The organism is Pedobacter jamesrossensis, from assembly GCF_042650905.1.
Classification (GTDB): Bacteria; Bacteroidota; Bacteroidia; order Sphingobacteriales; family Sphingobacteriaceae; genus Pedobacter; species Pedobacter jamesrossensis.
The window spans coordinates 1-57671 of the sequence record NZ_JBHSBY010000022.1 but is presented as its reverse complement, the minus strand read 5'-3'; the positions used below and the strand labels follow the sequence as shown (position 1 = coordinate 57671).

General features: G+C 34.5%; 45 protein-coding genes and 5 tRNA genes. 29 read left to right on the top strand and 21 right to left on the bottom strand.

The window, feature by feature from the left end:
* Positions 1-109: 109 nt before the first annotated feature.
* From ACFOUY_RS03710 to ACFOUY_RS03680, 7 genes are all read left to right on the top strand, one after another.
* Positions 110-2704, top strand: a complete 2595-nt coding sequence (locus tag ACFOUY_RS03710) for an FtsK/SpoIIIE family DNA translocase (protein WP_378959113.1) — start codon at positions 110-112, stop codon at positions 2702-2704.
* Between the two features lie 59 nt (positions 2705-2763).
* Complete coding sequence (locus tag ACFOUY_RS03705; RefSeq protein ID WP_378959112.1) at positions 2764-3414, top strand: LolA family protein; 651 nt, start codon at positions 2764-2766, stop codon at positions 3412-3414.
* Between the two features lie 253 nt (positions 3415-3667).
* Positions 3668-3940, top strand: a complete 273-nt coding sequence (locus ACFOUY_RS03700) for a hypothetical protein (protein WP_378959111.1) — start codon at positions 3668-3670, stop codon at positions 3938-3940.
* A 49-nt stretch (positions 3941-3989) separates the two neighbouring features.
* Positions 3990-4754 (top strand): MBL fold metallo-hydrolase, encoded by a 765-nt coding sequence (locus ACFOUY_RS03695; RefSeq protein ID WP_378959110.1) that lies wholly within the window; start codon positions 3990-3992, stop codon positions 4752-4754.
* Positions 4755-4801: 47 nt separating this feature from the next.
* Positions 4802-4885: transfer RNA gene (locus ACFOUY_RS03690), tRNA-Leu, on the top strand.
* 138 nt (positions 4886-5023) lie between these two features.
* A complete protein-coding gene (locus ACFOUY_RS03685) occupies positions 5024-5287 on the top strand; it encodes a hypothetical protein (RefSeq protein ID WP_378959109.1) in 264 nt (87 codons plus the stop codon).
* A gap of 203 nt (positions 5288-5490) precedes the next feature.
* A complete protein-coding gene (locus ACFOUY_RS03680) occupies positions 5491-7485 on the top strand; it encodes an alpha-L-arabinofuranosidase C-terminal domain-containing protein (protein WP_378959108.1) in 1995 nt (664 codons plus the stop codon).
* 269 nt (positions 7486-7754) lie between these two features.
* Here ACFOUY_RS03680 and ACFOUY_RS03675 read toward each other — a convergent pair whose 3' ends face one another.
* A complete protein-coding gene (locus tag ACFOUY_RS03675; protein WP_378959106.1) occupies positions 7755-8717 on the bottom strand; it encodes a GlxA family transcriptional regulator in 963 nt (320 codons plus the stop codon).
* A 133-nt stretch (positions 8718-8850) separates the two neighbouring features.
* On the opposite strand from ACFOUY_RS03675, the gene ACFOUY_RS03670 reads away from it, so the two are divergent.
* From ACFOUY_RS03670 to ACFOUY_RS03655, 4 genes are all read left to right on the top strand, one after another.
* The gene (locus ACFOUY_RS03670; protein ID WP_378959105.1) at positions 8851-9345 is read left to right on the top strand and encodes a DinB family protein; all 495 of its coding nucleotides are present in this window, start codon (positions 8851-8853) and stop codon (positions 9343-9345) included.
* A 94-nt stretch (positions 9346-9439) separates the two neighbouring features.
* Positions 9440-9817 (top strand): DoxX family membrane protein, encoded by a 378-nt coding sequence (locus tag ACFOUY_RS03665; RefSeq protein ID WP_378959104.1) that lies wholly within the window; start codon positions 9440-9442, stop codon positions 9815-9817.
* 88 nt (positions 9818-9905) lie between these two features.
* Positions 9906-10337 (top strand): DUF2147 domain-containing protein, encoded by a 432-nt coding sequence (locus tag ACFOUY_RS03660; RefSeq protein WP_378959103.1) that lies wholly within the window; start codon positions 9906-9908, stop codon positions 10335-10337.
* A gap of 10 nt (positions 10338-10347) precedes the next feature.
* Entirely contained in the window at positions 10348-11364 is a 1017-nt protein-coding gene (locus ACFOUY_RS03655) for a WD40/YVTN/BNR-like repeat-containing protein (RefSeq protein WP_378959102.1), read from the top strand.
* Positions 11365-11620: 256 nt separating this feature from the next.
* Here ACFOUY_RS03655 and ACFOUY_RS03650 read toward each other — a convergent pair whose 3' ends face one another.
* The 3 genes from ACFOUY_RS03650 to ACFOUY_RS03640 all read right to left on the bottom strand — a co-directional run bounded on the left by ACFOUY_RS03650 (position 11621) and on the right by ACFOUY_RS03640 (position 15148).
* Complete coding sequence (locus ACFOUY_RS03650; protein ID WP_378959101.1) at positions 11621-13192, bottom strand: hypothetical protein; 1572 nt, start codon at positions 13190-13192, stop codon at positions 11621-11623.
* Positions 13193-13229: 37 nt separating this feature from the next.
* The gene (locus ACFOUY_RS03645) at positions 13230-14081 is read right to left on the bottom strand and encodes a dienelactone hydrolase family protein (RefSeq protein WP_378959100.1); all 852 of its coding nucleotides are present in this window, start codon (positions 14079-14081) and stop codon (positions 13230-13232) included.
* Between the two features lie 65 nt (positions 14082-14146).
* Positions 14147-15148 (bottom strand): phosphotransferase, encoded by a 1002-nt coding sequence (locus ACFOUY_RS03640; RefSeq protein WP_378959099.1) that lies wholly within the window; start codon positions 15146-15148, stop codon positions 14147-14149.
* A gap of 113 nt (positions 15149-15261) precedes the next feature.
* On the opposite strand from ACFOUY_RS03640, the gene ACFOUY_RS03635 reads away from it, so the two are divergent.
* Positions 15262-15855, top strand: a complete 594-nt coding sequence (locus tag ACFOUY_RS03635; RefSeq protein WP_378959098.1) for a 2OG-Fe(II) oxygenase — start codon at positions 15262-15264, stop codon at positions 15853-15855.
* Here ACFOUY_RS03635 and ACFOUY_RS03630 read toward each other — a convergent pair.
* The 6 genes from ACFOUY_RS03630 to ACFOUY_RS03605 all read right to left on the bottom strand — a co-directional run bounded on the left by ACFOUY_RS03630 (position 15852) and on the right by ACFOUY_RS03605 (position 25915).
* The gene (locus ACFOUY_RS03630; RefSeq protein ID WP_378959097.1) at positions 15852-16790 is read right to left on the bottom strand and encodes a helix-turn-helix domain-containing protein; all 939 of its coding nucleotides are present in this window, start codon (positions 16788-16790) and stop codon (positions 15852-15854) included. The genes ACFOUY_RS03635 and ACFOUY_RS03630 overlap by 4 nt on opposite strands.
* A 22-nt stretch (positions 16791-16812) precedes the next feature.
* On the bottom strand, positions 16813-17910 hold the full coding sequence (locus tag ACFOUY_RS03625) for an efflux RND transporter periplasmic adaptor subunit (protein ID WP_378959096.1): 1098 nt from the start codon (positions 17908-17910) through the stop codon (positions 16813-16815).
* Between the two features lie 12 nt (positions 17911-17922).
* Positions 17923-21207, bottom strand: coding sequence for an efflux RND transporter permease subunit (locus ACFOUY_RS03620; protein WP_378959095.1), 3285 nt, complete (start codon positions 21205-21207; stop codon positions 17923-17925).
* Positions 21208-21220: 13 nt separating this feature from the next.
* Positions 21221-22609, bottom strand: a complete 1389-nt coding sequence (locus ACFOUY_RS03615; protein WP_378959094.1) for a TolC family protein — start codon at positions 22607-22609, stop codon at positions 21221-21223.
* A 190-nt stretch (positions 22610-22799) separates the two neighbouring features.
* Positions 22800-23228 (bottom strand): SRPBCC family protein, encoded by a 429-nt coding sequence (locus tag ACFOUY_RS03610; RefSeq protein ID WP_378959093.1) that lies wholly within the window; start codon positions 23226-23228, stop codon positions 22800-22802.
* 95 nt (positions 23229-23323) lie between these two features.
* Positions 23324-25915, bottom strand: coding sequence for a PAS domain S-box protein (locus tag ACFOUY_RS03605; protein WP_378959092.1), 2592 nt, complete (start codon positions 25913-25915; stop codon positions 23324-23326).
* Between the two features lie 306 nt (positions 25916-26221).
* Here ACFOUY_RS03605 and ACFOUY_RS03600 point away from each other — a divergent pair, with 306 nt between their 5' ends.
* The 7 genes from ACFOUY_RS03600 (at position 26222) to ACFOUY_RS03570 (ending at position 37065) form a co-directional block, all read left to right on the top strand.
* The gene (locus ACFOUY_RS03600) at positions 26222-26407 is read left to right on the top strand and encodes a Sec-independent protein translocase subunit TatA/TatB (RefSeq protein WP_378959091.1); all 186 of its coding nucleotides are present in this window, start codon (positions 26222-26224) and stop codon (positions 26405-26407) included.
* 321 nt (positions 26408-26728) lie between these two features.
* Positions 26729-29716 (top strand): SusC/RagA family TonB-linked outer membrane protein, encoded by a 2988-nt coding sequence (locus ACFOUY_RS03595; RefSeq protein WP_378959090.1) that lies wholly within the window; start codon positions 26729-26731, stop codon positions 29714-29716.
* Positions 29717-29729: 13 nt separating this feature from the next.
* Entirely contained in the window at positions 29730-31319 is a 1590-nt protein-coding gene (locus tag ACFOUY_RS03590) for a RagB/SusD family nutrient uptake outer membrane protein (protein ID WP_378959089.1), read from the top strand.
* 16 nt (positions 31320-31335) lie between these two features.
* Positions 31336-32403, top strand: a complete 1068-nt coding sequence (locus tag ACFOUY_RS03585) for a phosphatidylinositol-specific phospholipase C1-like protein (RefSeq protein ID WP_378959088.1) — start codon at positions 31336-31338, stop codon at positions 32401-32403.
* A gap of 3 nt (positions 32404-32406) precedes the next feature.
* Complete coding sequence (locus ACFOUY_RS03580; RefSeq protein ID WP_378959087.1) at positions 32407-33810, top strand: alkaline phosphatase; 1404 nt, start codon at positions 32407-32409, stop codon at positions 33808-33810.
* A 72-nt stretch (positions 33811-33882) separates the two neighbouring features.
* Entirely contained in the window at positions 33883-35049 is a 1167-nt protein-coding gene (locus ACFOUY_RS03575; RefSeq protein ID WP_378959086.1) for a CehA/McbA family metallohydrolase, read from the top strand.
* Between the two features lie 156 nt (positions 35050-35205).
* Positions 35206-37065, top strand: coding sequence for an alkaline phosphatase (locus ACFOUY_RS03570; RefSeq protein WP_378959084.1), 1860 nt, complete (start codon positions 35206-35208; stop codon positions 37063-37065).
* Between the two features lie 525 nt (positions 37066-37590).
* Here ACFOUY_RS03570 and ACFOUY_RS03565 read toward each other — a convergent pair.
* The 5 genes from ACFOUY_RS03565 to ACFOUY_RS03545 form a co-directional block, all read right to left on the bottom strand.
* The gene (locus ACFOUY_RS03565; protein ID WP_378959083.1) at positions 37591-37821 is read right to left on the bottom strand and encodes a hypothetical protein; all 231 of its coding nucleotides are present in this window, start codon (positions 37819-37821) and stop codon (positions 37591-37593) included.
* Between the two features lie 95 nt (positions 37822-37916).
* Positions 37917-39596: a phospholipase D-like domain-containing protein gene (locus tag ACFOUY_RS03560; RefSeq protein ID WP_378959082.1), complete on the bottom strand. Its 1680-nt coding sequence runs from the start codon at positions 39594-39596 to the stop codon at positions 37917-37919.
* 219 nt (positions 39597-39815) lie between these two features.
* Positions 39816-39899, bottom strand: a tRNA-Leu gene (locus tag ACFOUY_RS03555).
* A gap of 70 nt (positions 39900-39969) precedes the next feature.
* Positions 39970-40042 (bottom strand) — tRNA-Gly (locus ACFOUY_RS03550).
* A gap of 340 nt (positions 40043-40382) precedes the next feature.
* Positions 40383-41177, bottom strand: a complete 795-nt coding sequence (locus tag ACFOUY_RS03545; RefSeq protein ID WP_378959081.1) for a helix-turn-helix transcriptional regulator — start codon at positions 41175-41177, stop codon at positions 40383-40385.
* Between the two features lie 330 nt (positions 41178-41507).
* Here ACFOUY_RS03545 and ACFOUY_RS03540 point away from each other — a divergent pair, with 330 nt between their 5' ends.
* From ACFOUY_RS03540 to ACFOUY_RS03525, 4 genes are read left to right on the top strand one after another with little or no spacing between them, the layout of a single operon-like run.
* Positions 41508-42692, top strand: a complete 1185-nt coding sequence (locus ACFOUY_RS03540; protein ID WP_378959080.1) for an OmpA family protein — start codon at positions 41508-41510, stop codon at positions 42690-42692.
* 4 nt (positions 42693-42696) lie between these two features.
* Complete coding sequence (locus ACFOUY_RS03535) at positions 42697-43251, top strand: DUF4082 domain-containing protein (RefSeq protein ID WP_378959079.1); 555 nt, start codon at positions 42697-42699, stop codon at positions 43249-43251.
* A gap of 50 nt (positions 43252-43301) precedes the next feature.
* Positions 43302-44276 carry a hypothetical protein gene (locus ACFOUY_RS03530; RefSeq protein WP_378959078.1) on the top strand — a complete coding sequence of 325 codons (975 nt, stop codon included), beginning with the start codon at positions 43302-43304 and terminating at the stop codon, positions 44274-44276.
* Between the two features lie 8 nt (positions 44277-44284).
* Positions 44285-45799 carry an RICIN domain-containing protein gene (locus tag ACFOUY_RS03525; protein ID WP_378959077.1) on the top strand — a complete coding sequence of 505 codons (1515 nt, stop codon included), beginning with the start codon at positions 44285-44287 and terminating at the stop codon, positions 45797-45799.
* A 59-nt stretch (positions 45800-45858) separates the two neighbouring features.
* Here the strand turns inward: ACFOUY_RS03525 and ACFOUY_RS03520 are convergent.
* The 3 genes from ACFOUY_RS03520 to ACFOUY_RS03510 form a co-directional block, all read right to left on the bottom strand.
* Positions 45859-45942, bottom strand: a tRNA-Leu gene (locus ACFOUY_RS03520).
* A 72-nt stretch (positions 45943-46014) separates the two neighbouring features.
* Positions 46015-46087: transfer RNA gene (locus ACFOUY_RS03515), tRNA-Gly, on the bottom strand.
* 93 nt (positions 46088-46180) lie between these two features.
* Positions 46181-46669 (bottom strand): regulatory protein RecX, encoded by a 489-nt coding sequence (locus tag ACFOUY_RS03510; protein ID WP_378959076.1) that lies wholly within the window; start codon positions 46667-46669, stop codon positions 46181-46183.
* Between the two features lie 61 nt (positions 46670-46730).
* Here ACFOUY_RS03510 and ACFOUY_RS03505 point away from each other — a divergent pair, with 61 nt between their 5' ends.
* The 3 genes from ACFOUY_RS03505 to arsC all read left to right on the top strand — a co-directional run bounded on the left by ACFOUY_RS03505 (position 46731) and on the right by arsC (position 50286).
* Positions 46731-49190 (top strand): bifunctional UDP-N-acetylmuramoyl-tripeptide:D-alanyl-D-alanine ligase/alanine racemase, encoded by a 2460-nt coding sequence (locus tag ACFOUY_RS03505; RefSeq protein WP_378959075.1) that lies wholly within the window; start codon positions 46731-46733, stop codon positions 49188-49190.
* A 154-nt stretch (positions 49191-49344) separates the two neighbouring features.
* Positions 49345-49935: a DUF502 domain-containing protein gene (locus tag ACFOUY_RS03500; RefSeq protein ID WP_378959074.1), complete on the top strand. Its 591-nt coding sequence runs from the start codon at positions 49345-49347 to the stop codon at positions 49933-49935.
* A 9-nt stretch (positions 49936-49944) separates the two neighbouring features.
* Positions 49945-50286 carry an arsenate reductase (glutaredoxin) gene (arsC, locus tag ACFOUY_RS03495; protein WP_378959073.1) on the top strand — a complete coding sequence of 114 codons (342 nt, stop codon included), beginning with the start codon at positions 49945-49947 and terminating at the stop codon, positions 50284-50286.
* A gap of 919 nt (positions 50287-51205) precedes the next feature.
* On the opposite strand, the gene ACFOUY_RS03490 is transcribed toward arsC, so the two are convergent.
* The 3 genes from ACFOUY_RS03490 to ACFOUY_RS03480 form a co-directional block, all read right to left on the bottom strand.
* A complete protein-coding gene (locus ACFOUY_RS03490; protein WP_378959072.1) occupies positions 51206-51700 on the bottom strand; it encodes a hypothetical protein in 495 nt (164 codons plus the stop codon).
* A gap of 160 nt (positions 51701-51860) precedes the next feature.
* Complete coding sequence (locus ACFOUY_RS03485; protein WP_378959071.1) at positions 51861-52568, bottom strand: LOG family protein; 708 nt, start codon at positions 52566-52568, stop codon at positions 51861-51863.
* Positions 52569-52585: 17 nt separating this feature from the next.
* Complete coding sequence (locus ACFOUY_RS03480) at positions 52586-54094, bottom strand: sodium:solute symporter (protein WP_378959070.1); 1509 nt, start codon at positions 54092-54094, stop codon at positions 52586-52588.
* Positions 54095-54293: 199 nt separating this feature from the next.
* On the opposite strand from ACFOUY_RS03480, the gene recR reads away from it, so the two are divergent.
* From recR to ACFOUY_RS03465, 3 genes are all read left to right on the top strand, one after another.
* Positions 54294-54911 carry a recombination mediator RecR gene (recR, locus tag ACFOUY_RS03475; RefSeq protein WP_378959069.1) on the top strand — a complete coding sequence of 206 codons (618 nt, stop codon included), beginning with the start codon at positions 54294-54296 and terminating at the stop codon, positions 54909-54911.
* An 88-nt stretch (positions 54912-54999) separates the two neighbouring features.
* A complete protein-coding gene (locus ACFOUY_RS03470; RefSeq protein WP_378959068.1) occupies positions 55000-55818 on the top strand; it encodes an SDR family oxidoreductase in 819 nt (272 codons plus the stop codon).
* A gap of 166 nt (positions 55819-55984) precedes the next feature.
* Positions 55985-56797, top strand: coding sequence for an alpha/beta hydrolase (locus tag ACFOUY_RS03465; RefSeq protein ID WP_378959182.1), 813 nt, complete (start codon positions 55985-55987; stop codon positions 56795-56797).
* The last annotated feature ends 874 nt before the right edge of the window (positions 56798-57671 follow it).

Below are 57671 nucleotides of genomic sequence, written 5' to 3'. Positions count from 1 at the left end.
TGTTCGCAATGGCAGCAATTATGAATTGTTATGATTTTTTTTAACAGCTTTCATGAATGCTGCGCAGTTTTATCTAAGTTTGTTTTTTAAAAAATTATTAGGATAGAAAATGGCGGTAAGGGGAAACCAATTTAAAACCAACACATTAAGAGATAAAGGTGCTGAAAATGTATCTGGCAGGTCGTCTTCTAGTCGCCAGCCAAAAGATAAAAGGGAATATTTGCCAAATTTCGATTTGCAAGATGGACGTGCTATAAAGATTTTAGGGCTATTTTTTGTTATACTTTCACTATACTTTTTAATCGCTTTTACATCTTACTTATTTACTTGGCAAGATGATCAGAGTTATGTAATTGATGCAAATGGTGGCTGGGGCAATTTATTCAAAACTTCCGAAGAGCTTAAAGATGCTGGCGTAACCGCACCCGTAGTACAAAACTGGCTAGGTAAATTTGGTGCTTTATTATCGCATCAATTTATTTACGAATGGTTTGGGGTAGCATCATTTTTATTTGTGCTGGCTTTCTTTATTATAGGCTATCGTTTATTGTTTAAGGTTAGAATTCTTTCTATTTCGAAAACGTTAGGCTACAGCTTTTTCTTTTTACTTTTTGTATCATTAACCTTTGGTTTTGCACATGGTTTCTGGTCGGAATCACCACATTATATAGAAGGCGAATTTGGCTATTGGAGCAACAAATTATTAGCCGCACAAATTGGTGCTGCAGGTGTTGCTGGTTTGATCGCTTTTGCGGGTTTAACAATTTTAATTATTGCCTATAATATCGATTTTAAATTTCCCGAGCGCAAAGAAAAAGAGGTTTATCTCGATAATGAAACTCCAGATTATGTAAATGAGGTTAGAGAGAAGTTTAACCATAATAGAAATACCGAAGACCCATCAGAGCCAATTGAATTTCCAGTAAGGGATAAATCACCAATAAACAATGAACGAAAACAGCAAAATGTTGTTTTGCAGCCAAACAGATTTGAACAAAAAGAAGATCTAGAAGATGTAATTGCGCCAGTAGTTTTATCGCCAATGGCAACAAATTTGCCTATAGCAACTTCGGCGGCTGCAATGCCCTTAACGGTAGAGACAACAATAGAAGAAGAAAAGGAGCCAACATTTACAGTAGAAAAAACCGAAGAAGAAAAAAAATCTGAAGATTTGGTAGAGCAATTTGGTAATTATGATGAAAAGTTAGATTTATCTGGTTATAAGTATCCAACAATTGATTTACTGGAGAATTATGGAACCAATAAAATATCTGTAAATGCAGAAGAGTTAGAAGCGAATAAGAATAAAATTGTAGAAACACTTAATCATTACAATATCGAAATTGACAAAATTAAGGCTACAATTGGTCCAACTGTTACGCTTTACGAAATTATTCCAGCACCTGGGGTTAGGATTTCGAAGATTAAAAACCTGGAGGATGATATTGCACTTTCTTTAGCCGCATTAGGCATTCGTATTATTGCACCAATGCCTGGAAAAGGAACCATCGGTATCGAGGTTCCAAATCAGCACCCGGAAATGGTGCCAATGCGTAGTATTTTAAATACCGAGAAGTGGACATCTAACACCATGGATTTACCAATTGCTTTAGGTAAAACAATTAGCAATGAGGTGTTTATAGCCGATTTAGCTAAAATGCCTCACTTATTGGTAGCTGGTGCAACGGGCCAAGGTAAATCTGTAGGTATTAATGCTATTTTGGTTTCACTTTTATTTAAGAAACATCCTGCACAACTAAAGTTTGTACTCGTAGACCCGAAAAAAGTAGAGTTAACATTATTTAATAGAATTGAACGCCACTTTTTGGCAAAATTACCTGGAGAGGCTGATGCTATTATTACCGATACAAAAAAGGTGGTAAACACATTGAACTCTTTATGTATAGAAATGGACCAGCGTTATGATCTATTAAAAGATGCACAGGTTAGAAACTTAAAAGAATACAACGATAAATTTATCAAGCGTAAGCTTAATCCGAATAATGGGCATAGGTTTTTGCCATTTATTGTCTTGGTAGTAGATGAGTTTGCCGATTTAATGATGACTGCTGGTAAAGAGGTTGAAGCGCCGATTGCCCGTTTAGCACAGTTAGCCCGTGCCATTGGTATTCACTTGGTTCTGGCTACACAGCGTCCTTCGGTAAACATTATTACAGGTACAATTAAAGCCAACTTCCCGGCAAGATTAGCTTTTAGGGTGTTATCTAAAATCGATTCGCGTACTATTTTAGATAGTGGTGGTGCAGACCAGTTGATTGGGCGTGGAGATATGCTTTTATCTACAGGTAGCGACTTAATCAGGCTACAGTGTGCTTTCGTTGATACACCAGAGGTGGATAGAATTTCTGAGTACATAGGTAACCAACGGGGTTATTCTGATGCTTATCAACTGCCAGAGTATATTGATGAGGCAGGCGAAGGTAGTAAGGCAGATTTCGACCCGAATGAACGCGATAAGTTCTTTGAAGATGCGGCAAGGTTAATTGTACTACACCAACAAGGCTCAACATCATTAATTCAACGTAAATTGAAATTAGGTTACAACCGTGCAGGCAGAATTATTGACCAATTGGAGGCCGCAGGAATTGTAGGTCCGTTTGAGGGAAGTAAAGCTCGGGAAGTTTTATATCCTGATGAATATTCTTTGGAACAGTTCTTGAATAGCTTAAATGACAAAGGCTAGATTAAACTAACAAGAAAAAGAGTACTCTAACGTTTCAATAGAAAATTAAAAAAGACAAGATGAAGAAATTAATTTCAGCATTAATGGTTGTAGTTGCTTTTGCAACATCAACTTATGCTCAAACTGATGCGAAAGCTAAAGCAATTTTAGCAGAGGTAAGTAAAAAATATAAGTCGTATAACGTTGTTAAAACCGATTTTACTTTTACGCTAGATAATCCAAAGGCAAAAGTAAAAGAAACACAACAAGGTACTTTATATGTTAAAGCCAACTCAAATAAATATAAAGTTGCTATGACTAATCAAGAGTTGTTTAGCGATGGCAAAAGCCAATGGACTTACCTTAAAAAGGATAAAGAAGTACAGGTAAGTAGTGTAGACCCAAATAGCGATGCAATAAATCCTGCTAAAATCTTTACTGTTTACGAAAAGGGTTTTAAATACATCTATACAGGTGAAGAAAAAGTTGGTGCAAAAACATATCAAATGATAGATTTAACACCGGTTGATGCTAAAAAATCAATCTTTAAAGTACGTTTAAGTATTGATAAAGCAGCTAAGCAAATTGCTAATGTTGTTTTATTTGATAAAAACGGAAACAAATACACTTACAATGTGAAAACTTTTTCACCTAACGTAAATGTGCCAGAAACTACTTTTGCTTTCGATGCAAAGAAATATCCTGGTGTTGAAGTGGTAGATTTAAGATAATTTTCTTTTCCGCTCTGCGGGATGAGATTTTAAAAGGTTCAGTTGGAAACAGCTGAACCTTTTTTATTTTTTGCAGATTATTCTTAGACTACGGCAATAACAAAAAATAGTACTAGTAATATTTAGCTGAAAAAAATGCAGACCTCTTTTTTAAATTTTAGTTCTTGTTCAATCAGTCTGTTAATTCTTGTTTCAATGCTCTAAAGTATAAAAATTTTCATGATTAAAATTCTTATTGTTTACATTTGTTTTAATGTCATTGCCACTAACAAACCACACTTTAGAGAAATTAGAACTACTGCTTTTTGCGATTGGTTTTAAGGTTCGTTATGAAAAAGGAAATTTTAAAACAGGCTCTTGCTTACTAGAACATAATAAAATTATCGTGGTTAATAAATTTTCTAATCTAGAAGGAAAAATAGCCGCCTTAGTTAATTTGGTAAAACAAACTAATCCTGATGAAAATCTGTTAGATGAAAAGCAAAGGCAGTTCTTTCACTCGCTACAACAAACCGAATTATTTTAATGCAGAAGCAAAGCGTACATCACTTTTATAGAAAGGAAAGTTTAAACAGATGAAAGTTACTTTTTTAGGCACTGGTACATCTCAAGGCGTTCCTGTAATTGCATGTAATTGTGAGGTTTGTCAATCTACAGATAAACATGATAATCGTTTACGGACATCTATTTTAATTGATTTAGGAGATAAAACCATTGTTATAGATAGCGGACCGGATTTTCGTTACCAGCTTTTACGCGAAAAGGTAAAAGATTTGGATGCGGTTTTGTTTACACATGAACACAAAGACCATATTGCTGGTTTAGATGATATTCGCCCATTTAACTATTTGCTGCATAAGGTTATTGATGTTTATGCAACAGAGCGAGTTCAAACAGCTTTAAAGCGAGAGTTTTATTACATTTTTGCTGAAACTAAATATCATGGTTTACCACAAATTAATCTTCATACTGTTAAAAATGGCGAAGACTTTAAAATAGGCAAAAATACAATTGTTCCGTTTGAGGTAATGCACCATTTATTGCCGATAACAGGTTATAGAATTCGTGATTTTACTTACATAACAGATGCAAAAACAATTTCAGATGTATCTTTTGAAAAAATTAAGGGCACAAGGGTGTTAGTTATTAATGCATTACAGAAAGAATCTCATATTTCTCATTTCACTTTAAATGAAGCAATAGATTTTGCTGAAAAAGTAGGGGCAGAGATAACTTACCTTACGCATATTAGTCATAATTTGGGTTTACATGAGGATGTTGAAATGAATCTGCCATCAAATATCAGACTGGCTTACGATGGTTTGAAAATAGAATTGTAAATCGCTATTTCCAAAATCTAAAATTAAATTATATTTGCAATTCACTTACCCAGGTGGCGAAATTGGTAGACGCACCAGCTTGAGGGGCTGGCGCCTGTATGGGTGTGGGAGTTCGAATCTCCTCTTGGGTACACTTTCTAATAGCTAACAATATGATTGTTAGCTATTTGTTTTTTAGAAATCTCTGTGTTTAAACTTAATCTGGTCAGTTTAGAATAGATACAGTTGGGCAGCATAATCAATATGGCAGAGTAAACACGCTACGCCCATTGGTAAACGTAGTAAATTTTAATGAAATTCCTACAATACAACATTTCAGGAGATATCTTGGTGTTTATGCAATTTTCCCGAAAAATATCAAGTGTGGCAACATGATCTATGGCTATCAGCCTTACGATTATGAAGATGATACCTTCGTTTTTGTAGTTACGGGAAAGATTTATGGTATCGACAGTAACGGCAAAGCAACAAAGCCTTCTGGACTATGCACTGGTTGTTCATCCAGACCTCATCAAAGGCACACCTCTAGATAAACATATCAAGGATTATTCCTCTCTAAATATCAACAGCACTTACACGTTTGTTTAAGCTAAAAACTGGAATGACACCTAACGAGTATAGAAAGATTAATTAGAACTTTAAATACACAAAAATTTTTAATCAAGGCTAATAAATTAATTTTGTTTGAAAATTTAAAGAATGTTTATCTATCTTATCAACTCAACAAATTAGTAAAATGAAATCAACCCTTGTTAAAAAAATTCTATTGTTTTTAATGGTTTTAATTCCATTGTTTAGTGGAACAAAATTATATGCCCAGCAAAGTAAAACGATTCAAATTAATGCTGATAAGTTATTGACTAAGATTCAACCTGATATGTGGGGCGTTTTTTTTGAGGATATAAATTTTGGCGCAGATGGTGGTATTTATGCCGAATTGATTAAAAATCGTTCTTTCGAGTTTGCAAAACCATTAATGGGCTGGACAATACAAAGAAAAAAAGTAAACGAGGGAGAGTTGGTTGTTGTTAATCGTAAAGAAGAAAATATAGCTAATCCAAGATATATAAAGGTTAATACGGCTTTGGGTGATTTTGGCATAACAAACGAAGGTTTTAGAGGAATAGGTATAAAAAAGGGACTTCGTTATGATTTTTCTATGATGTATTCTATTGTACAAAAGGGAATTACAATACATTTGCGATTGCTTACCCCCGATGATAAAGTTATTGGAGAGGCTAAGCTAATACCAGAAGAAACAGGTGTAGCCTGGAAAAAGAAGACTTTCAGTTTCACTGCTGTAGAAACTGAGCCAAAGGCGAAATTTAGTATTACATTTGAAGGTAAGGGCGAAATTCTTTTAGATATGATTTCATTATTTCCTTCGGATACCTGGAAAAGTCGCCCGCAAGGTTTAAGAGCTGATATGGTGCAAAAACTTGCAGATATGAAGCCTGGTTTTATACGCTTTCCTGGAGGCTGTATTGTAGAAGGTATGGATCTTGCCAATAGATATCAATGGAAAAAAACAATTGGACCTATAGAAAATAGACAATTATTAATGAACCGCTGGAATGTAGAATTTGCGCATAAGCCTGCGCCAGATTACTATCAGAGTTTTGGTCTAGGATTTTTCGAGTATTTTCAGTTGGCTGAAGATATAGGTTCAGAAGCCTTACCAATTTTAAATTGTGGCATGGCCTGTCAGTATAATACTGCCGAGGTTGTTTCTTTAGATGAGTTAGAGCCCTATGTTCAGGATGCATTAGATCTTATTGAGTTTGCAAATGGAGATATTAATACAAATTGGGGAAGAAAGAGAGCAGAACTTGGTCATCCCAAACCTTTTAATTTAAAAATGATGGGTATTGGGAACGAGAACTGGGGTCCTCAATATTTAGAAAGGTTAGCCATTTTTACAAAGGCAATTAAAGAAAAATATCCTTTAATAAAATTAATAAACAGTTCTGGTACAGATCCTGAAGGAGAAAGATTTGATTTGCTGAATACTTCTTTAAGAAACGAAAAAGCAGATTTAATTGACGAACATTACTATCGCCCAGCTGAATGGTTTTTGAAGAATGCTGGGCGCTATGATAATTATCCAAGAAATGGTTCGAAAGTTTTTGTTGGGGAATACGCCGTTCATGCTGATAAATCATTAACCGGTAAAGATAAAAGTAACTGGCAAAGTGCGCTTGCATCGGCTTCTATGATGACAGGTTTCGAGCGCAATGCTGATGTTGTACAAATGGCTTCGTACGCACCTCTTTTTGCTCACATTGATGCCTGGCAATGGGCTCCTGACATGATTTGGGTAGATAATTTAACCAGCTATGGTACACCCGATTATCATGTCCAAAAACTTTTTTCTACCAACAAAGGCACAGATGTTGTTTCCATTAAGTCTGATAATCAAAATTTAATTGGTCAAGATGGGCTTTATGCATCCGCAGTTATAGATTCGAAAACCAACGAGTTGATTATAAAGATCACAAATGTTTCAGAAGCAGTAAAAAATATAAACTTTAATATGGAAGGGCAGAAAAAATTAAAAGCTTCGGGTTATATTGATGAGCTCGAAAGTACAAAGCTAAGTATGATTAACAGTTTTGATAATCCTAATAAAGTTAGTCCGAAAAGAATAAAACTTAATAATATAAAGAAAACGCAATTTAACCTTTCGTTAAAAGCAAATTCCTTTAATGTAATTAGAATACCATTCAGTTAATCTAATACTTTTATAGATTTATTTACTTAATTGAATCTTCTAAAAACTTCTCGAAGTCATTTGGTATTTGTTCTGCTGAAGAATAACAGTAGATCATTGAACAAAGGGAAATTAAATAAAAAGAACCAACAATTAACAATAACGTGCTCAAAATACAATTATTTGGTTAAAATAATATAACGTTAAGTTAACGACAATTATTTTGTTTTAAGAATTTTTAATTATTTGATTACAATTACAATGAGTTGATTTGAATTCTTCTTTTGCGATTATCTGGCTTGAAATTTATCTCTATATTGAGACGGTGTCATACCTACGGTTTTCCTAAAAATTTTCCTAAATGCCTTCGGATCATTATACCCAGAGTTATAAATAACTTCTGTCATCTGTTGCGCGGTTTGCTCCAGTAATTTTTTTGCCGCTTCTATTCGGGTTTGCTGCAGATATTCTATTGGTGTGATACCAATAACTTGTTTAAATCGCCTTACAATATTCCTTCTGCTAGATGGAATATCTTTTATCATTTCTTCTATAGTCGAAATATCTTGATAATTAAGCTCAATTTTTTCTTGGGCACAAGCAACTATTTCGTCATTGTGATGCCTCAATGGTTGAAATGAACTAAAATAAGATTGATTGTGCCTATCCATATCTATTGCAAATATTTTCGCTGTTTTTATTGCCAAGTCTTTTCCGCAATGAATTTGTAGCAAATATAAAAGCAGATGGAAAGTAGAAGTAGCGCCGCCACTAGTAAAAAGTCGCCCGTCTTGTGTTACTGTTTTATCTGCTTTTAATTGTACTGAAGGAAAAGCAGCTGAAAATGCAGCGCAGGCATCAACATGAGTGGTAGCCGCTTTTCCATCTAACAAGCCTGTTGCACCAAGTAAAAATGCACCTGTACAAAAGGTTGCAATTTCGGCAGCTGAATTATATTGTTTTATCAACCAAGGGATATAGGCTCGATTTAATGCAATGGTATTTTTTATATCGTTAGTTGTAAAAGATGGAATTAAAATAAGTTCAAATTTTTCCTCTGTATTAATCGTGTCGGTTTTATAGGTTTTAAAGAAACTATCTACCTGATTATTTATGGTTAATAAAGTAATATCAAAAGTCTCTTTTAATTCGCTAGCAAATTGAAATTTATTTGCAGCCTCGAAAACTTCTAATATAGCGGCAACACTTAATAGCTTGTACTGTTCGGGTATAAGAACACCTATTTTAATCATTCGGTTAGATTTTATTATCGTAAATATATAATTTTTGTCTTGAATAACCCCTAAGATTGACTTTTACAGCAAGCTAAATGCTTACTTTATTCCTGTATTTTAGCTATTAATTAATTTAAAGGTGAATAATAGTATGAAAACTAAACCAATAAGTGATAAATTATATGGGCTTGTTGTTCTGTATGAAATGCATACCGATTTTTTATTAAAAGCTTTAGCTGCAATTGATGAAAAAGATGCAAAAAAAAGAATGGATACAAAAGCAAATCATATTGCCTGGATAACCGGAAGCGTAGTTTATGGTAGGTATCATTTGGCTAAATCTTTTGATATCGACTTATTATCCTCAACCGGTGAGCTTTTTAAAGATAACCAAGGAATTATAGATGATGCTAATTATCCCTCCATAGAAGAATTTACAAAAGATTGGCAAAAAATATCGGAACCACTTTTACAAGCATTATTAAATGCCACAGATAAAAAATTGGATGAACCTTATGAAATGCCGGGAATGAAAATGACATTGTTCGATATGATTTCGTTTGGAACTTATCGCGAAGCAAACTGTATTGGCCAAATTGCTCTATGGCGTAGGTTGTTAGGTTATCCAGGAATGAATTATATGTGATTGCATTTGGGTATGCAAATTTTAATCAGTAAGTAATTTTAAAAGTGCGCTTTTTATTATTTTTAATTAATCAACTAAAAACTAACTAGAAATTATGAAAATTGCAGTAATTATTATTCGGGTACTATTGGGTGCAATGTATCTATTTGCTTCTGTAAGTTATTTTATGAAATATATGCCCGCAGGGCAGCAAATGAGTGCAGACCAAACTACTTTTATGGCTGGTGTTATGGCTTCAGTTTATTTAATGCCATTGATTAAAATAACAGAGTTGGTAAGCGGTATTTTACTTTTAATTGGACGTACGGCTCCTTTAGCTGCTTTAATTATTTTTCCTATAACGTTAAATATATTTTTATATCATGCGTTTCTAGGTCCAAAAGAATTGCCAATGGTGGCATTAATGTTAATTTTTAATTTGTTTCTCTTTTTTGCATATCGTAAAAAGTATTTGCCAATTATTTCAAAATAATTAAAACTTTATTCTATTTTTCTCTATTTATTATGTTTGCATAGGAATTCATTTTGCTATATTTAAAAACACTAAATAGAAATCAATTATGAGAAAGTTTCAGTTATTAATGCTACTGTTGGTGGCAGTTAGTTTTAATGCTATTGCGCAGAGTAAAGATGCAATAGTTGGTAAATGGCTTAATGCTTCTGGTGAAGGGCAAATCGAAATTTACAAGAAAGGTGATAAGTACTTTGGCAAACTGGCTTGGCTAAAGGAACCAAATCTAAATGGAAAACCAAAAGTTGATTCAAAAAATCCAACTGCTAGTTTACAAAACAGACAATTATTAAATTTAGAAATTTTAAAAGATTTTATTTACGAAGACGGGAAATGGACCGATGGAACAATTTATGATCCCAAAAGTGGTAAAACTTATAGCTGTAATATATCATTGAAAAGTGCAGATGTAATGAATGTTCGTGGGTATATCGGAATCTCGCTACTTGGTCGTTCTGAAACTTTTAGAAGAGTGAAATAGAAATAAAAAAATGAAGAAAATACTTTGGTGCCTGTTAATGGCACCTTTTTTTTGTGCTGCTCAAAGCTATTCGTTAAAAACTTTAACTGAAAATACAAAAACCAGTTTAAGAGGTTTAAGTGTTGTAACAGATAAAATTATTTGGGTAAGCGGAAGTAGCGGTTCAGTTGGAAAAACTTTAGATGGGGGAGTAACCTGGCAATGGATAAAACCGAAAGGTTATGAAAAACTAGATTTTAGAGACATCGAAGCTTTTAGTGATAAAGAAGCAATTGTTGTAAACGCTGGTTCGCCTGCGTATATTTTAAAGACAATTGATGGCGGAGAAAACTGGACTGAAAATTATAAAAATGTAGATACTGCTATATTTTTAGATGGCCTAGCTTTTTGGGATAAAAATAAGGCGCTTATTTTTGGTGATCCAATAAATAATAAAATGCAACTGCTAAAAACTGTTGATTCAGGGAAGAGTTGGCAGAATGTTTCAGATAATTTGAAATTACCATTAGCAAAAGGGGAAGCTGCTTTCGCTGCGAGTGGAACAACAATAAAAACTTTGCCGGGTGGTAAGATTTGGATCTCAACCGGAGGAACGGTTTCTAATATTTATTATTCTGGAAATTATGGACTAAACTGGCAAATTTTTAAATGCCCGATTTGGCAAGGCGAAAATAGCACAGGCCCTTTCTCTATCGATTTTTACCACCCCAAAAATGGAATAGTGGTTGGAGGTAATTATGTTAAGGATAAAGAAAATAGTAATAATATTTTGCTGACTTATGATGGGGGTAAAACTTGGTCAAAACCCGAGAGCCCGGTTTTTGGTTATCGTTCTGGAGTTGCTTACATCAATAAAGAAAATTTAATAGCTACAGGGACTTCGGGAACAGATATTTCTACAGATGGTGGTAAAAACTGGCAACATGTTTCTGATATCAGTTTTAACGCTGTTCAAAGAGCTAAAAAAGGTAGTGCAGTAATTTTAGCTGGAAATAAAGGATTTATTTACCGTTTGGAAATGAAATAAAAATTAAATGAAGCCTGCACTTTTCAAAAGAAAAGAGCCTTTCTGGCCAAAAAAAAAAAGCAATATTTAAGAATAATTGTATGGATTAGAGTTTAATAAATTTAAATACTTTGACCCTAAATCACGATCGCACTAAAACATCATTTATATTGGTTTTTATGAAATAAATCGAGCCTCAGCATGACAGCCTCTAAAATTTAATTTGGTGAGTTTTCGCTAAATATGCTTTTGAAAAAGCCTCATTTTAGGCTTTAAACTATATCTTCTCTACAAAAATTGGTGTTTCTGTTACTTCAATGGTTAACTTACCATTTGTTGTAGAAACGGTTTTATGCGACATTTCATCTTTACCAATTTGTATGCTATGAACAATTGCTTGCTTGGCACCTAAAAGGTTTAGCTGATATTTTACTTTTTGCCCTTTCTGATCAGGAACAACTAAAACATAAATCTGTTTTTTATCTTTTGTATATAAATCAACAATTGGTTGGTTGTTTAGTGTGCCCGAATATGAATAATTTCCGATTAACTTTTTAGTTTGCAACATATAATCGGCTGATGGTCGTGGCGATAAATCATCGTTGTGGAAGCCAGATGAATTATACTGAACTGGACTATTGAAATCTACATCATCTAACATATAAAACATGCATCTTTGAATTCCATGTCTGGCATATAAAAGAGCAGTTCTCAAATTCCAGTCGGCTTGTGTAATTGATGATGTTTTTGAACCAATAGGTATGGCTCTTTGGGGAGTCTTAGATCCAATATCGTAACCAGTTTCGGTAAGCCAAACCTCCATTCCAGGTGCATAGTTTTTAGCCATTTTTAAAAAACTATCTGCTACTTTGCCAATTTCAGAAAGCTCAGGAGCAACTCCTTTAGTCGCTTTTCCATTATTTAAAAATGCATTGTTAGCATACAAGTGATAGTTAATTACATCAAAACATAAATCTACTTTTCCATTTTTTAAGCCTCTGTTTTTCTTGCACCATTGTATCATTCTTACAACATAATTAGGATCAGCAGTTGCAAGGCCGCCCATAACTACCATCATTTTAGGATCTGCGGTTTTAACGCCTACGTTTTTGCCAAGCTTTCCTTTATTACCATCGTAAAATGCAGATAAATTTGCTGCATATTCTTCAGGTGTTTGTTCTGCCTGTTTCCCTTTCCACCATTTATCACGTTCGTTATCACATTCAATATATTTAACTAAGTTTAATCCAATTTTTACGGTATTCGGATCATCGCCATTCCATCTTAATGATTTGTTAACCGTTACCAGCTCTGGATTTATATTTTTATTTGAACCATATCTGGCAGCGAACTGAAAAGCCATTTTAGCTTGCTTAATATAAGATGTCGGATTCCTTTTATCCAAACCATAAGGCGCAGGCACGTTTTCGTTATTCCTTTTATCTTCTGGGTAAGTATTAATCAGCCAATCTGGGATGGTTTTTAAACAGGTTATAATATCTATTCCTTCATCTTTAGTTCTTTGATAAATGATATCGTAATACCAGCCGCCAGAGTGAGATGGATTAAAAGTGTATTGACCTTCAGTATGTTCTAATTTCTCCCAATCGAGATAATGTCTAATTCCGCCAAAAGATTTGATTAGATCCATCCTTTTTTCGGTAATAACACTTGTTTTGTTGTTCTCCACAAAATCCCACTCAAATACATTTATACCTAAATAATTTTTAAATGGAATGCCAGAAGGCTTACCTGGAACTTTTGTGATTTCGACAATATCAGGCTTGTTATTTTTAGTACAAGAACATAGTATGATTAGTATAATGATAGCACTTAATGTATTTTTCATTTTTTTGAGGCATTAACCTTATAGGGATTTCGGAAGATTAAACTAGCTTGTTTTTAAACAACTCAATTGTTCTTTGCCAAGCCAACTTTGCGGCAGCTTCGTTATATCTCGTTGGAGAAGTGTTGTTGTTAAAAGCATGATTTACACTATCGTAAACAAAAATTTTGTAATCGATATTGCTGGCTTTTAAAGCGGCTTCGTAAGCAGGGATTCCTGCATTGATTCTTTCATCCAAACCTCCATAATGCATCATTATGCTTGCTTTTATTTTAGAAACATCGGTTGTGGCAGGTTGAGCGCCATAATATGCAACGGCTGCCTGCAATTTTGGGTCGTTTATGGCAAGTTTATTAGACATGCCGCCACCCCAACAAAAACCAACACAACCAACTTTTCCATTTCCACCTTTTATTTTTCTAAGGTATTCTAATCCTTTTAAATAATTCTGCAAATTTTTCTCTGGATCAAGCTTGCCAATTAACTCACGACCTTTATCTTCATCAGCTGGCGTTCCACCTAAAGGCGATAGTGCATCAACGCCGAGTGCAATAAAACCTTCAGCAGCAACACGTTTTGTTACATCAATAATATGTGGGTTTAAGCCTCTGTTTTCGTGAATTACCAATACAGCACCCAAATTCTTTTTACCTTTTGGCTTGGCAAGAATTGCTTTCATATCACCTTCAACACCTGGATAAGTTATTTCCTCCGAAGTTATTTCATCACTTTCAAATTCGGCTGCTGAAACATAGTTGTTTTCTAATAGGGGTAAAACTGTTAATGCTAAAGCCGTGCTTCCGGTTAAGATGGCCAACTTTTTCATAAATTCTTTTCTACTAAGCTGGCTGTGTGTGTACTTATCGTACAGGGTGATGATTTTTTGATTCATGAGATGAGAATTAGTATTTAGCTAAGTTAACATTCTGATTTTGAATATTAAAGGATGTTTCTTGATTAAAATTTGCAATACATTTCAACCCATTTTTTAATTAAACCAACCCGATGTTTAGTATATCTTGGCGTTAAAAATGCATTAGACCAATCATCATAGTTATCGTAAAAAAATTTTAAAAAGAAAATATGAAACGTAATACCTAAATAAGGGATTGCTTCTATCTCATCAAATGTTAAAGGCCTTATTTGCTGATACGCATTTAAGCAAGTTTTAAAGTCTTTTTCTGCTTGTTCTATTGTTATTAAATTGTTTATTGTGTGAAAGAAAAAGTGATTTAAGAACGACATCAAATCGTTAACTAAGTAACCTTTACCAGCAAAATCGAAATCAAAAAAAGTAATCTTTCCATTTGTATCGAAATGAAAGTTTTTAGGAAATAAATCATAATGGCAATAACCGAAACTAAATTTATCTGTATCAAAATCTTTAAACTTTCTAACTACTTTGTTCGAAATTTCTTCCAAAAATTGATATTCTTCCTGCATTTCCTCAAAATGAGGTTTCAACGTTTTTAAAGGCTCAAATAATGTGGTTTGGAAGTTAAATTGCGGTCTCTCGTTTTTTAAACTTATTACTGATGTCGTATTGTGTAATTTTGCAGTTGATTTTCCAATGTTTTTAAGTTGTTCGTCATTTAAGTTTAAAACAACATTTCCTTTTGCATAAGAAAATAGAATTCCATTTCTAATGCCTTCAATTGCATTAAATTGTTGGATTTGTTTTCCGTAAATATCTTTTATAGGATAGGAAACCGAATTTCCATTTTCTTTTAAAATGTTTAATAACTCTACTTCGGCTTCAATTTCACTTAATTTTCGATGAGAATCACGATAGATTTTGAAAATATATTTTTCTTCATCACGCTCTAAAATATAAGTGTCACTAACGTTTCTGATTAATAATCTACAATGAAATCCTTTTAAATTATAAGCTTGAGCAATATAGTTTTTCAAAGCTTTTGCAGAAAGCGTAGAGTATTGGGCGGGAAAAAAGTCTTGCATTATCAAAAGAATTATTTGGTTATCAAAAGTAAAATTTTAAAAGACTTTTCTACCATTAATTAAGACTACCTTACCGAATCTTCGATGGATTATCGAAAGGATAACCAAAAATATTGGAAATAATCTTTAATACATTAATCGATAGTTTTATTGATGATGAAGTGGGCATTGCTGAAAATTTTCTGAGTCTTTCTCTGGCGGCTCATTTAAGAGCAAATATTTTCGAGTTGTATAGAGGTAATCGCCTCCTTGCTGCCGGAACTGGGAATAATAAAATCGTAAATCACAGTAAATTAGTGCGTAGTGATGTAATTTACTGGCTCGACAGAAAACACGAAAATCAATATGAAAACGATTTTTTTGATTTGATGGATAGTTTTGTGCTGTATTTGAATCAAACCTGTTATACCGGAATAACAGGTTACGAATTTCATTATACCATGTACGAGAAAGGCAGTTTTTACAAAAAACATTACGACCAGTTTCAAAATAATGGAAGCCGTAAATATTCGATGATAATGTATTTAAACATCGGCTGGAAAATTGGTGATGGGGGAGAGTTATGTGTTTACAAAGAAGGTATTCCTCTAAATATCACACCAGATAATGGAAAAATTGTTTTTTTTAAGAGTGATGAACTAGAGCATGAAGTGCTTTTAACAAATGTGACTAGAATGAGTGTTACAGGTTGGTTAAAAGTAGACTAGTTTCTAAAAGATTTAGGTGTAGAACCCATTTGGCGTTTAAAGAAAATATTAAAGTTTGCCGGATATTCAAAACCTAAACAATAGGCAATTTGTGCAATATTCCATTCTGTATGCTTTAATAAAGCTACTGCTTCTGTAGTTATTCTTTTCGCAATATGCTCTGATGTTGTTTTGCCTGTTACTTCTTTAACTGCATGGTTTAGGTGGTTAACGTGTACCAACAGGCGAGATGCAAAATCATTTGCCGTTTTTAATTCTAAAACATGTTCGGTAGAACCAATTGGGAATTGACGTTCTAAAAGTTCGATAAATTGCGCTGTTAAACGAGCCGAAGCATTATTTAATTTAAATATATTTCCTTTTGGAAGAACTTTTAAAGCCTCGTGTGCAATTAGCTGAACATAGTTTCGTAACAAATCGTATTTATGAATGTAATCGCCATCCATTTCCTTAATCATTTTCGAGAAAATATCTTTCAACGTTTCTTCCTGCGATTCACTAATATGAATAACCGGACTTTTGTTAATCTTCCAAAGTAAAGACTCTCTTAAACTCTCGTTACGTTGGTGAATGAAGTTTTCGGTAAACAGGCAGAAATAACCATTGGGTTTTGGAGATGTACTTTCCCAGGCATAAGGTACATTTGGGTTTGTAAACAATAATGCCCTTCCGTTAATTTGAATTTGTTTATCGGAATAATGCAAAATGCCATCGCCAATTATAAGTGATATTTTATAAAAATCGCGTCTGCTGAAAGCAGATGGCATATTTGTGCAAACGATAGAACGATTAAAAACGTTAAAATGGCCAATGTCGTTAATTAAACCCAAGTTGGGCATTGGTATTTCAGGAAGACGAATGGTTAAGTTATTATAGAAATCCTCTAGGGTTTCATTTTTAGTTAACGTATTAAATTCCTGATTTCTGACTAACATTTCTAAAATTCTTTACGTAAAGTTAAGGTTTAATGGTCATTCCCTCATGCATTTCTTCATTAGGTTCTGCAACTAATTTGTCACCTTCTTTAATATCGCCGAAAACTTCAACTTTATCCTCAGTTTCTCTTCCTTTTTTAACTGCAACTTTTACTGGTTTGTTGTTTTCTACTTTTAAAACAAATAAACCCTCACTTGTATCTAATAATGCTTTCTTAGAGATAACAAATGTACTTGCATTTGCAGGTAGTGGAATATTAATTTCTGCAACCATTCCTGGCAATAAAACTTTGCTTGCATTTGGAACATCCATTTCTATTCTTTCAGCACGTAAACGTAAATCTAAAGCACCTGATAAGCGTTTAACTTTTGCTTTAAAAGTTTCGTTTGGAAGCGATTTAACAGTAAAACTAACTTCATCGCCTTGTTTTAAATAGCCAGTATAAACTTCCGGAATAGAAACAGCCAAACGTAAGTTTTTTTGGTCTTGCAGTGTAAAAATTGGCAATTCTGAACCTTTACCCGATGGACCCACATAGGCACCAAGATTTACATTTCTTGCAGAGATTACACCACTAAATGGTGCTCTAATTTCCAGGTAATTTTGGATTGAACCAACTTCTTTGTAGGCTGCTTTTGTTGCTTCAAACTGTGCCAAATCAGAGTTACGTCTTGCTAAGGCCTGGTCTAGATCATTTGTAGATATTGTTCCGGGTGTTTTGCTGGTTTCGTACAGTCTGTTATAATTTGCCTTGCTTGCCGTATAAATTGCTTCCTGTGCTTTCAACCTCGATTGTGCTGCGGCTAATTGAGAATTCATTTCCGGTGCTTCTAAAGTCATCAGTAATTGTCCTTTTGTAACTTCAGAACCTATATCAACCCTTAAAGTTTTTACAAAACTGCTCACTTTAGCATATAAATCTACCTGTTGTAAAGCAATTAATTCTCCCGGCAAACTTAAAGTGGTTGATAATTTATCTTTTTTTAAATTGAAAGTAGCAATGGCAACTTCTTTTTCCTTTTTCACCTCTTTCTTCTCGGAATTGCCACAGCCGTAGATCGCGGTTATTAATATCAAACCAGTATTTAAAATTGCAGTAGAAAATATTTTTGTTTTCATTTATAATGTGCGTTATGCGTTTTGTCCTAAACCTTTAATGTAATGTGTGCTTTCTTTATCCTCTGGATCTAACGATATCGAATCTGTAGTTTCTTTACCCTGAACCCAGGCAAATACTAGTGGTAGAATTAGTAAAACGGCAAATGTTGAAGCTAATAAACCACCTATTACTGCTCTTCCGAGAGGTGAAACAGCACCACCACCTTCACCATGGCCAATAGCCATTGGCAACATACCTGCAATCATGGCAATACTCGTCATTATAATTGGGCGTAAACGTAATGCTGCCGCTTCTCTTGCCGATTCTAAAGCGTTACCATTGTTTTTTCTGAGCTGTTCTGCATTTGTTATTAGTAAAACGGCATTTGCAATAGAAACGCCAACCGACATGATAATACCCATGTAAGATTGTAAATTTAATGTCGAACCTGTTATCGTTAATAATAAAAGTGAACCTAATATTACTGCTGGCACAGTTGCGAGAATAACCAAAGGCACTTTAAATGATTGGAAATTTGCTGCAAGCATTAAAAATATAACTACTATAGCAACTAATAAACCAGATTGCAAGCTATCTAAAGTTTCAGTTAAAACTTTGCTTAACCCAACTGCCGAAATATTTAAACCTCTTGGTAATTCGCCAACATCTTTTATCGCTTTTTCTACATCTTTTGATGCCGTTCCTAAATCAGTGTGGTAAAGATTTGCGGTTACCGAAAGGAAAGGCATCGCCCCAATATTATCATTCTCGCCATAAGTGGTATCGGGTGTTATTTTAGCAACATCACTTAAAACTGGTCTTGCCGAATTTTTAAGTAAAGGGATTTCGCCAATATCATCTTTGGTAGTCATTTGATTTAATGGAACCTGAACCTGAACACTGTAAGGCAAGGCAGCTTTTTCATCGAGCCAAATGTTTTTATCCGTGTAACGAGATGATGAAGTAGAGGCAATAAGCGACCTTGAAATGTCGGCCATATCAACCCCAATTTGTGCTGCTCTGGTTCTATCAATATCAATATTTAGCGAAGGATATTTAATTGGCTGGGCAATCTGAACATCTCGCATGTAAGGAATTTCCTTTAATTCTGCCAATATTTTCTTCGCATATTTTTCGTTTACTTTCTTGTTTTTTCCTGCAATACGAACCTCAACCGGAGTAGGAGAGCCCTGGCTCAAAACTTTATCCGTAAGTTCTATCGGCTCGAAAGAAAGTTTAACATCGGGCAAAAGTTCTTTAATCTTTCCTCTGAATTTATCCTTAAAATCGTCCATATCTTCTTCGTAATCTTTTAAACTAACCTGGAAAACGGCTTCATGAGGGCCTGTCATGAATAAGTAGATTGGATTAACAGAAAATTGTGCCGGATGCTGCCCAACGTAAACGGATGAAATAGCAACATGTTCTGCACCAACCATTTTTTTAAGTTCGGCTAAAACGGTATTTGCTTTTTCTTCAGTTCTTTCTAAACGAGTTCCATCTGGTGCCCTTAACCTTAGCTGAAATTGGCTTGAGTTAACTCTGGGTAAAACATCGCGACCAATATTGAATAATAGTAATGCAGCCAAACCAATAATTGCAACAAGGTAAATCAATACAACTGATTTTCGGTAAGGCAATATTCTATTAAGAAAGCGCATAAACCGATTTCTGAATTTATCGAATAGAGTTATTTTTCCATCATTGTTAAAATCATCTCTTTCAACTAAAATCTTCTTTTGATTTAAGGTATCTTTTTCTGATGCTATCGGAATTCCGGTTGCAACAAAGTCTGCTTCATCTTGTGTAATTCCCGGATGGTGTGCTGTACCTTTCTTAGGATGTGCAACCATTAACCAGTTAGCCATTATTGGCACAAAAGTTTGTGATAATAAAAAGGAAACTACCATAGAGAAGCCAATTGCCAACGCCAGCGGTAAAAATAATGCTCCAGGAATGCCGGTCATGGTAAATGCAGGCGCAAATACGGCAAGAATACAAAATAGAATTAAGAGTTTAGGGAAAGCAATTTCTTTACAGGCATCCCAAATGGCAAGTGCCTTTGGTTTTCCCATATCAAAATGCTGGTGAATATTTTCTATGGTTACTGTCGATTCATCTACCAGAATGCCAATCGCTAATGCTAAACCGCTCAATGTCATGATATTAATGGTTTGCCCAAATAACTTTAGGAATAAAACACCAGCAATAATGGAGGTTGGAATCGTTAAGATTACAATTAATGCAGCTCTTTTATCACCAAGGAAAAGTAAAACCATTAAACCGGTTAAAATAGCGCCAATTGCACCTTCACTAACTAAACTTTTTACCGCATTAATTACAAAAACCGATTGGTCAAATTCGTAAGAAAGTTTAACATCTTCAGGTAACGAACTTTGAATGTTTGGAAGGTTTTTCTTTAGGTTTTTAACTACATCCCAGGTAGAAGCATCGCCAGATTTTGCAATGCTTAAATACACAGAACGTTTTCCATTAATTAAAGCATAACCAGCAACTAAATCGGCACCATCTTTTATTGTTGCTACATCGCGAAGCTGAAGATTTTGAACGCTGCCTTTAAATAAAGGAATGGTTTCGAAATCTTTAACTTTTTTTATGGTGTAATTGGTCGGTGTGATGTAGTTTTTATCGCCAATTCTAATATTTCCTGATGGAGCCGTTTGATTGTTTAATCTAATGGCTTCTACAACTTGGTCTACAGTTAAATTATGAGAACGAAGTAACGAAGGGTTAACATTAATCTCTATCGTTCTCGGGCTGCCACCAAAGGGTGCAGGAGAAAGTAAACCCGGAATTGCAGAAAAACTCGGTCGAACATAAGTATTTGCTAAATCCTGTAATTCGTTATTGGAGCGCTTGGGGCTGCTCAAAACTAACTGACCAACAGGAAGTGAAGAAGCATCGAACCGGATTACAAACGGAGGTTGAGAACCAGGTGGGAAAATTGCCTGAGCTCTTGTAGATAAAGCACTTAATTCGGCAGCTGCCTGAGCCATATTTGTGCCTTCATAATACGTTAACTTCATTAGCATTAAACCTTGTGTATTCTTGGTTTCAATGCTTTTTATCCCGTTGGCAAAAAGTAAAATGTTAAGATATTGCTTGCCAAAATAAGCTTCCATTTGGTTTGGAGTATAACCACCAAATGGGTGCGCAATGTAGATTACGGGCAAATTCATTTGCGGTAAAATATCTACCTTAATCTGGTTAATTGCGCCAATACCAAAGAAGAATAATCCTGCAACTAAAACAAGTATGGAAATGGGTTTGCGTAATGCGAAACGTATTATGTTCATTTATGTGGCTTAATTAAAATTCGTTGATAAAAAGATCGTAATTGCCTAAAGCGGCAGATTTTAAGAGTAAGGCCTGCCAAACATTTGTGTAGGCAATATCTCTATCTGTTTCAGCTCTATTTAGGGTAAAAAGTGCTTGTGTTAAATCTACAAGTGTTGTTAAACCATTCTTGTATAAAACACTTTTTTGTAGATACGCGTCTGATGCTGCCTTAACCTGAATTGGTGCTTCATTGTAATTATCTAAAGCATTTTTTAGTTTAGCTTCTGCAATTGCAAGTTGCGCTTTTAGCTGTTGGTCTACCAATTCATATTCATTTTTTAAGCCTTCTGTAGTATATTGTTGGGCTTTAACCTGCGGATGATTTCTTAATAAAGTTGTCAAATTCCATGTCATTCCTATTCCAATCAAATAGTTTCCTCTTGTTGGATTTATGCCATCAGAATAGCTTTTTGAATATAAAGATTGATTTAGTAAATAGTTTGAGCTAAAGCCAGAACCACGACCTTGCATTACCCCGAAGAACGAAAAAGTTGGATAATATAATTTTTTGAAATAATCTACCTGGTGGTTGCTAACATCAATTCTATTTTGGTAAAATTTCAACGTTGGATGAGAAGTTTTTACAGTGTCGTTAAGTAAATCAACAGGTATTCTATTTATGGATGATGTATCTAAATTAAATCCCGTTGATGTTAATCCCATCAAAACTCCAAGTCGGTTTGCTTGTTCTTGTTCTACATCTTTAGCTTTGGTTAAAGCAATTTTTGCATTAGAAACTTCTGCCTTTGCGAAAGATGAATCTACCCCAGCTATTAATCCATTCTTTGCTCTGATAACTGAGGTATTTTTAAAAGTTATAGCTCTACTTAAATTTTTTTCCTGAGACTTAGTTAAACGCTGTGCTGCCAATAAATTTAGGTAAGCTGCCGAAACTCTAATTTCCTGTTGAAACTTTTCTTGTTCCAAGTCATTCTGATCTCGCTGGAAAGCAGCATTAGCAACTTTAACACGCTGTTTTATTCGCCCAAAGGTGAAGAAATCCCAATTAACATTAGCCAGATACAGAGCGCCAAAAGCTGCATTCCAGTTTTGCTTTTCTAATGCAGGGCCAGAAGATGCTATTCCTAAACCACCCAAGCCATAAGATGGGCCATTTTGGCCATTAATTGTACCGTAATCTTGCTGTGCGCTTAAACTAAAGTTTGGCAGGTAATCTCTTTTAGCCTGTTGAATTGTTAATTTTGATGCATTTGCATAATTGCCTTTTGCTTTTATAGTTCCATAATTGGTTAAAGCAGTGTTTACAGCTTCTTTAAGTGTTAGGGTTTGAGCCTGTGCGCTATATGTAAGAATAAAAACTGAGAAAAATGTAGAATAAATAAAAGGTATTCGATGCATGGTGTATAATTTACACCGCAAATGTAAATTATGGTTAGAATATCGAAGTATTTACGTCAAATCAATTATTATGCGAATCAAATAATAATCGATTTGTTACTTAATAATGATTTACAGATTTAAAAATTATTAAGTTTTTTAAGTTCAACCAGACTTAAATTTACAATCTGGCTGAACTTTATAGAAGATTTTAGTTTTCTTCTACATATTTTTTGAAATTATCTAAAATAGCTTGCCAGCCACCTCTTTGCATTTCAATAGGATTTTGACTTTCGGGATCAAAAGTTTCTATAACTTTTGTGGTGGTATCACCATCTTTTTGGAAAACTATTTTTACCCTTCTATCATCTCCAAGTGTGTATTCTATAAGTTCGTTTTCATTAACAGTAGTATATATACCTCCAAAATCAAAACTCATACTGCCATCTTTAGCGGCCATAGTTGTCGAGAATTTCCCCCCTTCTCGTAAATCATTTTCTGCGTTTGGGGCATGCCATTCTGGTGATGCAAAAGCCCAGTTCTTTATGTGTTCTGGTTTGTTCCAAAATTCCCAAACCTTTTCTACGGGTACGTTTATTACTGCTTCAATTGTAATCGGTGTATTATTGTCAGTTGCCATATTTGATTGTTTTTAATAAAGATATGGGAAGATTTAACATTTAAAAACGGTTAAACAAGACAAATTTAGGGTTAATAAGAATGTTATAAGACATTTTAATTACCAACTGGAATTTCAAAATAGAAAGCCGAACCTTCTCCAGCTTGGCTTTTTACACCAATTTTGCCATTGTGTCTTTCTACAATTTCGGCACTTAAATATAGGCCAATGCCAAAACCCGAAACTGTATGATGTTTACCTACTCGATAATATCTGTCGAAAAGCTTTTCAATATCTTCAGGATCTATGCCGATTCCTTTATCCTTTACAGTTACCAAAGCCTTATTTCCCGGTATTACCTCACAAGTAACATCAATTCTTGTATTCGCTGCCGAATATTTAACCGCGTTACTAAGTAGATTTGATATTACACTACCTATTTTATCTCGATCTGCAAACACCGCTATAGGTTCTTTTATCGATAAAACTATTTCATGAGAGAATTGAACGATATCGCTTTCGTCAATTAATTCTTTTAATAATTCATCTAATTGAGAATTAGATTTTTCTATTAATAATTTGCCAGATTCTAATCTTGAAACGTTAAGAAAGCCATTAATCATAGTCGTCATTTTCTTAACCTGATTATAAGCCCTGTTTAATGCCAATAAGGCATAATTGTCATCATTTTTTTTAGCTCTTGATTGTAAAACCTGCACAAAACCACTTATTGCAGTAAGTGGGGTTTTAAGTTCATGACTAACCATACCAATGAAATCGTTTTTGCGAAGCTCATCTTTTTTAAGCTCTGAGATATCTACTGCTGTACTAATATAGCCGATAAAAGTGCCATCGGTATGGAAGCGGGGTGTTCCATTCGCTAATAGCCAAATATATTCACCCTTTTTATTGAGCAACCTAAATTCGCTAGTAAAAGGGTTTTTCTTCTCAAATGCGCTCAAGTATATATTTATATACCTATCCTTATCCTCTGGATGAATTAAATCAGTCCACCCAAATTCGAGTAAGTCTTTCATACTACGGCCTGTTGCATTAACCCATGAGCCATTAAAATAAGTTGCATTACTGGTTGCATCGCCTTCAGCGATAAATACATCGGTAGCCTCTGCCATGCTACGAAAACGAGCTTCACTTTCTTCTATGGCTAACCTGTGCTCGATTTCTTCTGTAATATCGATTATTACTCCCAAGAAACGAGCGGGTTTTAATGTCGTTGCAGGTATGCTTTTGCCAACAACACGCATCCATTTAATTGCTTTAGTACTTCCTTGTATAATTGGATATTGCACATCGAATGGCTTATGCGTTGCTAATGCCTTAATTCTGGCTTCTTCTATAATCGGTAAATATTTTGGAACAACAGTATCTATAATATCTTTCCACGAAACTTTACCTTCTAATGGTAAGCCATAAAATTCTCTTGCTTTTAGTGAGATTTCAAAATTTCCAGTTCCAGGTTCAATGCTATAAATGCCCAAATTTCCTGAGGCAAGGGCTAGTTTTAAGCTTTCTTCAGTTTCAGATAGTTCATGATTTCTAATAAATAAGCTTTCCTGTGTTTCCTGAAGTTCTTCATTAGTAGCAGCAAGTTCTTCGTTTGTTGCAGATAGTTCCTCGTTAGATGCGGCCAATTCTTCTGTTGTTGCCTGTAACTCAGATTTACTTTCTTCAAGTTGTTTAAAATTTTCAACTTGCTGAGTAATATCATGTACTGAAGCCAATATGTATTCCACTTTTCCATCTTTATCAAAGATCGGATCGTAAGAAAAGTCGACATAAATTAATTTTAGCTCGCCGTTTGGATAGGAAATATCCACTGGAACTTCGGGCATAGCAATTCGTTTTCCAGTTCTAAACACATCTGCTAAAAGTGTAGGAAATTGCTGCTCTTTAAGTTCAGGGAATACATCGATAATCTTTTTTCCGTCTACATCTATTAATTCTCTTTGCCAAATTTGAAGCATTTTTGGGTTTGGTAACTCAATAATTAAATCTTCTCCTTTAAGCAAAGTCATTGCGATATTTGCAGTAGATACAATATTTTGAAGCAGGTGGCGACTAGATTCTACATCCTTGGTTCGTTGGCTAATCCTGCTTTCTAAATCTGAATTTAATAACTGAAGTTCTGCTCTCGATTGATTTAAAGCCTCGTTTGTTGTTAGTAAATCTTCTAAATTTACCTGCAGTTCTTCATTGGAAGCGGCAAGCTCTTCATGGGTTTGAGCAAGTTGATTATTAAGAACTTGTTCTCTTTCGATATAATTGCCAATTTTTATTTCGTTATTAGCATGCTCAGATATGTTAATCGTTTTAAGAAGTAAATAATTAACTTTTTCACCAGATTCTGAAATTGGTTCTATTTCTAGTTGCCACAATGTTGCCTCAGTTTGGTTTTTTTCGTTCTTTTTAAGGTCATATCTAAAAGAAGAAATTATAGAACTCTTATTTTCTAAACAAGCTTGGGCTAATTTTTGCTCTAAAATTTCTGTTTTTTTGTTTAGTTCATCTTTTGGGAAAGCTTCCCAAACTGTTTTTCCTTTTATGTCAATCTCAGTAGTGTAAGTTGCCTGCTTATAAGCTTCATTATAAATTACAATAGTGTAATCGGGTACATTTGCCTCAAGAATTACTCTTGGAACATCGTCTTCAAAAAGAGTTTTAAAAAGTGGTGAATCTAAAAAATTCATTTGGCGCTTTTACTTCGGAAGTGGTTTTTAGCGAATATAACAAGTTCAATGATTTTTTTGTTTCGATGAATCGCTTTTTTAAAATAAATAAATACTCGTGGAGGTTGTTTGTTATGTTTTAGTTTTAATATATATTCTTTGCAGTTTATTTTTATGAATTTGCTATAGATGTTTTGTCAATTAACAATCATTTAGAAAGATTTTGTTAACACCGATAACGTTGAAGCCAGCAATAATTTTATCTAGAAAACCAATTTCTTACTGATATCGTATATACTCAAACACCTTTACTAAAACTATTCAATTATGTTAAATGTTACAATTGCCGCATTATTGGGCGGACCGGAAATGATAATTGTTGCTATCGTTGTTCTTCTTTTGTTTGGAGGTAAAAAAATACCTGAATTGATGAAAGGCTTAGGCAAAGGGATTAAGGAATTTAAGGATGGTCAAAATCCTGAAGAAGTTAAAGTTCCAAGTAAGGAAGTTTAATTAAAATTAAGCGGACTTTATAAAAAGGATAAAATTATCCTTCCTCATATCAAATCTAATTAATTAGAGCAGGTTACTATTTAAAGTAATCTGCTTTTTTGTTAAATGGTATTTTGTATGTTAATTTAATAACATTACATCGGAGGTTTTAATCTCGGTTTCTTAACATTCGGTTTAAGTTACTAATCACTTATTAATAATTTCATAATTCTAACTGACAAAATCCGTAATGAGGTTAAGGCATCTTTGTGGGAAATTCGCAGGGCATATAATAATGGTTTGTATCTGTGGATAAATCCAAACAATCATAATTAATCATTCATGAAACAAAATTACAAAAAGACTTATTTGTCTTTGATTGGCAAGTGGCAATGTATTGTTGCAATCCTGCTTTTCTTTTCATTAAATGTTAACGCTCAAGTTAGTAAAACGGTAACTGGTAAGGTTGTAGATGAAACCAACCAGCCATTACCTGGTGTAACGGTTAGAATAAAAGGCAGTAATTTAGGAACATCAACAAATACAGATGGTATTTATACCATTCAGGCAAAACCAGCAGATAGACTTACATTTTCTATGCTTGGTAGTTTAACCAAAGAAATTTCGGTTGATAATCAAAGCAAAATTAATGTAACCTTGATGCCAGATAACCAGACATTGAAAGATGTTGTAGTTATTGGTTATGGTACCGCTAACAAAAAGGATTTAACAGGTGCGGTAACTTCAGTTAAAGCAGAAGAGTTTAATCAAGGTGTTTTGGTTAACCCGGCACAGCTTTTACAAGGTAAAGTTGCAGGTTTAAACGTTACAAAAAGCGGCGACCCAAATGCTAAGCCTTCTACAATTTTGCGTGGTCCATCTACGCTACGTGAAGGTGCTGCCCAAGAACCATTCTATGTAATTGATGGAGTTCCTGGGGCATCGATTGATTTATTAGCACCAGCTGATATTGAAAATATCGACATTTTAAAAGATGCATCATCAACTGCAATTTATGGTTCGAGAGCGGCAAATGGTGTAATCATTGTAACCACTAAACGTTCTAAAAGCGGTCAATCTCGCCTTAATTATAGTGGTTATGCTGCGGTAGAGAAAGTTTCAAAAAAATATGATATGCTTTCTGCTGCGGAGTTGAGACAATACCTGGCTGATAATAAACAGACTTTAAACGCTGTAGATGACGATGGTTCGGATACGAACTGGCAATCACTTTTAGAAAGAACAGGCTATTCTCAAAATCATAATCTTTCTTATGGTGGTGCAGGTCAAACATCAGATTATGGGGCAAGCGTAAATTACTTAGATAATAAAGGAATTCTTAAAAACACATCATTAAAAAGAACGATTGTTCGTGCTTTCCTTAACGAAAAGTTTTTTAACGATAAACTTAAACTGGGTTTAACGATAACCAACAGTAATTCGAAAAGTTCTGATGTATATCAATCTCAGGCACTTCCAAACATGCTTTTCTATTTGCCAACGGTAAACCCTTTTAATACAGATGGAACTTATAAAGAAAACTATAACCGTACCGGAAGTGGAACAAGAAATCCATTATCTATTGTTGATAATAATGTTATCGATAACCTGAATAACAAAACTTTGATTAATGGTATGGCTCAGGTTAATATCATCGATGGATTAAAGTTTACGGCCAGTGTTTCTTCTCAAAGAGACCAAAATAACTACAGTACATATTTAAACAGCCAATCTGGATTAGCCAGAGGTGTAAACGGACAAGCACAAAAAATTGATGTTTTAAACAAGAGCCAGGTTTTAGAAGGTTATTTTAACTACGATAAAACTTTTGGAAAACATAGCTTGAAATTACTTGGTGGTTATTCTTGGCAGGAAGATAGAACGAATGATGGTTTTGGGGTTACTACACAAAACTTTTCTAACGATAATTTAGGTTACAACAATTTGTTTTTGTCTAACCCAAGCTTGTTATCGCAAATTGCTTTTAACAATGCCCCAATTTCTACTTTAAGATTAATTTCTTACTACGGTAGGGTTCAGTATAATTATAACGAGAAATATTTATTTCAGGCATCCTTAAGAAATGATGGTTCTTCTGCATTTGGTAAAAATAACCGTTGGGGTTTATTTCCGGCAGTTTCGGCAGGTTGGAGAATTATAGGCGAAGATTTTATGCAGGCTGTTCCGGTTATTAGCGATTTAAAACTTCGTGCGGGTTACGGTGTATCTGGTAACAGTTTAGGTTTCGATGCCTTCTCTTCGTTATTAATTTATGGAACACTTTCTGGAAGTAACAAGTTTTTAAACAACGGTTCGATTAGCAATGCAATTGGTCCGGTTAGAAATGAAAATCCAGATTTAAAATGGGAGAGTACGGCAACAACCAATATCGGTTTAGATTTCGGTTTATTTAAAGATAGAATTACGGGTTCGGTAGATTTCTACGTAAAACAAACTTCAGATTTAATTTACGACCGTTACGAAGTTTCTACAACGCAATTCTTCTTACCAACTATTACAGCAAATGTTGGTAAAATCAAGAATACAGGTGTAGAGTTCTCTTTAAATGCAGCGGTTTTTAAAACCGATAATTTTCGATGGACAACCTCGCCAAATATTGCGCACAATAAAAACGTTGTAGAAACTTTATCTGACGATTTCTATAAAATTTCGGCCATTCAAACCGCTCAGCTTGGCGGTAAGGGTCAATCCGGAAATTTCAGTCAGCTAATTCAGCCAGGTTACGCATTGGGTACTTTTAATCTTTGGAATTACGCAGGGAAAAATGCGGCAGGGGTAAGTACATACATCAATGCTGCCGGACAAACCATTGCAACACAGCCTTTAACAACCGATGCAAAAATTGCTGGTAACGCTCAGCCTAAATTAATCTATGGATGGGGAAATAGTTTCAGCTACAAAAAATGGGATTTTAACTTCTTAGTTAGAGGTGTTTTAGGTAACAAGATTTTAAATGCTACAAAGGCATCATTAAATAATCCTGCTGATGCAAAACTCCAAAACATTCCGACATTTACATTAGGCGAATCTTTCAACGATATTAACGCTTATTTAATTTCAGATCGTTTCCTGGAAAGTGGTTCATACTTACGTTTGGATAATGCTACACTTGGCTATACCATAAAACCAAAAACGCCCAGTATCAAAGCCATTCGGTTATATGTTACCGCAAATAATCTTTTTGTAATTACAAAATACAGCGGCTTAGATCCAGAAATTAACATCGGTGGTTTAACCCCAGGCATAGATAACAACAATTATTATCCAAAAACAAGAACGTTCAGTTTTGGTGTAAGTGCATCATTCTAAAAAAAATATAAAGATGAAAAAGTTTATAATCCTTTTTAATATCCTGGCTTGCTTAATGGTTTTAGAATCATGCAGTAAGCTAGATGTCGATGTAGAGTCGCAATACGTTAAAGATAATTTTCCATTCACCAATTCAGATTACGCGGCACTTTTTGGTACCATGTATTCTAACCTTTCTTCTCAGTATGGTGTTCCATATTGGAGAATGCAAGAACTTTCTACCGATGCGGCAATTATTCCGGCACGCGATGGAAACTTTGATGATGGTGGTCAATACCGTCAGTTACATTACCACACCTGGACAATCGACCATCCAAATGTTAGAGATATTTGGCAATGGGGATTTGGCGGTATCAACAACTGTAACCGTTTAATCAACCTAACTAATGAATCTTCAGTTTCTGCCGCAACAAAAAGCAGCAGTTTGGCTGAAGTAAAAGCCATGAGGGCTTTGTACTACTTCTTTATGATGGATTTGTATGGCAATGTGCCAATTATCGATACTTTTCCGGTAAGTACCTTGCCAGGAAATCAAACTCGCGATAAAGTATTCGAATTTATTGAAAAAGAACTTTTAGCTGCCATTCCTCAGCTGCCAATAAAAGATAATAATAACCGTGTATTGGTTTATGGTCGCCCAACTCAGGCAATGGCTTATGCTTTATTGGAGAAAATGTATTTAAACGCTGAGGTTTATACTGGAAAACCAAGATATGCAGATGCCGTAATTATGGCTGATAATATTTTGAAAAACACCAATTACGCTTTAGATAATAAGTATTCTGATATTTTCGATGTAAACAATGGTCCACAAATTAACGAAACCATATTTGCAATTCCTTACGATCAACAGATTCCGGGCAACCAGATGACAAGATTTGGTTTTTACCCTGCTTTAGCAGCATCTTACGGTATTAATGTTGGTTTCAGTATTGCGATGAGCACAACTCCTGAATATTATGATCGATTTAACCTGAACAACGACGTTCGTAACAGTTTCTGGTTAATTGGCAAGCAATATGCGCCAGATGCTAACCGTAAACCCGATTTAACCAAACCGATTTTAGTTGCCGGAACGACAAATCAAATTGAAATTACTAAAGATTTAACCTTGAAACCTGGTAAGCCAATGGATTTAGGTAATACAGTTGCCGATCAGGCAAAAGGTGTTCGTTCGGTAAAATACTGGCCAGATGTAAATGCTATTCAAGCAACACGTTTAAATGGAAATGATATGCCTTTGTTGCGTTTGGCCGATGTTATGCTAATGAAAGCTGAAGCAATTTTAAGAGGAGCAACAGCTACTACAGTTAATGGCGAATTGCAAACTCCGTTAGTGCTTTTAAATAAAATAAGAAGTCGTGCTGGTGCCGAATTAGCAAGTTCTGTAACATTAACAAGCTTGTTAGATGAAAGAGCTCGCGAATTTAGCTGGGAAGCCTGGAGAAGAAATGATTTAATTCGTTTCGGACAATTTGAAACTGAATATCCTTTACCAAACGATGTGCTTTTCATGAATAAAGATTTGACGAGAAGAATTTATCCGATTCCGGCAAATGAGCTAAAACTTAATTCAAACTTGAAGCAAAACCCAGGTTATTAATATTTAAAAACTACGTATGAGAATCATCAGTTGCTTTGGACTATTGCTGGTATTGCCAGCAATAGCACTTATTACGATTAAAGAAGACCCAACAATAAATCACATTCAGGTTATTGGTTCTCACAATAGTTATAAGCAAGCCATAGATCCCGCATTATTTGCTGTGTTTAAGAAAATGGATTCTGCTTCTGCAAGTAAAATAGATTACGAGCATATTTCTTTACCTGATCAATTGAATTTGGGATTAAGAAATCTCGAAATTGATGTTTATGCAGACTCAGCTGGTGGTCGTTATGCGCATCCAAAAGGTTTAGAGTGGGCAAAAAATCAGCCATCATTCGATGCAGATGGAGAAATGAAAAAACCGGGCTTTAAGGTTTTACATATTCCCGAACTAGATTTTAGAAGTTCTGCACCAACTTTTGTAGATGCGTTAAAAGTGCTTCGAAAATGGTCTGAAACCTATGCCGATCATACACCTGTTTTTATCACCTTAGAAGCTAAAGATGATTCTATAAAAAAGTCTGGGTTTACAGCTCCTGAATTATTTACGACAAAAGTGTTTGATGATTTGGATAAAGTGATTTTGACGAATTTAGGTAAAGAACATCTGATTACTCCAGATGAAGTGCGAGGCAAATACAATTCGCTTGAAGGTGCAGTTCTTCATAAAAACTGGCCAAAATTAAGCCAGGCAAAAGGTAAATTTATTTTTGTACTTGATGCTACTGGTAAAAAAAGAGCAACTTATATTCAGAATCATCCATCGCTAAAAGGTCGTGTAATGTTTGCGAATTCAGACCCAGGCACGCCTGAAGCAGCTTTTATGATAAGAAATAATCCAAAAGATAAACAAATTCCGGAATTGGTTGAGAAAGGTTATATCATTAGAACAAGAGCAGATAACGATACACAGCAAGCTCGTAAAAATGATAAGTCTGATTTCGATGCTGCCTGTAATTCCGGCGCACAAGTTATCACTACAGATTATTATCAAAAAAGTACACATTTTAACTCCGAATACTTCATCAGCTTTGCCGATGGTAAATATTTCAGAGCTAATCCATTATTCAAAATTAAATAGAAGATGAACAGAAGATCGTTATTAAAAGGCGGATTGTTAGCAGGTTTAGCGGTTCCTTTTACAGGTATAAATGATGTTATTGCAAAACCGCTTGGAGGCTCTAAAAAAGCTAAAAACATTATAATGATGGTGAGCGATGGCATGAGTATAGGAACATTAAATATGGCTGATTTATACTCGAACAGAATTTTAGGTAAAAGCAGTAAATGGTTAGGTTTATATCGCGATAATAAAGCTGTAAGAGCATTAATGGATACGGCTTCTGCAAGCTCTATGGTTACAGATTCTGCAGCTGCAAGTTCATCATGGGGTGGAGGAATTCGCGTTAGAAATGGCTCACTAAATGTTGGTACGAATGGCGAAAAACCGCAACCAATTCTTCAAAAATTTAAAGAAAAAGGCAAAAAGGTAGGTTGCGTAACCACCGTTCCGGTAACACATGCAACACCGGCTGGTTTTTGTGTAAATATAGATAACCGTGGAGGTCAGGATGTTATTGCCGAAATGTACCTGGGTTTGAAGTTTGATGTAATGATGGGCGGCGGACATAAATATTTTGGAGATAAACGTCCAGGCGGAAACTTAATTCCGAAATATTTAACTCAAGGTTATAAAGTTGCCGAGAATAGAACTGAAATGCTCGCTTTGGATAATTCTAAACCAGTTTTAGGTTTGTTTGCTGAAGACGGAATGCCTTACGAAGTGGATAGAAAGCACGATGAAAAACTGATGAAATCTGCACCTTCGCTTGCAGAAATGACGATGAAAGCTATCGAATTAATGAAAGATAACAAAAACGGTTTTGCATTGCAGGTTGAAGGCGGAAAAGTAGATTGGGCAGCGCATTCTAATGATTTAAGTGGATTAATATTCGACCAATTAGCTTTTGATGAGGCCGTTGGTAAAGCAATTGAGTTTGCAGAAAAGGATGGAGAAACGTTAGTTATCATTACAACCGATCATGGTAATTCGAATCCCGGTTTATTTTACGCTGATGAAGCCAATAAAAAATTCGATAGCTTGCAAAACTTTAAACACAGTAATACCTGGCTGTTGGCCCAGTTAAATCAATCGTTTAGTGAGCAGAAAATTATAGATTTGATTAAAGAAAATCAAGGTTTCGAAATTAAATCTGATGACGTTAAATCACTTTTAAATCATTTCAAAGATATTACACCAGATCAGTTATACAATGAGTCTAATCTTCCATTTTATGAATATGGAAAAATTCTGAGTAAATATACTGATGTGCAATGGGCAGGAATGAACCATACTGGAGATTATGTAGAGCTTACCATGTTCGGGCCTGGCTCCGAAAATTTAAAGCCTTTTGTTAAAAATTATGAATTACATAATTTTATGTTGAAGGCAGCGGAAATGCCAGAATCATTTCTGGTAAAGGCATAAAGAAATTAAACAACAAACAAATAATCGAACGTCTGCGAAAGCAGACGTTTCTTATTAAAATAGAAATTTAAAATGATAGTAAAATATAATATAACCATTGGCATGTTATGTATTGCATTGTCTCTTTTTATGAGCAATGCAAAAGCCCAGGAAGAAGCTAAACCCGTTATCCTTAATAGTGGAGTTTGGTTAAAAGGAGATTTACACGTGCATTCCCGTCACAGTACAGAATCGTCAAACAATTCTATAGCGAAAATTATTAATTTTTCTAAATCCGTGAAGATGGATTATGTGTGTATAACCGATCATGATAATCATGTTAATGGCGACGTTGAACACCACACCTGGGCAGATCCTGAGTTTAAATCAGATTCGCTTCTTTTGTTATATGGTGCAGAATGGACCACAACAAGAGGACACGGAAATGTATTTTCTGATAAACCATACAAACATCAACGGTTATTTGATGTTCGCGATGAGCGTGATGTAAATATTGGTAAAGTAAAGAATTCTTTAGGTATTCATTTATCAGCGAATCATCCAAGCGGAAAGGATAATTTTGGTTTTTCTTACGATTTGGTTCAATCAATAGAGGTTTGGAATTCATCTGTTTGGCCAAAAAATGCGAATGCAATAATGATTTGGGATGATATGCTTTCATCTGGCAGAATGATGACTGGAAGGGGAGGAAGCGATGCTCATCATGGCTTACCAACAGGTTCTGAAAAGCCAAGTGCAAACACGTATCAGGCAGAATATAATTATGTTGGCACGCCAACGACATGGGTTTTTGCAAAAGAAAAAAGTTTAACTGCGATTGTTGATGCACTAACACATGGAAAGGTTTCTGTAAGTTCAAACCCTTTTGCGCCAAGAGTAGAATTTTATGCTGATGCAAATGACGATGGTAAATTTGAAATGATGATGGGTGATAATTCAATTTCTAAAGGTAAGCCTGTAAAATTTTTAGTTCAGCTAAGTGGAAACACTTTACCAGATGCAGATTATACCATTACCATAATTAAAAATGGGAAAAAATTAAATACTTATCATGCAAAGGGTAAAGTTCCTATGGTTCAATTTGAAGATGCACCGGAAATAAAAGGCAGAACTTATTATCGGGTAACTGTTGAAGGTACAAATACGGCTTATCCGCAAGTGCCAAAATCTATGGCTTTAAGTGAAAATATGGTTGGTTTATCAAATCCAATTTACTTTAATTTCGACCCGAAATTTTAGGTTTTCTTTAGCACGCTGTTTAAGCTTTGGCTATAATTTTAAAAGAGTCAACGTCTGCCAAAAGCAGGCGTTTTTTATTATAGAGCTGTTTACCTTTGGTTAATGTTAAGGCAACATTGTTTGTTTAGTTTTGACTAAATTATCACAATAATACTCATGAAAATTTCGATTATCCTTAATTTATTTTTAGCAATACTGATTTCTTTTTCAGCTTTCGCACAAGTAAAATCAGTTACAGGCGGGCACAGCCATAATGATTACCATCAATCAATTCCATTATTACAAGCATATTATTCTGGAATGGAATCTATCGAGGCCGATGTATTTTTAAAAGATGATGAACTTTATGTTGCACACGAACTTTCTGAAATTACAAAAGAACGTACTTTAAAAACACTTTATCTCGAACCACTTTTTAAACTTTACAAAAAAAATGGAGACAATGCATTTCAGGATTCATCTAAAAAACTTCAGTTAGTAATCGATATAAAAGAGAATCATCCTGAAGTACTTAAAAAGCTAATCAGTTATATAAAAGAATTTGGGAATACATTTGATGCGTCAGCTAATAAAAAAGCCATAAAAATTGTGATTAGCGGCAATATGCCAGCTCCAAATAATTTCAAAAATTGGCCTGAATATATTTATTTTGATGGTAGACCAGAAGTTAAATATACAACTGATGAATTAAAGCGTGTTGCTATGATAAGTCAGGATATTAAAAAGTACACGGTTTGGAATGGAAAAGGCGTACCCACACCTACCGATTTAAAAAAACTGCAAGATGTTGTTGCCGAAGCACACAACTTAGGAAAGCCATTTCGTTTTTGGGGAACTGTTGATAGTCCGAATACCTGGATTGTTTTACAAAGTTTGGGTGTCGACTGGATTAACACCGACCATCCTGTAAAGCTGAATGAATTTTATAATAATCAAGAGAAGTTAACCTACACCAATCCTAAAGCTTATCCTGTTTACAAACCAAATTATCAATCTGATGGTAAAGAAAAAAAAGTAAAAAATGTTATTCTATTAATTGGCGATGGTATGGGGCTTGCGCAAATTCATGCCGGATTAATTGCTAATCATGGTAATTTAAACATTAGTCAGATTAAAAATATAGGTTTTTCTCAAACTGGAGCTGCAAATTCGGGCAATACAGATTCTGCTGCGGGTGCATCGGCAATGGCCACCGGAGAGAAAACAAACAATCGCTATATTGGAATGGGTACGGATAATAAACCCCGTACTAATCTGGTAGATAGTATCGCTCAATTTGGTATAAAAAGTGGTATAATTTCCGTTGGCGATATCACGGATGCTACTCCTGCTGCTTTTTACGCTCATCAAACGGAAAGAACCATGAGCAATGCAATTGCTGCCGACCTCTTAAATAGTAAAGCCGAAGTTCTTATAGGTTCTAATCAGGATGCCTTTATAAAAAATCAGGATACGGAACTTATTAATAAACTTAGTAAACAGGGGTTTAAGTTAAATAAAAGTTTTGCAGATTTCGATAAAGAGGTTTCAGGAAAGCAACTTGTATTGCTTCCAACAGAAGATACCCGTTCAGTTTTAAAAGGTCGTACTGATTTATTGAAAAAATCTCTTTTGAAAACGATAAGCTTATTATCTAAAAATAAAAATGGCTTCTTTATCATGGCAGAGGGTGCACAAATTGATCACGGTGGGCATACAAATAATTTGCCTTACGTAATTACGGAGATGCACGACTTTGATAGAACGATTGGCGCTGCTCTAGAATTTGCAGATAAAGATGGAGAAACCTTAGTTATCATTACGGCTGATCATGAAACTGGTGGTTTAACATTGCTAGATGCTGATGAGAAAAACGGTACAATTACAGGTGCATTTAGCACTGACGATCATACCAATATTATGGTTCCTGTATTCGCTTATGGGCCAAAATCTGAAATGTTCAAAGGAATATATAAAAACAACGAAATCTTTAAAAAAATAATAAATCTTTTAGCGCCTGTTAAAGCCAAAAAGTAAGTTTCATTTTTTAACAAAATGAGGCTGTCTCAAAATTGATTTTGAAGTAATATTAGCAGAATAATATTTTGAGCGGTCGTCATTCCCGTGAAAACGGGAATCGTAAAGCGATGGACAGGTTATGAAATAAAGGCCTATTTAAAGCATTACGATGCCCCTTCAAGCTGAGGGGTAATTTATTCATAAAAATCAATACAAATGACTTTATATAATAAAATTAACCATCTAAGAGAAATGTAAGACTATTTAAGCTTAGATTTAGATGCCTAAGATGGTTTAAAACATCAGTTTATATAACGTCAATGGTAGGGTTAATTTATTTCATAAAAATCAATATAAATGACGCTATGCAATAGAAATTAACCATTTAAATGTAAGACCATTAAAGCTTAGATTTCCTTAGATGCCTAAGATGGTTTAAAATATCAGTTCATACAACCTGAATGGTAGCATGACGATACCGCCAAATTAAATTCTTTTACAATAGTTAAATTTTTTATTTTGATACAGCCCCGTTTTGCTTCATTAAAGATTGTTTACTTCAAAGCCTTTATAGCTAAGCATTTCTGCGTTATGAGAAACGGTAAGGTTTAGTTTTAACCGCTCGATAATCGACTTGGCTTCTAAAATATTATTATGCATATTGTTAATTCCTCTAACTTCAATCCCTTTGGCCATTACCTTAAATTTAACTGGTTCAAATTTATTGATGAATGTTTGTAAGTCTGAACTAACGTTTAATAAGCTGTTTTCCATATATGATTTTTTTTATGATGTACAAAACAAGAAAAATCATTTTAACTTATTGCGTAGTTGATGTTATGATATTAACAATTGTTGAAGCCGTAATTTTATATCTTAACATTGGCGAAATACTTTCTTCTCGCAGCATCAGAAGTTTTCCCGAAATGACGAGCCCACCAACTATCATCCACTATAAGCGGTTTGGGCTTTTGATCGTTGTTCCATTTCTTTTCAATACTTTCTCTAAACGAGAAATGTTTAAATAATCTCCAGTATTCGCCTAAATAAATATCAGCTATTCTTTTGTTTCCCCTTACAATGAGCATATTTTCATCATTGCCAGTTGTAGAAGCTTCACTAAAATTTGCTGAGCCTGCGATAACAATTGGATCATCACTTAATGGATCAATCAATGCAAATTTATTGTGTACATAGTTAACATTTCCATTTAAACCAGAGAGTTTTTCCATTAGCCATCCATCTAGTTTATTGGTAACTATTCTATTTCCAACGGCAAAAATATTTTCTATTTTATTTCTTAGCTTCTGCATTTTTGCTGTTTCGGTCTCCTTTTTTGCTATTTCTTCATCTGTATCGTCTGGCATCATTCTAATAAAACGCTCCAATAAAGCGATACGTAATGGAGCTTTACTATTCTCATAAACAAATTTAAAATCATCACCCATTCCAAAAGCAAAAGTCATAAAAAGAGCATCTTTTGCCGATTGAGCCATTTCAGCATAACGTTCGAGAACAGCTTTTCCTTTTCTTGGCGAGAAAATTACACTTGTTCCAGCAGGAATTTCAGCTGGTAGATCTGGAGTCAAGGTCAGATTCTGCAAACGGATACTATTAATATCTGGATCTGAATGAAGCGCATTCCAATAATCGAGGTATTTTTTTGCTATGCTTTCATTTTCTACAACATGGGCAACATTAGAATGCCCAAATATGCCACCATCTTTAAAATTGGTTCCGCCAGTCCATACAGAAACGGGATTTCCATCGCTAAGCTTCACCATAAATTTATTATGCGATATATTACCTGGTTTTTTTAAGCGCTCCTTACAATAGGGGGTAAGTTCTGCAGCAGATACAGCTTCTCTATTTGGTTTGGCAACTTTTGGATCGCGGGCATCGTAAATAATTTGTATATCAATCCCTTTATCAATAGATTTTTTTAGAAGTGTTAAAAAGGGAAGATACTGAAATTCATAAGCAGCGATTCTTAAGGAGTGTTTGCCTGGAACACAAGTGTTAACAAAATTGCACATGGCTTCGAACAAGCCACGAGAGAGCCATTCGAATGCTTTACCATTTACAATTTTTTCTGGTACTTTATCTCCAAATAATCTCACATATTCTTGAGATGCAGCTGTTCCCCGATTAAAATAGATATCATGATCTCCACCTTCAGGAGATTCAGTCTGTAGTTTAATAGATAAAGATTTAAAAGGCATTAATGCCTCGGGCGAACCCTTTAAAGCTGTAATTATGTAGGTATAATCATGTCCCGGTGTGGCATCATAATCACCCCATTGAAATCCTTGTACTGGGTGAGCATCTGTACCGTATAAGGATCCTGAAGGATAGCCCGGGTCAGTAGTTTCGAATGCTTTCATGCCAGAAAGATAACCAGCCGTTTTCGCTGTGTGGTTAGTTCTATGAATTGAGAAGCCTTTTAATCCTTTACAGTCTTTTTCATCAAGGTGAATTCCTAAAAGAACCACATAGGTTCCGGCAATCGCTTGAACTTTCAAGCCGTTTTTGGTTTTTGAGATGCGCATAATAAGATTTTTTATTTAATAAATATAAATAATTTATTGTTAATTATCATATTATCAAATAGTTAAAATCTAAGCTAAATAAGGGTAGGGTGCTGGTGTTTTGTTGAGCTACCTATTTTTGAATTTCTAAAATGTTGATGAAATGTGTGGAGAGTAAAAAATAAAAGAGCCGTTCTTTTTAGAACAGCTCTTTTTAAAAATGAATAGAATTTTCATTCGTACTCGGGGCGGGAATCGAACCCGCACGCCTTTGAAAGCACAGGATTTTAAGTCCTGCGTGTCTACCAGTTCCACCACCCGAGCATTAGCCTTTTCCGAAATCCATCGGTAGGTTAAATTTAATATAAACGCTTTCTGGTAGGAAAACATTTAGAGCGAAAGACGAGATTCGAACTCGCGACCCCGACCTTGGCAAGGTCGTGCTCTACCAACTGAGCTACTTTCGCAAATTAATACATCGCTGTATTCCTTTGGGGTTGCAAATATAGAAATATAATTTTCAGTATCAAAAATAATTAAAAATAATTTTCGCTCGAATACAAGGATGCTATCACTGTTATGTTAAAGTATCTTTTAGAGTGAAAATACTTAGTGTTAAGGAAAATAATTTATAGCAAAAGTTCTGATTTTTTATCATTTATATGAAATACTCAATGCGTTGAGTTCAGATTATGATTTGCTTAAAAGCCTTAAAATTGTAGGTACCCTTAATTTAATTAAGTTTTTAATAAAGATGCAGTGTAAGTGAAAATAAGTAAATCTAATCCTATATCTTAATCCAATTGTTTACAATAAATTGTTGTTCATAATATAGTGCACCAATTCTACAGATGTTTTTGTAGATGTTTTTCTACGAAGGTTTCTTTTATGATTTTCTACAGTATGGTAAGATATAAACAAAGTATCTGCGATTTCGGGAGTAGTGAGCCCTCGTAGCATTAACTGTAGCAATTGTTGCTCTCGTTTTGTTATGTGGGGCAATAGAATATTCTCCATTTTTAGTTCATTATGTAAACTTAAATGATAATATTCCGTTTTGTTATTTACTTTATCTACAAGTGTCATCAATATAGGCCGACTATTAAAATTAAAGTGTGTTAAATCGGTTATCATCATTAAACCACAAGTTGTTAAGTTTTTATTATTTACATACAAACCCGGCATTTGTATAAGTACCCAGCGAAATACTTTTTGAGCATTTAACATTCGAGCATATATATTGATTCGTACATCTGTTTGCTGCTCTGAAGGAAGATTAACAATTCTATCCATTGCAAATTGTATTGCAGATAAAACATAAAAGCTATCTTCAGGATGAATGTTTTCTACAAAAAATAAGGCTGGTTTATTTTCCCACTCAGATTTGCTAAATGGACTAAGTTCTCCAATATTATTACTAGCAACTGTAATTAACATATTAGAATTATCTCCAATAAACCAATAGTATGGCCCGATTGCAAAATTGTGTGCTTCTTTTATCTGGGTTGAAAAAAAAGCCTCATAATCAACAATACCCAATTCCTTTTCTGATTTCGCATTTTTCACAAATTGTTCAGTTGTTAGTGGTTGTAGCGTTTTCATTTTTTTTAAATATTTTTTTTCAGCATGCCATCGGTATCTTCATATTTTTTATGAAGATTTTTCCTGGCAAGTTAAATTGAGGTTTATTGCTAAATGAAGAGTATATAAACTTGTCAAATTTTTAATGCTTTAAGAACTTAAATCATTACTGGCACTATTTCCTGGTTACTACCGAATTAGTTGTTGTCCTTTGCATAATAACTCAAAATTATTAGGGAAATCAATAATACTTAATTCGTATTTAGTTTGCAATTTATCTACAAATTCTATTTACAAAATTGGCTTATTCTCTATTTAGAAAATTAAACAATCATTTATGCAAATCAATAAATGACAGATATCTGCTATTTATTGAGCTATAAAGACGTCGTAGCTTTCAGTAAAAAACAAATTAATACCATGAAAGCTAAACTACTTTTAATAATGATGCTTGCCTACAGTACTTGTATAGCTCAAACGGATTCGAAAAGTATTGATATTACCAGAAAATTTGATTTTGTACAAGGTGAAAAAGTATTGGTTATTGAAAATTTTAGTAATGATAACGTAGGCGATTTCCCAGCAAAGTGGAGTACAAATAGCGGTGGTGAGTTAGTAAAAATTGGCGAAGAAAACTGGTTGAACTTAGGTAAAAACGGCGTATTTATGCCTCAATTTATTACCAATTTACCTAATAATTTTACATTTGAATTTGATGCCAATTGTAGTACAAATTTTAACAATTATAGCAATGCTTTAAGTTTTTCTATCGCCGATTTACCAGTTCCTACCAAAGATTTCATCAAATGGAAACAGTTTAACAGGTTAGGTAGAAGTGGAATTGAGGTTAGCATTCACCCAAAACAGGTATCAACAGCAAATACCAAAGGCACTACAAATTATCAAGCTTACCAAAATGGTAATTATGGCGATAAAAACAAAGCCATACAAAATGAATTTGTAAGTGATGTAAAACCCACGGTGCATGTGAGCATTTGGCGACAAAAAAATCGTTTACGCGTTTACCTCAATCAAGAAAAAGTGTGGGATTTGCCAAATGCTTTTGTTGATGGAAAAAAATACAATAGCATTCTGTTTCAAACCGGAAATTTTAAAAATGAGGATGATAAATATTACATCAACAATTTAAGGCTTGCAGTTGGTAATCCAGATACTCGAAACAAGCTTATTAACGAAGGCAAATTTGTATCATCTGGTATTTTGTTCGATGTAAATTCTGCTCACATCAAGCCTGAATCTTTGGGTTTAATCAAATCCATCGCTGTGATTTTACAGGAAAATGCAAATGTAAAAATTAAAATAATTGGGCATACAGATAGCGATGGCGAGGATAAAGAAAACTTAAAACTATCTAAACTACGTGCAGAGGCTATTAAAAAAATGTTGGGCTCAGATTTTGGCATTAGCATTAATCGAATACAAACAGATGGTAAAGGAGAAAGCCAGCCAGCTATGCCAAATACAAATGAAATTAATAAAGCAAATAACCGTAGGGTAGAATTTATAAAACTATAACACCATGTATCGCTTATTCTTATTGCTGTTAATTGCGTTATGTGGTTGTACTGTTTTAAAAAATGGCACATCATACTTTGGCGAAGACAGGATATTTGGTAAACACTTTAACAAAACCTTTAAAACCGAGTATAGAGAAGTAGGTTATCGGGAATCGGCGGTAGAATTGGGCATTGCCATTAAACCGCATAAAGATGGTCGTATCAAAGGCATCAGAATTAAAAACCCCACCAAAGGTTATATGCGCTTATCTATTTGGGATGCAGATACACGTGAGTTAATACAAACCATGAATGTTAACATTAGCGACACTATAAATTATAACTTATTTGTGTGCCAAATACCGATAACTGCCAATAAAACGTACACCATTTCTATCAACGTATTTAAATATTATTACTACAATTTGCCATTTAACCCTTTGCCTTTACACAGTAGTGATGTGAGTTTGCTGTACAGTGTTTATGAAGAAACACCTTATCAACGTTTTCCATCACAAAATGTAGCATCGGTGTATCATGGTGTTATAGATATTGATGCAGAGTTTAAAATACAGTAAAAAAGAAACTTAAATAGTTAAAAAACCATCACTCACAAAAAAAACCTATCATGAAAAAGTTAACCATCATTGTTTGCCTAATACTTATTGCTTTAGGTGCAAATGCACAAATAGACAGAAATGTTATTACACCAATTGGTAACAGACCATTGCCTAGTGCACTTATTCAATTACCTACAACTACTCATATTGATAGAGTAGAAATTTACGAGCAACCAAATTTTGCAGGTAGAGTAGCGAAATATGCCAATGTTGTTAACCCATTTTCTTATCCATTTACCAATAAACGAAACATATCGTTAAAAGTTGCGCCTGGCCATGTAGCTTACATTAAATTTGATGATGAATTTCAAAGCACATTAATTTGCACTGGCGATTACCCAACATTTGGCAGTGTTTTTACCAACAATATATTAGCTATCACCATAAAAAAAGCAAATACACAAGACCTAAGTTTTAGTGGTTTCTCGCTACCAATACACAACAACGATTGCAAAAAAATAGCTGGTACTTTAAAAGTGAGATTGGTAGAAAAACTTGCAGACGGCTCGTACGCAGCCTGCCCTATAGTTAACGAAAATGGCACAGCTGTAAACAATTATAAAACACAAGCTACCATGTTTTCGAAAATTGGCTTAGAAAGAGCAGAAGCAAATGGAATGAGAGATTATGTTTTTAATTCTGGCGCAACAGTCCCCGTTATTTCAAGTACAGTAGCCTCAAATAAACCTGCTATAAAAGATATTTTTATGGTTAGCGAGTATGCGTTAGAAAACGGAAACATCTTTGTAGAAGTGATACCAAGCATTAAAGTTGCGCATAAAACTAGCGATTTAGCTACAGATTACTCATCAAATGTAAAGATGTTAGCTATTGATGCCGACCTCATTAATTATAAAAATGCAGGCACGTACTTCTCATCAAAGCCATTTACAGTAAAAGGCAATCCAGACAATAATTACGGGACTGCAACAGGTGTTGCATACAGTATTATTAAAGATATAAGAATTCACTTCAGCAAATAAATGACACCATGAAAAAGCTCATTTTTCTCCTCCTAGTTTTTCCAACAATTGTATTTGCTCAATTAAGAGCTGGGCGTTATGCTATCAGATTAGCCGAAAAAGGTAAAGTTATACAATATGACCCTACTTGGCTTTTAGTTCTTGCAAATGCTTGCGAAAATTCTAATTGCCCAGAACAAATTTTTGATGTAATTGGCGTGCCAGGAATGCCAAAATATTTTACAATTAAAAATCTTAAAACCAACAAATACGTCACATTTACGGAGATGCCTGGTACGCTTACTGGTATAAGTCCGAAGGTAGTACTAGAACCTTTAATGTCGGGCACAAATAAAAGGTTTCAACAGTTTTACATCACAAGTGATAAAGATGGTTTTTATGCCATACAGCCTAGAATGGTTGCTGGCCCACAAGAAGTTTTTTTAGGTACGCAGTTTAGAGATATAAATAATGGCGGCACCACAGTACTTTTTGATTTTAAAAACAGAGAATACAATCCGGTAGAGTATGATAAGTTAACTAATGTAATTTGGAATTTTATCCCAATTTCAATTGGAACAATTAGCAGAACGCCAATTGCTACCCCAGTTGTGGCAGATAGAACCGTAAGAAGTGCGCCTGTAGTTGTTATGCCACCATCAGCCAATAAATTAGAAGTTGATATTAAAACTGGGAGCGATAATTTAGAAACCAGAAGCTTTCAAAAAAATCCTCAAATTACGGTTAACATTAACAATCGTAATGCAGTGATTGTAGAAGATATTAACAAAGGTCAAACGTGGCCAAACAATTCTATAAAAAGAGTAACTATTCCCTTGCCAAGTGATGTTAATCTACAAGATTTACAATCGATTACTATTTTAAGAGATGCAGTAAGTGGAAGAAACAACATAGATGGAGCCGGGGCCGACAATTGGAATATAGAGAAGCTAACGGTTACCGCTACCATTAAAAAAGATGGGCGTTTGGTAAGAACTATAGTCTTTAATCAAAATGGAACTGGCGGACAACCTTTAGTTCGTATCGTTTACGAAAAAAGAAGAGATAACAATAATCCAATTGAACTTACTTCGAAAACATTCGAGCTTTCTTCAAATACTACAGCAACTCCTGTAACTGTACCTACAACTGCAAATGCCAGCATTACCGCAGTTTTTGGCACTGGAGGTGATGATTTACGAGGCGGTAATGATAACATAAACTTATACATCCGTTTTAAAAGTGGAAGGCTTCCGATAACGTTAACCAACTTCAATGCAAGTAGAAAATGGAATAATTTTTCGGAGCGCACCCTACAAAAAACAATACCAAATACCGCAGACATAGACATTAGCGATATCAAAGAAATTTTAATTAGACATACTGGTGGTGGTGGCATCGGGTCCGATAATTGGTACCTGGATAAGTTTAAATTAACAATTACAAAAGGTAGCGAAACCAAAGTTTTAATTGATAAAATAGAAGCACCCATACATTACTTTACAGGTGATAGTCGCTCGAAAACGATGCAGGTTATTCCATAAAAATTGAGCAAAAAAAAGCGCTGATTTTAGTTCAGCGCTTTTTATCGATTTTTTTATTGTACTCGGGGCGGGAATCGAACCCGCACGCCTTTGAAAGCACAGGATTTTAAGTCCTGCGTGTCTACCAGTTCCACCACCCGAGCATTAGCCTTTTCCGAAATCCATCGGTAGGTTAATCTTTTAAAATAAATGCCTCCTGGTAAGAAGGCATTTAGAGCGAAAGACGAGATTCGAACTCGCGACCCCGACCTTGGCAAGGTCGTGCTCTACCAACTGAGCTACTTTCGCATTAACAAAACCGATGTGCTGTTTCGTTTTGGTGATGCAAATATAGGCAGATTTATATTTCTGTCAAGAGATTTTTTATTAAAAATTTAATATTTAGTTTAAATTGCTGGCTTTCAGCGCAAGTAAAATTAAATCAGTTTCAAATCCTCGCCCCTGAAGATAGTTTATTAGCTTCATTTTTCTTTTTAAAGGATTACTTTCGTTTAAAGTCCCGGCTTTTTTTATAGCTAAATTTTCTAAAGTTTGCTGGTAATCATCATCATCTAAACTATACAAAGCCTTTTGAAGCATTTTATCTGGCACACCTTTGAGTTTCAGCCCCTGCTTAATTTTTACACGCCCCCATTTTTTGATGTTAAATTTACCCGATGTGTAAGATTTTGCGAAACGCTCTTCGTTTAGAAAGTTATTCAAAATCAATTCAGACAAAATCTCTTCCAGTTCATAGCCTCGCATTCCCCATTCCACCAATTTATATCGAACTTCCTTTTGCGAACGTTCCTGATAAACGCAAAAACTTTCGGCTTTTGCCAAAGCTTGTTTTTTATCTAATATTCTTGGCTCCTCTTTACTGCTTTTCATAATTAATTACTGAAATTCGTAAAAATAAAAACGATTACCGTATTTTTCTGAAACAAAAACAATGCTTAAACCAATATATGCCATTTCCAGAATTGCCGAAATATTAAATGCCGATGCCAAATTAGTTGATGAGCAAAGCGTTATCGAATATCTCGTTATAGATAGTCGCTCGGTTCTGGTTCCAGAAAATTCTTTGTTTTTTGCATTGTCTTCACATCGCGATGGACATGAATTTATAAAAGATGCGTATTCAAAAGATATTCGGAATTTCGTTATTACAGACGAAAAATACTTTAATAAGTACTCTAATTGCAACTTTTTATTGGTTGGTGATGTTTTAAAAGCCTTACAAAAGTTAGCCATTTATCATCGCAATCAATTCGATTTAAAAACCATTGGCATAACGGGTAGTAATGGCAAAACCATAGTTAAAGAATGGTTGTATCAGCTTCTAATTACCGATTTTAATATTGTACGTAGTCCGAAAAGTTATAATTCTAAAATTGGGGTGCCACTTTCTGTTTGGCAAATTGATGCAGAAGATACTTTAGGAATTTTCGAGGCTGGTATTTCAGCTGTGAATGAAATGGATTTACTCGCAGAGATTATTCAACCTCAAATAGGTATACTAACCAATATTGGCGAAGCCCATGCGGAGGGTTTCAGTTCGAAAAGAGAAAAACTAATCGAAAAACTCAAGCTTTTTAAAGATACTGAACTGTTTATTTATTCGCCAGATTATGTAAGTGAAATAAATTTTAAAGAATTACCTGGTAAAAAACAATTTAGCTGGAGTAGTAAGCAAGGTGCAGATTTACGAATTATCGCGGTAGAACCGATTGAAGGAAATTGCTATTTGCGGGCTATTTATCAAGACCGAGAAATAGAATGTATGCTGCCTTTTAAGGATAAGGCATCGATAGAAAATGGCATGATTTGCTGGGCAACTTTACTCGCTTTGGGTTATGCTCCGGATCAAGCAGATTTGCGTCTGGAGAAATTGAGTCATGTAAGTATGCGTTTAGAACTCAAAAATGGCATTAATCAATGTTCTATTATTGATGATTCTTACAGTGCAGATATTTCGTCTTTGGCTATTGCTTTAGATTTTTTGAACCAGCAAAATCAGCATCCTAAAAAAACCGTTATCCTTTCTGAGTTATTCGAAACGGGTAAAGATGATTTAGATTTATATACAGAAATTGCCGATTTATTATCGCAGAAAAAAGTAAACCGCTTAATCGGGATTGGACCACACATCGCAAATTACGCTACACTTTTTAAGTTTGAAACCCAGTTTTTTAATGATACAAATGCTTTTATAGAGGCTTTTCCAGGGTTGCATTTTAACCACGAAACCATTTTAGTAAAAGGAGCAAGGCGCTTTGAATTTGGCAGGATAAGTAAGTTGCTTACGCAGAAAATTCATGATACCGTCTTGGAAATCGACCTAAATGCCATGGTTGGTAATTTGCAGTTTTATCGCTCAAAAATTAAGCCTGGTGTGAAAATCATGGCAATGGTTAAGGCTTTTTCTTATGGCAGCGGAAGTTTCGAAATCGCTAATTTATTGCAATTTCATAAGGTAGATTATTTGGCTGTTGCTTATGCCGATGAGGGAATTGCTTTGCGAAAAGCAGGAATTACTTTGCCAATCATGGTGATGAGTCCTGAAGAATCGGCTTTTGAAGCAATTATTAAACATAATTTAGAACCCGAAATTTATAGCCTCGAAATTTTAAACAGCTTTTTAAATGCGCTTTCTGATTATGATTTTAATTACCCAATACATATTAAAATTGATAGCGGTATGCATCGTTTAGGATTTGACAATGCCGAAATTGAAAGCTTATCAATTTTATTGAAAAATAATCAACGGTTGAAAGTTCAAAGTATATTTTCTCATTTGGTGGCAAGTGGCGAGGCCGAACACGACGGCTTTACACAACATCAAATTGAAAAATTTAAGGTTATTTCCACAAAATTGATAAATGTTTTAAGCTATAAACCTTTACTTCATATCGCAAATACTTCTGGTATTAGTCGCTGGGCCGATGGCCAAATGGATATGGTTCGTTTAGGAATTGGACTTTATGGTTTCGATGCAGCTTTACAAAATAACCGCGGTTTACAAACTGTAATGGTGCTAAAAACAACGGTAACACAGGTTAAAATTTTAGATGCCGGAGAAACTGTTGGTTACAGTAGGAGAGGTGTAATGCCCAAGGGTGGTAAAATTGCTACCGTAAAAATTGGCTATGCAGATGGTTATAGTCGGGCTTTCGGAAATGGTGTTGGTAAAATGCTAATAAATGGCCAATTGGTGCCAACAATAGGTTCTATTTGTATGGATATGACGATGCTTGATATAACTGAAATTGACGTGAAAGCAGGCGATGAGGCTATTGTTTTTAATCAGCAACATACCATTATGCAATTGGCAGATGATATTAATACCATTCCTTATGAAATCCTGACCAATATTTCTCAGCGTGTAAAGCGAATTTATTTTTATGAATAAGGAAATTTCTTGATGGAGATATTGTAAATTGTTATTCAGGTTTAAGATAAGTCTTTTTAGTATAAATACTTTTACGGCTTAGCTGTTAACAATTGAGACAGCAAACAATTTAACAATCCTAATCAATTAGCCTTATTTTTCATAAGTTTGCAGCATGAATAAAGTTGGGAAAGCTATTTTAAACTATTTTATTAAGGGTTTATTAATTGTTGTGCCCATTGCTGTGAGTATTTTCATTGTAATTTGGGCAGTTACAACTGTAGATAGCTGGTTAAACGTAAATAATATTTTAGGTGTAAATCCCCGCACAGGCGAAAGCCGAAACATTCCTGGTTTAGGTCTACTAACCGTTTTAACCCTTATTTTACTAGCAGGTATTTTTGTAACTAATTTGGTTACAGAGCCTATGTATAATTGGTTTCAGCGCATGATGAAGCGTTTGCCATTGCTAAATTTCATTTATTCTTCTATTAAAGATTTAACGGAGGCTTTTGTTGGTGATGAAAAGAAATTTAATCACCCGGTTTTAGTTGAAGTGGAAGGTGGCTTGAAAAAAATTGGTTTTCTAACTCAAAATCACTTAGACAAACTCGATTTACCCGATGAAGTTGCAGTATATTTCCCCTTATCTTATTCTTTTGCAGGGCAGCTTTGTATTGTGAAAAGGGATAAGGTAAAAGATTTAAAAATGAGCGCAGCTGATGCCATGAAATTGGTTGTTAGTGGTGGTGTAAGCGGACTTTAACTTTTCAAAATGATTCAGATTTATCATAACAATAGATGTACTAAAAGTCGCCAAGCCTTGCAGGAACTAGAAAATAGTGGTCAACCGTTTGAAGTTGTGTATTATTTGGAAGCGCCATTAAATAAAGCGGAGCTTAAAGAATTAATTGCAAAGCTAAACATCAAACCTTTTGAGTTGATTCGCAAAAGCGAGAAGATTTTTACCGAAAATTATAAAGATAAAACTTTAAGCGATGCTGAATGGATTGATGCGATGGTGAAAAATCCAATTCTTATCGAAAGACCAATTGTTGTTTCAGGAGATAAGGCTGTTGTTGCAAGGCCAACGGAACGAATTAAAGAGGTTTTATAAACCTTTCCGTCATGCTGAGGGTTAATTTATTCTATAAAAATCGATATAAATGACGTTATTGTAATAAAAATTAACCACTTAAGCTTTCTTAGATGGTTTAAAACATTATACAAAAACGTCAATGGTAGCATAACGAATCCTTACGTCATTCTCGTGAAAGCGGGAATCGTAAAGCGCTAGAAAGGAAACATTATATATGCCTGCGAAAGCATTAAGATGCCCAATCAAGTTGAGCATGAGGTAACGTCAATGGTAGGTTAATTTATTTCATAAAAATCAATATTAATGACGTTTTAGGGCAATCGTCATTGCGAGGAACGAAGCAATCTCATTCGAAAGATAATTGAAATAAGCTTGCTTCAGCTCACACAAACCCTGCTTCGCAATGACGATAAACAAAAAACGTCAATGGTAGCATGACGACACCCAGACGTCATTCCCGTGAAAACGAGAATCTTAATGCGATAGAAAAGAAGGAAATAAGTCCCTGCTTAAAGCATTAAGATGCCCAGTCAAGCTGAGGGGTGATTTATTGCATAAAAATCAATATAAATGATGCTATTGCAATAAAAATTGACCATTTAATGTAAGACTATTAAAGCTTAGATTTCCATATATGCTTAGATGGTTTAAAACATCAGTTTATACAACGTGTCAATGGTAATTTATTTCAGCATCTTAATTTGTGTGTGTGTGTCGTCCTAGCTGAACGCTTTCTTCTTTTTGATTTCAAAAAGAAAAAAACACGTACTTAAAATTATTCATTACTGTTCGTGTTTTTAATGGCATCCATGGGGACTACATCGTTTTTACATTTTTTGTAAATCATGCTATCTTGCGTTAGCGATGGGAGCGGCATCCTTTTTGGATTTTTCTTCCAAAAAGATATAGCATACAGCGTGTTAAAACGCCCATATTATTAAAAAATACCTCTGCTTGTAAACAAAATGAATACTACAACAACGAAAGCAAAAAGTATTCTTACATAATATTCATGGATAAATAATCCTGCTAATATCAAAACATCATCATCAACATTGCTATGAATCAAACCACTCCCTCTCGATGAATTATAAATAATCTGCTTGTCTTTATGATTGTTTATGCTCCATCTACTTAACCAGCTATTTTGAAAACTCCAATCAAATTCCTCACCAGAAGTGAAAAATATTTTTGCTTTAAAACCTAACCAATCGTAACGGATTATCGCTAAAACTTCATTTTTATTATTAATTATTTTTGTTTCAGGATTAGAATACCCTTCACTTTTTAAAAGGTAAATTCCTTGCTGAGTGGTAGCTATTGCAGAATTTTTAAACGAACTAAAATTGATAGAAAATTTCAGCAAAGCGTTGCTAAATACCTGATAATTGCTATCAAATAATCCTTTCCTCCAATTTAATGTTTGCTCCATATCTTATTTTTAGATAACAGTTTTCCGTAGTTGTTACAGTTGGAAATTATAGATACAAAAAAAGTGCCTGCATTAGCAAACACTTTTAGTCAATTATTGAATTTCGAATGATGGAACTATTGATTATTCCATTCAAATCATGAAAATTTTTTAGTCTTAATTAGAAATTCGGTTTAAGTACATACTTATCATAGAATCTGAAAATATGTTCTGCAGCCTCTTCAGCGGTATCAACCAATCTAAATAAGTTTAAATCTTCTTCATGGATATTATGTTCCTTTTCAAGCATAGTTCCTTTAATCCAGTCGATTAAACCGCCCCAATAATCTTTACCAACCAATACGATTGGGAAACGGGCAATTTTACCAGTTTGAATCAACGTTAAAGCTTCAAAAAGCTCATCCATTGTACCAAAACCACCAGGTAAAACCACAAAACCCTGACTATACTTCATAAACATTACCTTGCGTACGAAGAAATAATCGAATGTTAATAGCTTATTATGGTCGATATATTTATTGTGGAATTGCTCAAAAGGTAATTCTATATTCAAGCCTACTGATTTACCACCGTTGGTGTAAGCACCTTTATTACCAGCCTCCATAATACCTGGACCACCGCCTGTAATTACACCATAGCCACGGTCTGTTAACAATTTACCGCATTGTTCTGCCAATTGGTAATATCTATTTGTTTCTGCGGTACGTGCCGAACCGTAAATAGTTACGCAAGGGCCAATTTTTGCCAGTTTCTCGAAACCATCGACAAACTCTGCCATTATTTTAAAAATTTGCCAAGAATCGGTTACTTTAATTTCTTGCCAGTCTTTGTTCTCAAAAGCACTTCTAATTTTTTCTTCACTCGTCATATACTCTTATTCTAATATTAAAATCTGGTTTGCGCATCAGTTTTTTTGCTGATGAATAGCAAACCTATAAATGTGATTAAACCATTAATTAAAATCAGTTCAACACTAAATATGTAACCGCCCAATAATGTGGTTGAATACGTGGAAAGCAAGTAACATAAAAAAGGCGATAATATGCAAACTATTGGTACTAATTTATCATGCAAACCACGTTTTTTTACAAACAATCCAAAACTATATAAACCTAAAAGCGGTCCGTAGGTGTAAGATGCTATGGTGAAAATTAAACTCACAACCGATGAGCTATTCAGCGCATTGATTACAATGATTACCAAAAACATTAAGATAGAGAATGCAATGTGTACTGTGTGACGTTTCTTAACAGCATTTTCTGCATTGATTTTTTCTTTCTTATCCATGCCTAAAAAATCTACACAAAAGGAAGTTGTTAGGGCTGTTAAAGCAGAATCCGTGGTAGCGAATGTTGCGGCAGTTAAACCTAGCATGAAGATAATTGCTGGTATCGCCCCCAAATTATTCAGCGCTATCTCGGGGAAAAGTAAATCGGTTCTTGGTTTGCCTGTAATGTGGTCTAACGGAATATCGATGCCATTTTTAGCAGCGAAAATATATAATAATGCACCAACACTTAAAAAGAAAACGTTCAAAATAACAAATACACCAGTAAACGTGAACATGTTTTTTTGTGCCTCTTTAATAGTGCCCATACTTAGGTTTTTCTGCATTAAATCCTGGTCTAGCCCAGTCATGGCGATGGTTACGAAAATACCACCTATAAACTGTTTGCTGAAATAAAACTTGTTCGTTAGGAAATCATCTAAGAAGAAGATTTTAGAATAACTGCTGCTTTTAATTGTTTCAAAAGCCTGTGGTATGCTCAAATCCAGACTATTGCAAATGAAATAAATAGTTAAGAAAACTGATAGAACTAAGAAAAACGTTTGCAAAGTATCGGTAATAATGATTGTTTTTAAACCACCTTTAAAAGTATAAGACCAAATTAATGCTAAAGAAATCAAAACCGTAAGCCAAAACGGAATGCCATAATTATCGAAAATAAATCTTTGTAAAACTATTACAACCAGATATAATCTAGTTGCCGAACCTAGCGTACGACTTAATAAAAATATCGACGCTGCTGTTTTGTAACTATAGTGGCCTAATCTCTGTTCAATGTAACTATAAATCGAAGTTAATTTCATTCTATAATACAAAGGCAAAAGAACTGTTGCGATGATAATGAAACCAACCGCGTTTCCTAAAACAAACTGGAAATACTGAAATTGATTTCCGCTAGGAGCACCAACTTCACCAGGAACAGAAATAAAGGTTACACCCGAAAGTGCCGTTCCAATCATTCCAAAGGCAACTAAATACCATTTTGAATTCCTGTTGGCAACAAAAAAGGAATTATTATCAGAAGAATTTTTTGAGGTAACAAAGGAGATGACAATCAGCACTAAAAAATAGCCGATTAAAAAACATAATAGAATAGTTGGTGACATAGATTTGGTTTAAGCGGTTAAATGTAAGAAATTACGAATTAAAGTCAATGGTTTAGCGCATCGTTAAATTCGATTGTTGATTGATCTGGTTAAGCAATGAGATTTTCAGCAACAATGCAACAATTTAAGCAATACAGCAATTTATCAATATAACAGTTAAACAATTTTTCGTATCAAACTTTTAGTATATTTTTGCACTATGAATTTTTCATCCAAACTGCTTGAAGATGCGGTAAACGAATTCTCTAAATTACCAGGTGTGGGGCAAAAAACGGCATTACGTTTAGTGTTACACCTTTTAAATAAAGAACAGGAGGAGGTGAACCAGTTTGGCAATACATTTATAAAGCTTAAACAACAAATAAAACATTGCAACATTTGCCATAATATTTCTGATTATGTGGTGTGCGAAATTTGTACGTCGCATAAACGAGATAAAGAAACAATTTGTGTGGTAGAAGATACCCGCGATGTAATGGCAATAGAAAATACAAGTCAATATTTTGGTGTCTATCATGTTTTAGGGGGCTTAATTTCACCAATGGATGGAATCGGGCCAACCGATTTATTTATTGATGGATTGGTTTCGAGAGTTGCAGCAGGCGGAATTAAAGAGATTATTCTGGCTTTGAGTCCTAATATGGAAGGCGATACCACACTTTTTTATCTTTACAAACGCTTAAAAGAATTTAACATCCCGGTAACGACCATTGCCCGTGGAATTGCTTTCGGTGGCGAACTGGAATATACTGATGAAATTACACTCGGTCGCTCCATCATTACTCGTGTACCTTACGAAACCGCAATGATGAAGTAAATGCATCGCTAAAACAACCATAAAAATTAAATTATTTTAAATGTTTGAATGAAGTCCTGATACTAAATACTTGCTACTACTAATAGAAATGAATTTAAAAAATAAAGTTATCATCATCACTGGCGCATCTAGCGGAATTGGTAAAGCTTGTGCAGAAGAGTTTGCCAAACGAGGCGCAAATTTAGTTTTGGCTGCCCGTCAATACGTTACTCTTTGCGAAATTACTGCAGATTTAGAAAAAAAATATAGCATCAGAGCAGTTGCCGTTCAGGCCGATGTAAGCAAAGAATCGGATTGTGAGTTGATTATAAAACAAACTTTAGTATCCTTTAATAAAATTGATATCCTCGTAAATAATGCAGGCTTATCTATGCGTGCTTTATTTAACGATGTAGATTTATCAGTGCTTAAAAACTTAATGGATGTTAACTTTTGGGGAACGGTTTATTGTACAAAATATGCTTTACCCGAAATTTTAAAAACCAAAGGAACAGTTGTTGGTGTTTCATCAATAGCAGGTTACAGAGGTTTACCAGGCAGAACGGGTTACTCTGCATCTAAATTTGCAATGAATGGATTTATCGAATCTTTACGTACTGAATTATTAAAAACAGGTGTAAATGTTTTATTGGCTTGCCCGGGATTTACAGCTTCAAATATTCGTGTAACTGCATTATCTAAAGATGGTATTGCGCATGGCGAAACCAGCATGGATGAAGGTAAAATGATGTCATCCGAAGAAGTTGCAAATAATATTGCAAACGGCATTGAGCAGCGTAAACGTACTTTAGTAATGACTGGTCAAGGCAAATTGGCCGTTTGGATGAATAAATTGTTTCCCGCTTTTGTAGATAAAAAGGTTTTCGACTTATTTGCAAAAGAGAAAAACCCATTAATAACGAGGTAAAACAGGAAAAGGAAGATGTGACTTCAAAAAGTAGGCTTCATTTTGATACATCATCCATTTTACATTCCACATATTACATTCTTTAGACATCCATAACGCACACAATTTCGTTTGTTTAATATTGAAAAGACAAATCTTTTTTATGTGTAAAAATCTATTTTTTTTGATGCTCTTGTTTCAAACTATAATTTCATCAGCTCAAGTAAAAACAGCAAAAAACATTAATTATGCTGGTAATACCGAAGTCAAAAACACACTAAACATCTTTTATAAAAACAACAGCATAAAAGATAAACCTGTTTTAATTTTTATTCATGGTGGCTCCTGGAGCAGTGGCAAAAAAGAAACTTACTGGTGGTTAGGTAGAAATTTCGCTCGTAAAGGAATGGTAACTGTAATCATAAATTATCCATTAGCTCCAAATGCTCAATACAGTAAGATGGCCGAAGATTGTGCTTTGGCTGTTAAATGGGTGAAAGAAAATATAGCAACTTACCAGGCTAGTAATGATAAAATTTTTATAATGGGGCATTCTGCAGGTGCACATTTGGGTGAATTAATAAATGCCGACCCGCAATATTTTAAAAAAGTAGGAATTAAAAACCCAATTAAAGGTGTAATTCTAAACGATCCGTTCGGACTTGATTTATATGAATATTTAACCACGGCAGAAAAGGATGATTTTTACTTTGATTTTATCCGAACATTTACCACAAACCCAGAAGTTTGGAAACTAGCCTCACCAATAAATTATGTTGCTAATATTAAAAATCCACACTTACTTTTTTATGGTGGCAAAACCTATGGAGCAATTCGTATCCAAACACCAAGATTATACGAACAATTAAAAACCAACAATATTCCTGTTAACATAAAAGAGGTGCAAGGTAAAAGTCATGTGCCGATGATTAGCCAAATGATTTTCGGTGAAAACAAATTATATAAAGATATAGTTGATTTTATTTCCAAAGTAAAATAAGTGAGTACTAAATATTAATTCTTTATCAAATCAGGGCTTTTAGTACTATATATGTTAGTTTCGCCCTTTATTTCAAATCCTCGGCTCCTGCTTCTCCTTGCGGTTTTTTCATTAGGGTGGGGTTTATTAGCTTGGTCAGATTAAAAAACCGACAGTNAATCGTTTTTGTTAAGTAATAGTCTAAGCATACCCTAGCCATAGATGAAGCGTATATAAAGGCCTATTAAGGGTAAAATTATGCCAGCATAGTAATTTGAGTAAGTCGTAGCGCATGCTTACATTCATTATCGAATTTTTCTTAAGCCAAAATGAAGCCTACTAATCCTGCCATTCCTATAAAAAGAAATTATATCCATCATCCCGGTTGAATTGCAGTCTGTCCTCCTGAGCGTAGTCGAAGGACAGCTTTACCAACATTACCCCCAACGCAAGTCCTCATTTGTGATAATATCATAACCAAACCAAGCCTGCTTGAACCTAAAATCCCAATTAAACCTATCCAAATGGCATCTAATTAAAAACAACCTGTATCGCCGTTCATTTTTTCTGCTTGTATATCATATAGTTGCGAAAAGTATTCGAACAAAGGGCAGATTCTATTTGTTTGGGCTGATTTTTTTTCTACTTTTGCAACCCGGTTCGGAGGAACAGGGAAAGAGGTTTACATGGTGTTAGGGATATTAAAGAGGTTTAAATTATTTTAAAATAAACTTTGCGATAGTGTTAAAGATTGTTACCTTTGCAACCCGGTTCGGAAGGAGCGGAAAAAGAATTGAAGGATTGGGGATAAGGGTTAGAAGTGAGTGTGAAAAGCGTGTGAGATTAACCTGAAAGGAACTAAAAAATAAAAAATTATTTTATTTGGAAGTTTAGA

What these genes read in the sequence shown, in the direction of transcription:
- arsC (WP_378959073.1), top strand. Translation starts at nt 49,945, where the DNA reads ATGATTCAGATTTATCATAACAATAGATGTACTAAAAGTCGCCAAGCC.
- ACFOUY_RS03480 (WP_378959070.1), bottom strand. Translation starts at nt 54,094, where the DNA reads ATGTCACCAACTATTCTATTATGTTTTTTAATCGGCTATTTTTTAGTG.
- ACFOUY_RS03590 (WP_378959089.1), top strand. Translation starts at nt 29,730, where the DNA reads ATGAAAAAGTTTATAATCCTTTTTAATATCCTGGCTTGCTTAATGGTT.
- ACFOUY_RS03620 (WP_378959095.1), bottom strand. Translation starts at nt 21,207, where the DNA reads ATGAACATAATACGTTTCGCATTACGCAAACCCATTTCCATACTTGTT.
- ACFOUY_RS03705 (WP_378959112.1), top strand. Translation starts at nt 2,764, where the DNA reads ATGAAGAAATTAATTTCAGCATTAATGGTTGTAGTTGCTTTTGCAACA.
- recR (WP_378959069.1), top strand. Translation starts at nt 54,294, where the DNA reads ATGAATTTTTCATCCAAACTGCTTGAAGATGCGGTAAACGAATTCTCT.
- ACFOUY_RS03490 (WP_378959072.1), bottom strand. Translation starts at nt 51,700, where the DNA reads ATGGAGCAAACATTAAATTGGAGGAAAGGATTATTTGATAGCAATTAT.
- ACFOUY_RS03560 (WP_378959082.1), bottom strand. Translation starts at nt 39,596, where the DNA reads ATGCGCATCTCAAAAACCAAAAACGGCTTGAAAGTTCAAGCGATTGCC.
- ACFOUY_RS03585 (WP_378959088.1), top strand. Translation starts at nt 31,336, where the DNA reads ATGAGAATCATCAGTTGCTTTGGACTATTGCTGGTATTGCCAGCAATA.
- ACFOUY_RS03650 (WP_378959101.1), bottom strand. Translation starts at nt 13,192, where the DNA reads ATGAAAAATACATTAAGTGCTATCATTATACTAATCATACTATGTTCT.
- ACFOUY_RS03465 (WP_378959182.1), top strand. Translation starts at nt 55,985, where the DNA reads ATGCTCTTGTTTCAAACTATAATTTCATCAGCTCAAGTAAAAACAGCA.
- ACFOUY_RS03615 (WP_378959094.1), bottom strand. Translation starts at nt 22,609, where the DNA reads ATGCATCGAATACCTTTTATTTATTCTACATTTTTCTCAGTTTTTATT.
- ACFOUY_RS03675 (WP_378959106.1), bottom strand. Translation starts at nt 8,717, where the DNA reads ATGATTAAAATAGGTGTTCTTATACCCGAACAGTACAAGCTATTAAGT.
- ACFOUY_RS03500 (WP_378959074.1), top strand. Translation starts at nt 49,345, where the DNA reads ATGAATAAAGTTGGGAAAGCTATTTTAAACTATTTTATTAAGGGTTTA.
- ACFOUY_RS03630 (WP_378959097.1), bottom strand. Translation starts at nt 16,790, where the DNA reads ATGTTAGTCAGAAATCAGGAATTTAATACGTTAACTAAAAATGAAACC.
- ACFOUY_RS03695 (WP_378959110.1), top strand. Translation starts at nt 3,990, where the DNA reads ATGAAAGTTACTTTTTTAGGCACTGGTACATCTCAAGGCGTTCCTGTA.
- ACFOUY_RS03525 (WP_378959077.1), top strand. Translation starts at nt 44,285, where the DNA reads ATGAAAAAGCTCATTTTTCTCCTCCTAGTTTTTCCAACAATTGTATTT.
- ACFOUY_RS03655 (WP_378959102.1), top strand. Translation starts at nt 10,348, where the DNA reads ATGAAGAAAATACTTTGGTGCCTGTTAATGGCACCTTTTTTTTGTGCT.
- ACFOUY_RS03670 (WP_378959105.1), top strand. Translation starts at nt 8,851, where the DNA reads ATGAAAACTAAACCAATAAGTGATAAATTATATGGGCTTGTTGTTCTG.
- ACFOUY_RS03570 (WP_378959084.1), top strand. Translation starts at nt 35,206, where the DNA reads ATGAAAATTTCGATTATCCTTAATTTATTTTTAGCAATACTGATTTCT.
- ACFOUY_RS03625 (WP_378959096.1), bottom strand. Translation starts at nt 17,910, where the DNA reads ATGAAAACAAAAATATTTTCTACTGCAATTTTAAATACTGGTTTGATA.
- ACFOUY_RS03700 (WP_378959111.1), top strand. Translation starts at nt 3,668, where the DNA reads ATGTCATTGCCACTAACAAACCACACTTTAGAGAAATTAGAACTACTG.
- ACFOUY_RS03595 (WP_378959090.1), top strand. Translation starts at nt 26,729, where the DNA reads ATGAAACAAAATTACAAAAAGACTTATTTGTCTTTGATTGGCAAGTGG.
- ACFOUY_RS03470 (WP_378959068.1), top strand. Translation starts at nt 55,000, where the DNA reads ATGAATTTAAAAAATAAAGTTATCATCATCACTGGCGCATCTAGCGGA.
- ACFOUY_RS03545 (WP_378959081.1), bottom strand. Translation starts at nt 41,177, where the DNA reads ATGAAAACGCTACAACCACTAACAACTGAACAATTTGTGAAAAATGCG.
- ACFOUY_RS03710 (WP_378959113.1), top strand. Translation starts at nt 110, where the DNA reads ATGGCGGTAAGGGGAAACCAATTTAAAACCAACACATTAAGAGATAAA.
- ACFOUY_RS03660 (WP_378959103.1), top strand. Translation starts at nt 9,906, where the DNA reads ATGAGAAAGTTTCAGTTATTAATGCTACTGTTGGTGGCAGTTAGTTTT.
- ACFOUY_RS03680 (WP_378959108.1), top strand. Translation starts at nt 5,491, where the DNA reads ATGAAATCAACCCTTGTTAAAAAAATTCTATTGTTTTTAATGGTTTTA.
- ACFOUY_RS03605 (WP_378959092.1), bottom strand. Translation starts at nt 25,915, where the DNA reads ATGAATTTTTTAGATTCACCACTTTTTAAAACTCTTTTTGAAGACGAT.
- ACFOUY_RS03510 (WP_378959076.1), bottom strand. Translation starts at nt 46,669, where the DNA reads ATGAAAAGCAGTAAAGAGGAGCCAAGAATATTAGATAAAAAACAAGCT.
- ACFOUY_RS03580 (WP_378959087.1), top strand. Translation starts at nt 32,407, where the DNA reads ATGAACAGAAGATCGTTATTAAAAGGCGGATTGTTAGCAGGTTTAGCG.
- ACFOUY_RS03640 (WP_378959099.1), bottom strand. Translation starts at nt 15,148, where the DNA reads ATGCAAGACTTTTTTCCCGCCCAATACTCTACGCTTTCTGCAAAAGCT.
- ACFOUY_RS03645 (WP_378959100.1), bottom strand. Translation starts at nt 14,081, where the DNA reads ATGAATCAAAAAATCATCACCCTGTACGATAAGTACACACACAGCCAG.
- ACFOUY_RS03665 (WP_378959104.1), top strand. Translation starts at nt 9,440, where the DNA reads ATGAAAATTGCAGTAATTATTATTCGGGTACTATTGGGTGCAATGTAT.
- ACFOUY_RS03505 (WP_378959075.1), top strand. Translation starts at nt 46,731, where the DNA reads ATGCTTAAACCAATATATGCCATTTCCAGAATTGCCGAAATATTAAAT.
- ACFOUY_RS03535 (WP_378959079.1), top strand. Translation starts at nt 42,697, where the DNA reads ATGTATCGCTTATTCTTATTGCTGTTAATTGCGTTATGTGGTTGTACT.
- ACFOUY_RS03485 (WP_378959071.1), bottom strand. Translation starts at nt 52,568, where the DNA reads ATGACGAGTGAAGAAAAAATTAGAAGTGCTTTTGAGAACAAAGACTGG.
- ACFOUY_RS03540 (WP_378959080.1), top strand. Translation starts at nt 41,508, where the DNA reads ATGACAGATATCTGCTATTTATTGAGCTATAAAGACGTCGTAGCTTTC.
- ACFOUY_RS03565 (WP_378959083.1), bottom strand. Translation starts at nt 37,821, where the DNA reads ATGGAAAACAGCTTATTAAACGTTAGTTCAGACTTACAAACATTCATC.
- ACFOUY_RS03575 (WP_378959086.1), top strand. Translation starts at nt 33,883, where the DNA reads ATGATAGTAAAATATAATATAACCATTGGCATGTTATGTATTGCATTG.
- ACFOUY_RS03530 (WP_378959078.1), top strand. Translation starts at nt 43,302, where the DNA reads ATGAAAAAGTTAACCATCATTGTTTGCCTAATACTTATTGCTTTAGGT.
- ACFOUY_RS03600 (WP_378959091.1), top strand. Translation starts at nt 26,222, where the DNA reads ATGTTAAATGTTACAATTGCCGCATTATTGGGCGGACCGGAAATGATA.
- ACFOUY_RS03610 (WP_378959093.1), bottom strand. Translation starts at nt 23,228, where the DNA reads ATGGCAACTGACAATAATACACCGATTACAATTGAAGCAGTAATAAAC.